We start from the raw sequence: 54593 nt of genomic DNA, 5'->3' as shown, positions 1-54593 counted from the left end.
CAGGAACCGGTGCGCAACGCCCTGAAAGACGTCGGCCGCAACGACCCTTGCCCGTGCGGCAACGGCAAGAAATTCAAGAAGTGCCACGGCGCTTGATGCTTCGGGCGCAAATATTGTTCGCCTGTTGAATCGCCTTCGCGAGCAGGCTCCCACATTGGTTCTATGAACGACATAAAACCCCTGTGGGAGCGAGCCTGCTCGCGAAGAGGCCCCAAAGTCACCCTCAGTTCAGAATCTGCGCAGTACTGACGACCGTCGCATACTCCCCGTGCAAATTCCCCAGCGACATCGCATGCACGTCCTCGGCAGAACGCGCATTACCAAAATAATCCGCCTTGTCGAAGGTAAAACACGCGTCCTCCGCCACCCACGCGTCAAACCCCAGATTCCCGGCCGTTCGCGCCGTGGACTCCACCGAGTTATTCGTCGCCACGCCAACAATCACCAACTGCTCAATCCCCGCCTCGCGCAAACTCGCCTCCAGCCCCGTCGCACAAAAGGCATCCGGTACCTGTTTCTGGATCAGCTGCTCGCCGGTCTTTGGCTGGAACCGCTCCTGAAATTCCACACCCGACTGCTCTGGCCAGAACACTGAATCCGGTGAGCGGGACAGGTGCTGCACGTGAATCACCGGTCGCCCGGTTCGGCGCCAAAACGCCAACAGATCAACGATGCGCTCCTCGGCCTGAGGGTTATTCCGGCGACCGAGCCGGGGATGCAGAATGCCATTTTGTTGATCGATGATGATCAGCGCTGCGCGGGTCTTGAGCTCCATGCCGGTTTTTTCTCCTGCGGGGTCATTGAATTTCACCCACTTCAGCATCACCTCCAATAACAGGCAAGCCATCGAACGCAAACAGGACGACCTGATGCCCGCGGTTGCTGTCCCCACCTGACACCATCCTTGATGTGGAGCATTTCATGATCGACCTGTATTACTGGACCACCCCCAACGGCCACAAAATCTCGATATTCCTCGAAGAGGCCGGCCTGCCGTACAACGTGCACCCGATCAACATCAGCCAGAACGAGCAGTTCAAACCCGAGTTCCTGAAAATCTCGCCGAACAACAAAATCCCGGCCATCGTCGATCATGAGCCGGTCGATGGCGGTGAGCCGTTGTCGGTGTTCGAGTCGGGGGCGATCTTGCTGTACCTCGCGGAAAAAACCGGCCAGTTCCTGCCCACGGACTTGCGCGGTCGTCAATTGGCGCTGCAGTGGCTGTTCTGGCAAATGGGCGGTTTGGGGCCGATGGCCGGGCAAAACCATCACTTCAGCCAGTTCGCACCGGAGAAAATCCCCTACGCGATCAAGCGCTACATCGATGAGACCGCGCGCCTGTACGGGGTGCTGGACAAGCAACTGGCGACCCATGAGTTTGTCGCCGGCAGCGAATACAGCATTGCCGACATGGCGATCTACCCGTGGATCGTTTCCCACAAGTGGCAGAGCCAGAAACTGGAAGACTTCCCGAACGTGCTGCGCTGGTTCACCCACATCCAGAACCGCCCGGCGACCGTGAAAGCATATGCCCTGGCGGCCAAAATCAACCCACCAAAATCCTGAGAACCACGCCTGCCCCTGTGGCGAGGGAGCTTCTGTGGCGAGGGGACTTGCCCCCTCGCCACAGCAAGCTCCCTCGCCACAAGGGCCATCATTTCCTCTGAAGTTGTGGTTTATCAGACAAATCTTGAAATATCCCCGCCCGCCGCTTGCGCGCCCTCCTCCTGCTCACTAACGTAGCGCCTTTATTGCGCCTTTACCCCCGCAGGAGCTTTGCCATGGCCTCGCCAGCCCTTACACATTTTCTTCCCCGGTTCGGCGTTGCCGCAGCAGTGGCCGGTGTCTTGAGCCTGTCCGGTTGTCAGACCTGGGACGCTCAGGACACCGTCCTGCCGATTTCCGGTGTGCAGCCGCTCAAGGGCCTGGCGCAGAACGTTTCGGTGCGCCGCAATGCCATGGGCATGCCGTTGATCGAAAGCAACAGCTTCCACGACGCGTTGTTCGCCCTGGGTTACGTCCACGCCAGCGACCGCATCACGCAAATGGTCACCCTGCGGCTGCTGGCCGAAGGCCGTCTGGCGGAAATGTCCGGCGCCGACTTGCTGGACGCCGACCGCTACATGCGCGCGGTCAATCTGAAGAAAAGCGCCGGCGAGTTGTACAAAGCCTCTTCGCCGCGCCTCAAACGTTTCTTCGAAGTCTATGCGCGGGGCGTCAACGCCTACCTGTTCCGCTACCGCGACAAGCTGCCAGCGGACCTCGCGGCCACCGGTTACAAGCCTGAATACTGGAAACCGGAAGATTCTGCGCTGATCTTCTGCCTGCTGAACTTCAGCCAGTCGGCCAACCTGCCGGAAGAAATTTCCTCGCTGATGCTGGCCCAGACCGTCACCACCGACAAACTCGCCTGGCTGACGCCGTCCGCGCCCGATGAAAAACTGCCGCTGGGCGAAGCCGACAAACTGCAAGGCATCAAGCTCAACGGCGCGATCCCCGGCCTGGCCGAAATCAGCAACGCCACGGGGCAGCTGTCCGACCTGAATCTGCTGGGCGCCACCTCATCGAATAACTGGGCGATCGGCCCGCAACGCAGCCGCACTGGCAAAAGTATTTTGGCCAGTGACAGCCATGGCCCATTGGGCGTGCCGTCGCTGTTCAGCTACGTGCAGATCCGCGCGCCGAAGTATCAGGCGGCAGGCGTGACCATTGCCGGTTTGCCGATGGTGCTCGGTGGTTTCAACGGCAAAGTGGCCTGGAGCATGACCACGGTCATGGGCGACAACCAGGACCTGTTCCTGGAAAAAATCAAACGCCAGGGCAACGGCCTCACCTATGAAGTCGGCGGCAAATGGCAGCCCGCCGTGGTGCGCAACGAAACCTACTTCGTCAAAGGCCAGCGGCCGATTCGCGAAGCGGTGTACGAAACCCGTCACGGCCCGCTGCTCAACAGCGCCCAAGGCACCACGCTGGCCAACGGCTTCGGCCTTGCCCTGCAAATGCCGAGCTTCACCGACGACAAAACCCTGGACGCGTTTTTCGACCTGTCCCGGGCCCAGACCGTCGAGAAAGCCTCGGACGCCAGCCGCGAGATCCGCGCCATCGCCCTGAACCTGGTGTTCGCCGACGCCAGCAACATCGGCTGGCAAGTCACCGGCCGCTACCCGAACCGCCGCGAAGGCGAAGGCCTGCTGCCGTCGCCGGGCTGGGAAGGACGCTACGATTGGGACGGTTACGCCGACCCGATGCTGCACCCCTACGACCAGGACCCGGCCCAAGGTTGGCTCGGCACCGCCAACCAGCGTGTCATCCCTCATGGCTACGGCATGCAACTGTCCAATTCCTGGGCAGCGCCGGAACGTGGCGAACGCCTGGCCGAACTGGCGGGCGCCGGCAAACACGACACGCGTAGCGTGATCGCGATGCAATACGACCAGACCACCACCTTCGCCGCCAAGTTGAAGAAAATGTTTGAGGCCCCGGGCATGGCCCAGCCGCTCAAGCAGGCGATTGAAGCGCTGCCGGCTGCCGATCGCGGCAAGGCTCATGAGGCGTATACCCGCCTGATGGCGTTCGACGGCAAGCTCGGCACGACTTCCGCCGATGCAGCGATTTACGAGTTGTTCCTGCAGGAAAGCATGAAGCAAATCTTCCTCGACGAACTGGGTCCGGAAAGCAGCCCGACGTGGAAAGCCTTTGTCGCCAATGGCAAGTTGTCTTACGCGGCGCAGGCCGATCATTTGCTGGGACGCGAAGACAGCCCATTCTGGGATGACGCCCGCACACCGCAGAAAGAAGACAAACCAGCGATCCTCGCTCGCAGCCTCGCGGCAGCGATCAGCACCGGCGACAGCCAGTTGGGTGGCGATCACAAAGCCTGGCAGTGGGGCAAACTGCACCGCTACGAATGGAAAAACGCCAATGGCCAGACCGTTCGCGGCCCGGTGGCGGCGGGTGGTGACCACACCACGCTGAACACGGCGGCGTTCGCCTGGGGCCAGGACTTCAACACCACGCTGGCGCCGGCCATGCGCTTCATCGTCGACTTCGGCCAAGCCGAGCCGCTGATGGGCCAGAACGGCACCGGTCAGTCGGGCAACCCCGCCAGCCCGAATTACCTGAACAGCATCGATCCTTGGCTCAAAGGGCAATACATGAGCCTGCCGATGCAACCGCAGAACTTTGACAAGGTGTATGGCAAGACTCAGTTGACCCTGACACCGGGCAAATAACCTGTGGGAGTGAGCCTGCTCGCGAAGAGGTCCTGTCCGCCAACATTTTAGGTGGCTGACACACCGCCTTCGCGAGCAGGCTCGCTCCCACATGGGAAAGTGATTGTTCTATCAAATCTCGATAGAACTTCTGGCTTCACGCCAACCTCATAGCTAACAAGTCCCTCCATTTGGGTAACGACATGGAACTTGTTATCGCGCGTCCTGAAGGTTTGTATTGCCCGGCCGGGGATTTCTACATCGACCCGTGGCGGCCGGTCGAGCGCGCGATCATTACCCACGCTCACAGCGACCATGCCCGCAGCGGCAATCGGCATTACCTGGCGGCGTCAGCCGGCGAAGGCATCCTGCGCGCTCGCCTCGGTGCCGACATCAACCTGCAAACCCTGCCTTACGGTCAGCCCCTCCAACATCATGGCGTCACCCTCAGTTTTCACCCCGCCGGTCATGTCCTCGGTTCGGCCCAGGTGCGTCTGGAATACGGCGGCGAGGTCTGGGTCGCCTCGGGGGATTACAAGACTGAAGCCGACGGCACGTGCGCGCCCTTCGAACCGGTGCGGTGCCACACCTTTATCACCGAATCGACCTTCGGCTTGCCGATCTATTGTTGGCAACCCCAGGCCGAGGTGTTTGCCGAGATCAATCAGTGGTGGCAGGCCAACGCCGCCGCCGACATTGCCAGCGTGCTGTTCTGCTATTCGTTCGGCAAAGCCCAGCGCATTCTCCACGGCATCGACGCCAGCCTTGGCCCCATTCTGGTGCATGGCGCCGTGGAGCCGCTCAACCAGGTGTATCGCCAGAGCGGCGTTTACCTGCCGCCCACGATCTATGCCGGCGACGTCAAAAAGAGCGACCCGATGATGCGCAAAGCCCTGATCATCGCCCCGCCGTCCGCAGGAGCCAGCACCTGGATGCGCCGTTTCGGCGAGTACAGCGACGGCTTTGCCAGCGGCTGGATGCGTTTGCGTGGCACCCGCCGCCGGCGCGGAGTCGACCGCGGCTTTGTCCTGTCCGACCATGCCGATTGGCCGGGCCTGCTCTGGGCGATCGAACAGACCGGCGCCGAGCGAGTCATGGTGACCCACGGTTCGGTCGGAGTGCTGGTACGCCATCTGCGTGAACAGGGACTGGATGCCCAAAGCTTCGACACCGAGTACGGCGATGACGATGAAGAAAACGCCGGGATCGAACCCGAGAAAGACAAGGTGCTGGCATGAAAGCATTCGCGCAGTTGTATGCCGAACTCGACGCCACCACGTCGAGCAACGCCAAACTGGCCGCGATGCAACACTACTTTGCCCAAGCCTCACCGCAAGACGCCGCCTGGGCGGTGTACTTTTTGTCCGGTGGGCGGCCTCGGCAATTGGTTCCTGTGCGCGTGCTGCGCGAGCTGGCCGAAGCGATTTCCGGGCTGGAACCCTGGCTATTCGAAGAGAGCTATCAAGCGGTCGGTGATCTGGCGGAAACCATCTCGCTGGTGTTGCCCGAATCGCCGCACCGTTCCACCGACGGGTTGGCGGTATGGATTGAAGACAAGCTGTTGCCACTGCGCGGCGAGTCCCCCGAAGTGCTTGCCGAGCGCCTGCCCGAACTCTGGGCACAACTGGATCGCGCCAGCCTGATGCTGTGCATCAAACTGATCACCGGCAGCTTCCGCGTTGGCGTCTCCAAGTTGCTGGTGACCAGAGCGCTGGCGGCCATGGCCGGGCTCGACAGCAAACGCGTGGCTCAGCGCATGGTCGCTTACACCGACCTGTCGAATCGTCCAAAAGCGGCGAGTTACCTGAAACTGATCGCTGCCGAATCCGCGGGTGAACACGCTGAACGGGGCGGGCAGCCTTATCCTTTCTTTCTGGCCCATGCGCTGTCGCAACCGGTCGAGCAATTTGAAGCGTTGCTTGGCCCCGCCAGCCAATGGCTGGTGGAATGGAAATGGGATGGCATCCGCGCCCAAGTGGTCAAGCGCGACGGGCATTTGTGGATCTGGTCGCGAGGTGAAGAGTTGGTGACTGAGCGCTTTCCCGAGTTCGATCACTTGGTGAATGGCTTACCCGACGGCACCGTGATCGACGGCGAAATCGTCGCCTGGAAAAGCGCCCGCCCCGACACCGAAGATGCCTTCGATCCAGCCTCACCCGCCGCCCCCTCCGTGCAGCCATTCGCCTTGTTGCAGCAGCGCATCGGACGCAAAGTCCTCGGCAAGAAAATCCTCGATGAGGTGCCGGTCGTCCTGCTCGCTTACGACCTGCTGGAGTGGGCCGGTGAGGACTTGCGAAATCAACCGCAGGCCAGGCGTCGCACTCAATTGGAGCAGGTGATCGCCGCCTGCCACGACCCGGTGTTACTGCTCTCCCCGGTATTGACCGGCGAGGACTGGCACGACCTCGCCCGCCAACGGGAAGCCTCCCGCCGCCTGGGCGTCGAAGGCATGATGCTCAAGGCCCGGGATTCGCTGTACGGCGTGGGTCGGACCAAGGACATGGGCGTGTGGTGGAAATGGAAAGTCGAGCCGTTCAGCGTCGATGCGGTGCTGATCTATGCCCAACGAGGCCACGGACGGCGGGCCAGTCTCTACAGCGATTACACCTTCGCGGTCTGGGACGGCCCGCCTGACGCCAGCGAACGCGCGCTGGTGCCCTTCGCCAAGGCCTATTCAGGCTTGACCGATGAAGAAATGCGCCAGGTCGACAGCATCGTGCGCAAAACCACGGTGGAGAAATTCGGCCCGGTGAGCAGTGTGAAACCCAGCCTGGTGTTTGAGCTGGGGTTCGAAGGCATTGCCTTGTCAAAACGCCACAAGAGCGGGATCGCCGTGCGTTTTCCCAGGATGCTGCGCTGGCGTCAGGACAAGTCAGTCGAAGAGGCTGACAATCTCGGTACTCTGCAAAACTTACTGGGCTAACCCGATCCCTTGTAGGAGTAAACCGAACCATCTTGGTGCAGCACTTCCACGGCGCCCGTTTTCGTGCACAATTCCCCCGCAGTCATTTCCTGTATGACCTTTTAAAACGCTCGTTCGGGACTCTGGTTCGGAAATTGCTACTTTCAATAGGTCTTACGCTTACCAGTAACAATAATTCTGCGCCACAAGCGCTCATATTGGTTCTTAGGGATTGAATAATGAAAAAAGCATTGCTGACCCTTTCTGCACTGGCGTTGTGCATGGCTGCTGGTTCCGCCATGGCAAAGGAATACAAGGAGCTGCGTTTTGGCGTTGACCCTTCTTACGCACCGTTCGAGTCGAAAGCGGCCGACGGTAGCCTGGTAGGCTTCGACATCGATCTGGGGAACGCGATCTGCGCCGAGCTGAAGGTCAAGTGCAAATGGGTCGAAAGCGATTTCGACGGCATGATTCCGGGCCTCAAGGCCAATAAATTCGATGGCGTGATCTCGTCGATGACCGTTACCGAAGCCCGCGAAAAAGTCATCGACTTCTCCAGCGAGCTGTTCTCCGGCCCAACCGCTTACGTGTCGAAGAAAGGTTCTGGCATCACCGCAGACGTCGCTTCGCTCAAGGGCAAAACCGTCGGCTACGAGCAAGGCACCATTCAAGAAGCCTATGCCAAAGCCGTTCTGGACAAGGCTGGCGTGAAAACCCAGGCCTACGCCAACCAGGATCAGGTCTACGCCGACTTGACGTCCGGTCGTCTCGATGCAGGGATTCAGGACATGCTGCAAGCCGAACTGGGCTTCCTGAAGTCGCCACAAGGCGCCGATTATGACGTCAGCAAGCCGCTCGACGACCATTTGCTGCCGGCCAAAACCGCCGTCGGCATTAAGAAAGGTAACACCGAGCTGAAGGCACTTTTGGATAAAGGTATCAAAGCGTTACACGATGATGGCACCTACGCCACCATTCAGAAGAAACACTTTGGCGATCTGAATCTGTACAGCGGCAAATAATGCCCGGCGCCCATCTCGCGATGGGCGCTTTTTTCATCCGATCAGGTTGCTGATTTTATGTTCGAAAACCTATTACAAAATCTGGGGCTCTCTGCCTTCAGCCTCAAGGGCTTCGGTCCGTTGCTGATGCAAGGCACCTGGATGACGATCAAGTTGTCGGCGTTGTCGCTATTGGTGGCCGTGTTGCTCGGGCTACTCGGCGCCAGTGCCAAGCTGTCAAAAGTCAAACTGATGCGCGTGCCTGCCCAGCTTTACACCACCCTTATTCGCGGCGTTCCGGACCTGGTCCTGATGCTGCTGATTTTCTACAGCCTGCAAACCTGGCTGACATCGCTGACCGATTACATGGAATGGGAATACATCGAGATCGACCCGTTCAGCGCCGGGGTCATCACCCTGGGCTTCATCTATGGCGCGTACTTCACCGAGACCTTCCGTGGCGCGATTCTCGCTGTCCCGCGTGGTCAGGTAGAAGCCGCAACCGCGTATGGCCTCAAGCGTGGCCAGCGTTTCTGGATCGTGGTGTTCCCGCAAATGATGCGTTTCGCTCTGCCGGGGATCGGCAATAACTGGATGGTGATGCTCAAGGCCACTGCGCTGGTGTCGATCATCGGCCTCGCCGACCTGGTCAAAGCCGCTCAGGACGCCGGTAAAAGCACCTATCAACTGTTCTATTTCCTGGTGCTGGCCGCGGTGATTTACCTGCTGATCACCAGCGCCTCCAATTTCGTCCTGCGCAAGCTTGAACGCCGCTACGCCGCCGGCTCCCGGGAGGCCGTACGATGATCGAACTTCTGCAGGAATACTGGAAACCCTTCCTCTATAGCGACGGCAACAACATCACCGGTCTGGCCATGACGATGTGGCTGCTCAGCGCTTCGATCTTCTTCGGTTTCCTGGTGTCGATCCCGCTGTCCATCGCCCGGGTGTCGCCGCACTTCTACATCCGTTGGCCGGTGCAGTTCTATACCTACCTGTTTCGCGGGACGCCGCTGTATATCCAGCTGCTGATTTGCTACACCGGCATTTACAGCTTGGCGGCCATACGCGCCCAACCGGTGCTGGATGCGTTCTTTCGCGATGCAATGAACTGCACCATCCTCGCCTTCGCCCTCAACACTTGCGCCTACACCACGGAGATTTTCGCCGGGGCGATTCGCAGCATGAACCACGGTGAAGTCGAAGCCGCCAAAGCCTACGGCCTGACCGGCTGGAGGTTGTATGCCTACGTGATCATGCCGTCGGCCCTGCGTCGCTCGCTGCCGTATTACAGCAACGAAGTGATTCTGATGCTGCACTCGACCACCGTGGCGTTCACCGCGACCATCCCGGACATCTTGAAAGTCGCTCGGGACGCCAACTCGGCGACCTTCCTGACCTTTCAATCGTTCGGCATTGCCGCGCTGATTTACCTGACCGTGACCTTCGCGCTGGTCGGCCTGTTCCGTCTCGCCGAACGCCGCTGGCTGGCCTTCCTCGGGCCGACCCACTAGGACCCGCTTTAGGGATAAAGAGACATGCGCCACCAGATTCATGACCTGCTGGCCCCGCTGCCGGGGACTGCACGACAGATTCACAGTTTTCATTACGGCCCCACGTCGGCCCAAGGCAAGATCTACATCCAGTCGTCCCTGCACGCCGACGAAATGCCCGGCATGCTCGTGGCCTGGCACCTCAAGCAACGCCTGGCGGAGCTTGAAGCCAGCGGCCGGTTGCGCAGCGAAATCGTGCTGGTCCCCGTGGCCAACCCGGTGGGCCTGGAGCAAGTGGTGATGGATGTGCCGCTGGGCCGTTACGAGCTCGAAAGCGGCCAGAACTTCAACCGCTGGTTCGTCGATGTCAGCGAAGCGGTCGGCAACGAAATCGAAGCCCGACTCGGTGACGATCCGCAGTGCAACCTCGAGCTGATCCGCGACAGCTTGCGCAACGCCCTCGCCCGGCAAACCGCCAGCACTCAACTGCAATCCCAACGCCTGACCCTGCAACGCCTCGCTTGCGACGCGGATATGGTGCTGGACCTGCATTGCGATTTCGAAGCCGTCGCGCACCTCTACACCACGCCCGAAGCCTGGCCGCAGGTCGAGCCGCTGGCGCGCTACATCGGTGCCGAGGCGAGTTTGCTGGCCACGGATTCCGGCGGACAGTCGTTCGATGAATGTTTCACCCTGCTCTGGTGGCAGTTGAAGGAGCGCTTCGGCGAACGCTTCGACATTCCGCTGGGCAGTTTCTCGGTGACCGTCGAATTGCGCGGCCAGGGTGACGTCAATCACCCGCTGGCCAGCCTCGATTGCCAGGCGCTGATCGATTACCTGATTCACTTCGGCGCCATCGCCGGCGAACCGGCGACCCTGCCCGAGCTGCCCTACCCGGCCACGCCGCTGGCCGGCGTCGAACCGGTGGAAACTCCGGTCGGTGGTTTGCTGGTGTTCACCGCACTGCCGGGGGAATACCTGGAGGCCGGGCAACTGATCGCCGAAATCATTGACCCGATCAACGATCGCGTCACTCCTGTTCATTGCACCGCCGCCGGGTTGATGTACGCCCGCTCGCTACGGCGCATGGCCACTGCCGGCATGGTGATCGCGCATGTCGCGGGCGCCGAAGCCTATCGCAGCGGCTACCTACTTTCGCCTTGAGGATGTCTGCCCCATGTACAAACTGACCATCGAAGGCCTGCATAAAAGCTACGGCGATCATGAAGTCCTCAAAGGCGTTTCGCTCAAGGCCAACACCGGCGACGTGATCAGCCTGATCGGCGCCAGCGGCTCGGGTAAAAGTACCTTTCTGCGTTGCATCAACTTTCTCGAACAGCCCAACGACGGCGCGATGAGCCTGGACGGCCAGAACATCCGCATGATCAAGGATCGCCACGGCATGCACGTGGCCGATGCCAATGAACTGCAACGGATCCGCACCCGCCTGGCCATGGTGTTCCAGCACTTCAACCTGTGGAGCCACATGACTGTGCTGGAAAACATCACCATGGCTCCGCGCCGGGTGTTGGGTTGCAGCAAGGAAGAAGCCGAAGACCGTGCCCGGCGTTATCTGGACAAGGTTGGCCTGGCCGCGCGCGTCGCTGACCAGTACCCGGCGTTCCTGTCCGGTGGTCAGCAGCAACGTGTCGCGATTGCTCGCGCACTGGCGATGGAACCGGAAGTCATGCTGTTTGACGAACCGACCTCGGCGCTCGACCCGGAACTGGTGGGCGAAGTGCTGCGCGTGATCCAGGGCCTGGCTGAAGAAGGCCGGACCATGATCATGGTGACGCACGAAATGAGCTTCGCCCGCAAAGTCTCAAGCCAGGTGCTGTTCCTGCACCAGGGGCTGGTGGAAGAAGAAGGCGCGCCGGACGACGTACTGGGCAATCCGAAGAGCGAACGACTGAAGCAGTTCCTCAGCGGCAACCTCAAGTAACACCGCAAAACCTGTGGGAGCGAGCTCGCTCCCACAGGGGATTTACGATCTAACACGAAATTAAACTTGTCCCATTGCGCCGCGGTCACTGAAAGAAGACTTTCAGAGCGCACACCGCCGGCATGGGAACCTCCCCCGACTACGCAAAACTCTGGTTCACCGCCCGCGGATGGAAGCCGTTCGCCTTTCAGAAACAGGTGTGGACGGCGGTTAAACGCGGCGAGTCCGGATTGCTGCACGCCAGCACCGGCGCCGGCAAAACCTACGCAGTCTGGTTTGCTGCGCTCAATCGTTTTGCCTCGTCTCTCACACCCGTTGAAACCCCACGCAAACGGAAACCGGTCGCCCAACCGCTGACCGTCCTGTGGATAACTCCCATGCGCGCACTGGCCGCCGACACCGCTCGCGCCCTGGAAACGCCACTGCTCGACTTACAGATTCCATGGAGCGTCGGCCTGCGCACCGGCGATACCAGCAGCAGCGAACGGGCACGGCAGAGCCGGCGTCTGCCCACCACGCTGATCACCACGCCTGAAAGCCTGACCCTGATGCTCGCCCGCACCGATGCGCAAACGGCGCTGGCAACCCTGCGCATGGTGGTGGTCGACGAGTGGCACGAGTTGCTGGGCAACAAGCGCGGCGTGCAATTGCAACTGGCCCTGGCCCGACTGCGCCGCTGGAATCCGGCCCTGATCGTGTGGGGGGTTTCCGCGACGTTGGGTAATCAGGCTCACGCTGAAGAGGTACTTATCCCACAAGGGGGCGGCATCAGCGTTCAAGGACAAACGTCCAAGGCGCTGCTCGTCGACACGCTGCTACCGCCCGCCATCGAACGCTTCCCCTGGGCCGGGCATATCGGTTTGAAGATGTTGCCGCAGGTCGTCGTGGAGCTGGAATCCAGCCCCAGCAGCCTGGTGTTCACCAACACCCGTGCCCAATCCGAGATCTGGTATCAGGCGATACTGGAAGCTCGCCCCGATTGGGCCGGGCTGATCGCCTTGCATCACAGTTCACTGTCGCGCGATACCCGTGACTGGGTCGAGCGAGCACTCAAGGAAGGTCAACTCAAAGCGGTGGTTTGCACCTCGAGCCTGGACTTGGGTGTGGATTTCTTGCCGGTGGAGCGGGTGCTGCAAATCGGCTCGGCCAAAGGTGTGGCGCGGCTGATGCAGCGAGCCGGCCGTTCCGGGCATGCGCCCGGACGAACTTCACGGGTGACGCTGGTCCCGACGCACAGCCTGGAACTGATCGAAGCGGCTGCGGCGCAAGACGCCGTGGAGCAACGACGCATCGAGCCCCGCGAATCACCGCATAAACCCTTGGATGTGCTGGTTCAGCATCTGGTCAGCATGGCGTTGGGCGGTGGGTTTCTGCCCGATGAGTTGTATGAGGAAGTACGCGGTGCCTGGGCGTATCGCGACCTCACCGTCGCGGATTGGGCCTGGGCGCTGGCATTCGTACGCCATGGCGGATTGTCTCTGACAGCCTATCCGGACTACCGCCGGGTTGAACCGGATGAACACGGCGTGTGGCGGGTGCCCGATGCGCGACTGGCGCGGCGCCATCGCATGAGCATCGGCACCATTGTCAGCGATGCGAGCATCCAGCTGAAGTTCTGGAGCAAGGGCGGCGGCGGCAAGCAATTGGGCAGCGTCGAGGAAGGGTTTATCGCGCGATTGAAACCGGGCGACGGTTTTCTGTTTGCCGGGCGCCTGCTGGAATTGGTCCGGGTGGAAAACATGACCGCTTATGTCAAACGCAGTACCGCGAAAAAGGCTGCGGTGCCGCGCTGGAATGGCGGACGGATGCCGCTTTCCAATGAGCTGGCGCAAGCGGTGGTCGAGCGTTTCAGTGCGGCGTCGCAGGGTGAATTTTCCGGCCCGGAAATGCGCGCATTGCGGCCTCTCTTGGAGGTGCAGCAACGCTGGTCCGGTTTGCCGACCTCGACGACGTTGCTGGCCGAAGCGCTCAAGTCTCGCGAAGGCTGGCATCTGTTCCTGTATCCCTTTGCCGGACGCCAGGTGCATCTGGGGCTGGCGAGTGTGTTGGCGTGGCGCGTGAGTCAGCAGCAGGCGGTCACGTTTTCCATCGCGGTGAATGATTATGGGCTGGAGTTGCTCAGCGCCACGCCTGTGGACTGGCCGCAAGTTCTGAGTCCCGGGCTGTTGAGCCCCGAACACCTGTTGGAAGACGTGCTCGCCAGTCTGAACGCTGGAGAACTGGCGCTTCGCCGTTTTCGGGAAATCGCGCGGATCGCCGGGCTGGTGTTTGCCGGTTATCCGGGCGCGCCGAAAAGCACACGTCAGGTTCAGGCGTCGAGTGGGTTGTTCTTTGAAGTGTTTAAACAGTACGACGCCGGGAATCTGTTGCTGGCGCAGGCCGGGGAAGAAGTCCTACGGGAAGAACTGGATATTCAGCGTCTGGAACAGACGCTGAAACGCATCAACCGTCTGCAACTGGACCTGCATCAGCTCAAACGTCCTACACCGCTGGGGTTTCCGCTGTTGGTGGAACGCATGCGCGAAAGCATGAGCTCGGAAAAACTCGCAGACCGTATCCGGCGCATGGTCACCGACCTCGAGAAAACCGCCGAAACCGGGAAAAGCTGATGAGCACGCCCTATCCCGTACGACTGGCCGGTGAAGACCTGTGGCTGCTGCCGGAAAAAGCCCTCTACTGGCCGTCGCAACAAGCCCTGCTGATTGCCGATGTGCATTTTGGAAAAGCAGCGGCGTATCGAAGCCTTGGTCAGCCGGTGCCGCACGGCACGACAGCCAGCAATATTGCAGTGCTGGACGGGTTGCTGGCGGCCCTGCCCTGTCGGCAGCTGATTTTTCTCGGTGATTTTCTTCACGGCCCCGGCTCTCATGCAGTGGCCACGTTGGGCGCACTGGCCGAATGGCGGGCGCGGCATGCTGATTTGCCGATGACGCTGATTCGCGGCAACCACGACAAGCGAGCTGGCGATCCACCTGCCTCGCTGAACATCCGGGTAGTGCCTGAGCCGTTGCTACTGGGGCCATTCGCCTTGCAGCATGAACCCGACCCTCATCCCGATCGCCACGTGCTTGCCGGACACGTCCATCCCGTTTATCGATTAAGAGGCAGGGGTCGGCAAAGTTTGCGACTGGCGTGTTTCAGGCTGGGAGAAACCATCAGCCTGCTTCCGGCCTTCGGTGCGTTTACCGGCGGGTATCAGGTCGAGCGGGACGACAGTTGCAGGATCTTTGTGATCGGCGACAACGAAATATGGCCAGTCAGCTGAAGTCTTCAAGGACATCAGCTGACTGGCCATTCATTTTCACCAGCAGATCAGGCGACAGGCGCGGGAGGTGGCTCATCCGGCAAGGTCGGTTCACCGGGCTCCGTAGGCTGTTCGTTCGGGGTATCGGGGTCGGGTTGACCGGGGATGCCCCCCGCCATGCTGACGGGTGGATGTGCCAACAAGGACCAGGCCAAAACGCCAATCTGATTGGGCTCAAGCCTTGCCAGTTCGGCACTTATTCGCGGATCGATCTTCATATAGCACTCCTGAGCGAAGGCCCCGTCCGCTGTGCGCGAACCGGGCAGTACACCCAATAGAGTGTCTACCCGCTCAAGAATTCCCGCTGATTGGCCAGATGAACGGATCAGGTGCGCGGCAGCGTCACGCCACGCTGGCCCTGATACTTGCCGCCACGGTCCTTGTAGGAGACTTCGCACTCTTCGTCAGACTCAAGGAACAGCATCTGCGCCACACCTTCGTTCGCGTAGATTTTCGCCGGCAGATTGGTGGTGTTGGAGAACTCCAGGGTCACGTGACCTTCCCACTCTGGCTCGAGCGGCGTGACGTTGACGATAATGCCGCAGCGCGCATAGGTGCTTTTCCCCAGGCAAATGGTCAATACATTGCGCGGAATGCGGAAGTATTCGACGGTGCTGGCCAGGGCAAAGGAGTTCGGCGGAATGATGCAGACGTCGCTGTGGATATCGACGAAGCTGCCCGCATCGAAGTTTTTCGGGTCGACGATCGCCGAATTGATGTTGGTAAACACCTTGAAGTGATTGGTGCAACGCACATCGTAGCCGTAGCTGGACACGCCGTAGGAGATGACACGGCTATCGTCGCTGCCGCGCACCTGGCGCTCGACGAAAGGTTCGATCATCCCGTGCTCTTGCGCCATGCGGCGAATCCACTTGTCCGATTTGATGCTCATGGCGGGTGTCCTGAATAGCGAGGTGGAAAAATTCTGTCCGGCATCTTACCGGGCGCGCGCTCCGGGTTCAAAGTGCGAGGCACAATTCTCGACGATGTCCCGTGAATTCAGGGCCTTTGACTCAATCCAATGGACCGTCAGTCCTGAAAACAGAGAAACCTTCGCAAGAAGCATTGGCACGTTCCGGAAAAAGGGTTAAGGTGGCGCCACTGTGCTGCTTGTGTCACTGAGAATCTCTACACGATATGTTGAATTTCGATCCAACCATCTACAAGAATTTTTCCTGCTCTTTGCACTCAGTCTCGGCCAGGGTTCTTCCTGCGTCGCAGTTATCTTTGTTCAAGGAGTTACACCATGTCTAATCGCCAAACCGGTACCGTTAAGTGGTTCAACGATGAAAAAGGCTTCGGCTTCATCACTCCACAATCCGGTGACGACCTGTTCGTTCACTTCAAAGCTATCCAATCCGACGGCTTCAAAAGCCTGAAAGAAGGCCAACAGGTTTCTTTCATCGCTACCCGCGGTCAGAAAGGCATGCAAGCTGAAGAAGTTCAAGTTATCTAACTTGTACTTGCTTTAGTAAAAAGCCCCGCCCTTAAAAGCGGGGCTTTTTTGTGCCTGTGTGTTTTTGCAGGCACAAAAAAATCGCAGCCCCTGGCTGCGATTTTTCGTTGGTGCCTTACCAGGCCACGCCAAACCCTGCGGTGTAGCGCACCTTGTCCAGATCAGCATCATCGGTGCCGCTGATGATATCTCGCTCCGCCTTCAGGTTAAGCGACGCCCATTCGGTCACCTTGTAGCGCAAGCCAATTTCGGAATCCAGCGCGTAATCGGCCACGCCCGACAAAGGCTTGCCAAGCTCCCCATTGGTGAAGAACTCCACCTTCTTGCCGATCAGGTAGCGGTTGTAGTCCCACTTCATCGCCAGGGAATAGAAGTTTTCCTTGCTGCCGTCGGTGAACTCATAGTCCGTACGGTTGACCAGCGAGCCCAGGGAGAATGCGCCCAGTTCGTTGTCCCAGAACTGGTAGCCCGGCCCGGTACCGACGGTGCGCTGACGGGACAGGTCTTCGACTTTGTCGCGCTTATAAACAGCCCGACCCTGCCAGAACCATTTTTCGGTCAGGAAGCGGTCGAGCGAGTATTCAGCCCGCCAGTTGTCAGTCGTCACCACGTCATCCTGGAATTCGCGGTTGTACTCGCCTTCCGCAATATGCCGCCATTTGCCGTGGCGCGCCGTGGTCTTGAAATCGATGTCGTAGTCATCGGTATCATTTTCCGCCCGCTGGTAATCCAGTGCGGCGTCGATATTGCCCTTCCACACCAGATCTTCCACCACCGGCTTGGGCTTGAGGATCTGCTGGATACTGGCCAGTTCGACTGTCTTCGGTGCCTCGCCATTTTGCAGCGTCACCTTGCCGTCGTCGGCCGCATGCAGCGACTTGGTCTTCTCGCCGGTGTAGGCATCCTGCTTGACCAGTAACTCCTGATCACTCTCCAGGGTTTTGACCTGTTTCCAGTCGATCGGGACCGCACCGGCGTACTCGGTCTGAATCAGCAATTTGCCGCCATCGAACAGCGTGATCTTGCCGCTCAGCTTGTCACCGTTCTTCAACCAGACGGTATCGGCAAGCAAAGGTGAGGAGGCACTGGCAACAGCGAGGCACAGCAAGGTTCTGGACAACATAAGCAAATACAGGCTCAAGATTGCGAAAAAAAGTCGGCATTATCCTCACGAATAAGGCCCTAGCAAGGACTGACCCGACTATTTCTATTGAGTTCATTTCTCAATCAGTGATCCGCGACTTACTCTACAGACGGAAATGTGAGCTTCTTCAGGAACCCCGGACGTGACCGACCCAACCGCTGAAACCGAAAGCCCGGCGCAAATCCGACGCACGGCGCTCTACCTGACCTTGGCACAAGTGCCCGAGGGCAAAGTGGTGAGCTATGGTCAATTGGCAGAGCTGGCCGGACTCGGTCGCGCCGCCCGCTGGGTCGGACGCACCCTTAGCCAATTGCCGGGTGATACGAAACTGCCTTGGCACCGAGTGCTGGGTGCCGGTGGTCGGATCAGCCTGCCCGTGGGCAGCCCTTCGGGGGATGAGCAGCGCGCGCGATTACGCGCTGAAGGCATCAGTGTCCTGAATAATCGTGTTGATATTCAGCGCCATGGCTGGCGTCCGGTAGAGCACAGCGGTTAGAGTGCGCCCTTTGTTTCCGTATTTCTTGAGGCAGACTCCAGCCCATGCCCCGTAAAACCTGGCGCGCCGCGCTCGCCGCCTATGCCAGCCCCTCGACGCTCGTGTTGTTGTTGCTTGGTTTCGCCGCCGGCCTGCCCTACATGCTGGTGTTTTCAACGCTTTCCGTCTGGCTTCGCGAGGCCGGTGTAGCCCGCGAAACCATCGGTTATGCAAGTCTGATCGGCTTGGCCTACGCCTTTAAATGGGTGTGGTCCCCGTTGCTGGACCAATGGCGCCTGCCATTTCTCGGCAAGCTGGGGCGACGACGCTCGTGGCTGGTGCTATCGCAGGCGCTGGTGATCCTCGGCCTGATCGGCATGGGTTTTTGCGACCCACAAAAACATTTGTCCTGGTTGATTGCCATCGCGGTGGTCGTCGCGTTCGCTTCGGCGACACAAGACATCGCGGTAGATGCCTATCGCTTGGAAATCGCCGAAGACAGTCGCCAGGCTGCGCTAGCCGCCAGCTATATGTCCGGTTATCGGATCGCCGCGCTGCTGGCGACCGCCGGCGCACTGTTCTTCGCCGAGGGCTTCGGCTCTACCGGTTTCAACTATCAGCATTCGGCCTGGGCCGGCACTTACGTGCTGTTCGGCGCCCTGATGGTCCCGGCGTTGCTCACCTCGATATTCATGCGCGAACCGCCGGTGCCACTGCGCACTCAGCTTCAGGCCGGCCGCTACAGCTTTGTGCATCAACTGGCGTCGGTGTTTGTACTGATCGTACTGCTGGTGTCCGTGCCTGCCATGTTCACCCAGCTCTATAACACCGACTTCGCCAGCGTACTGTTCGGCGGCGTAAGCCTGCTCGATCTGGTCCTCGAAGACCGTGCGCTGCTACGGGCGATTCTCTACACCACGCTGACCGCCCTGTGCCTGTCGACCATGGGCCGCCGCGGCCTCGCGCCGGTGCTGACACCGGTCAACGACTTCATTACGCGTTACCGCTGGCAAGCTTTCCTGCTGCTGGGCTTGATCGCCACCTACCGGATGTCCGATACGGTCATGGGCGTCATGGCCAACGTGTTCTACATCGACCAGGGCTTCACCAAGGATCAGATTGCCGGCGTCAGCAAGATCTTCGGTTTGATCATGACCCTGGTCGGCGCCGGCATGGGCGGCCTACTGATCGTGCGTTTCGGCATTCTGCCGATCCTGCTGATCGGCGGCATTGCGTCGGCCGGCACCAACCTGCTGTTCCTGATGCTCGCCGACATGGGCGCCAACCTGGACATGCTGATCGTCACCATTTCCCTGGACAACTTCAGTTCCGGCCTGGCGACCTCGGCGTTCGTGGCGTACCTGTCGAGCCTCACCAACCTCAAGTTTTCCGCCACTCAATACGCCCTGCTCAGCTCGATCATGCTGCTGCTGCCACGCCTGATCGGCGGCTATTCGGGGGTCATGGTCGAAAAGTTCGGCTATCACAATTTCTTCCTGATCACCGCCCTGCTCGGCGTTCCGACATTGCTGCTGATCGCCCTGCACTGGTTCCAGGAGAGCCGTCGCGCGGGTCCGACGCCAACGCCGGAACCGGTGCCGACCCAGATCGTGGAAGAATCGTAGGAAGCATCGCAAAGGGCGGTGTGAATCCCGCCCTCGTGCCACACCACCGACCGCACGCCTGTACGCCAGCGGATCTCGCCCGTACAATGCTCCGTCATTTCTCGTCATCAGCAACCGACAACGGCCAACCATGCGCACCAGTCAATTTTTGCTCGCCACACAGAAAGAAACGCCTTCCGACGCGGTCGTGATCAGCCATCAGCTGATGCTGCGCGCCGGCATGATCCGCAAACTCGCCTCGGGCCTCTATACCTGGCTGCCGATGGGCTTGCGAGTCATGCGCAAGGTCGAAGCCGTCGTTCGTGAAGAAATGAACGCCGCGGGTTCTCTCGAAGTGTTGATGCCGAGCACACAACCGGCTGAGCTGTGGCAGGAATCCGGTCGCTGGGAAGAATACGGCCCTGAATTGCTGCGCTTCAAGGATCGTCACGGTCGCGATTTCTGCGCCGGCCCGACCCACGAAGAAGTCATCACCGATCTGATGCGCAACGAGTTGAGCAGCTACAAACAGCTGCCCATCAACCTGTACCAGATCCAGACCAAATTCCGCGATGAAATCCGCCCACGCTTCGGCTTGATGCGCGGCCGTGAATTCATCATGAAGGACGCCTACTCGTTCCACGCGGACCAGCCTTCGCTGCAAGTCACTTACGACCGCATGCACCAGGCGTACTGCAACGTGTTCACCCGTCTGGGCCTGAAATTCCGCCCTGTAGAAGCCGACAACGGCTCCATCGGCGGTGCCGGCTCCCACGAGTTCCACGTACTGGCCGAATCCGGCGAAGACGACATCGTCTTCAGCAATGGTTCCGACTACGCAGCGAACATCGAGAAAGCCGAAGCCGTGCCGCGCGAAACGTCGCGCCCAGCACCGGCCGAAGAGCTGCGTCTGGTCGATACGCCAGACACCAAGACCATTGCCGCGCTGGTGGAAAAATTCAATCTGCCGATTGAAAAAACCATCAAGACCCTGATTGTGCGCGCCGAAGAAGAAGGCAAGCTGATCGCCCTGGTTATCCGCGGCGACCACGAGCTCAACGAGATCAAGGCTGCCCAGCAACCAGGCGTTGCCAGCCCGCTGGTCATGGCGACCGACGCTGATCTACGCGACGCCATTGGCGCCGGCGCCGGTTCGCTCGGCCCGCTGAACCTGCCACTGCCAATCATCATCGACCGTTCCGTCGAGCTGATGAGCGACTTCGGCATCGGTGCCAACATCGACGACAAGCACTACTTCGGCGTGAACTGGGAGCGTGATCTGCCGGTTCCGACCGTTGCCGACCTGCGCAACGTGGTTGCCGGCGACCCAAGCCCGGATGGCAAGGGCACCCTGGAAATCAAACGCGGCATCGAAGTCGGGCACATCTTCCAGCTGGGCAACAAGTACAGCAAAGCGATGAAGTGCGAAGTGCTGGGCGAGAACGGCAAGCCGGTTACCCTGGAAATGGGTTGCTACGGCATCGGCGTTTCCCGCGTGGTCGCAGCGGCCATCGAGCAGAACAACGACGCCAACGGCATCATCTGGAGCGACACGCTTGCGCCGTTCCAGGTTGCCCTGGTGCCATTGCGCTACGAAACCGAACAGGTTCGCGAAGCCACTGACAAGCTCTACGCAGAACTGACGGCTGCCGGCTTCGAAGTCCTGCTGGACGACCGCGACAAAAAAACCAGCCCGGGCATCAAGTTCGCGGACATGGAGCTGATCGGCATTCCTCACCGGATCGTGGTCAGTGACCGCGGCCTCGCCGAAGGCAATCTGGAATACAAGAGCCGCACCGAACCTGAAGCGCAAGCGCTGCCGGTCGCTGACGTGCTGTCTTTCCTCCAGGCCCGTATCCGCCGCTGACACCAGATAGAGAAGTCATGTTCAAGCGAAACACCTTAGGCCTCGGTGGTGCCGCCCTGTGCGGCACCCTGTTGGTCAGCGGCTGCGCCAATCACATGTCGCAACGCAGCGAGCACGAGGAACGTGTCGAGCGCAAATTGCTCGATCACAGCCTGCAGATTGATGTCGGCGAGCCCAAGGTGCTTGATCTGCCGCAACGTCGGGTGAAAATCCACGAGCAGAAGACCTTCGAAGTCACCGAATTCGAAGTCACGCGCCACTACGATCGCTACACGCCTTACCAACCCTGGCGGGAGGTCTATGAGGTCCCGCTGGGCGCAGTCGCCGTCGTGGCCGGTGTCGGCGCGAACGTGGTCAACGTGTTTGCCCTCGGCAACCTGCCGGACAGCGTGACCAAGGATTGGCTGAGCTACGGTTTCGCCGGGCTCAACCCGTTCATGAACGTGCAGTCCCACGGTCGCGCGCAACAAAACCTGGCGGGCATCGACGAAGTTCAGCGAGACAAACGCACCGAATACTCGAGCCTGCCCTGGAGCGAGCGTCCGGTGGTGGTCAAGGCCGGCAAGGAAACGTTCGAGCTGAGCACCGACAAAAACGGTGTCTTGCGTATCAACCTGCTGGACAGCCCGTTCGCCGAACATGACATCAATCATCTGAGTCGCCTGCTGATCAGCGTCGAAGATGGCCAGGACGATGTGCATACCGACTCGTCCCTGGCGGTCAGCAGCTCGTTGCGTGGCAAGTTGCTTGAAGCGCACGGGCTGATTTATGACGACCTTGAAGACGACGAAGTGAGCCAGTGGGTACACCGGGTCAAGCGCCTGTCGGATCTGGGTCTTGAAGAAGAAGCCAGCGAACTGGAACAAAGCCTGATCGAACTGACACGCAATGATCCTGAATTGCAGACTGAATTCCTCAAGTCGTTGACCAAGGATGCCGGGCGTTTGGTAGCTGATCCGGGACCGAACTAAAGCCAAAAGCTTCGTCGGAACGCCGCCCGGAGCCGGCTCGCACCCACATGGGGCCTGTGGCGCTCACAAATCCAATGTGTGAGCGAGCCTGCTCGCGAAGGCGGCCTGACATTCACCAAGACATCAAAACCCTGCCACTACCGCTCAAACAACTCCATCTGCTCAAACCCACCCCGCAAATCCTCAAGCCGCACCCCAACCCCCAACAACCGCACCGGTTTCCCGCCGCGATTGAACGCCTGGGTCAGCAACAGCTGATAACTCCCCAAATCCCGCCCTGCCCCGGCCTGCTCCAGCGTGGTCTGGGTAAAGTCATGGAACTTCACTTTGACGAACGGCTTGCCCGGCCGATAGCTGCTATCGATTCGTGCCATGCGACCTGCCAGGGTTTCCAGCAGTTCGGGCAATTTATCCAGGCAGCTCACGAGGTCCGGCAAGTCTACGTCGTAGGTGTTTTCAACACTGATCGACTGCCGCCGACTGTCGTTGTGGACCAAACGGTCATCTATCCCACGGGCCAGACTCCAGAGTCGTTCGCCAAAACTGCCGAATTCGCGGACCAATGCCAATTTGTCCCACTCGCGTAAATGCGAGCAATCGACGATGCCAAGCCTGCCCAGCTTATCGGCCGTGACTTTACCCACGCCGTGGAGCTTGCTGACGGGCAAGCCGCTGACAAAGTCTTCCACTTGATCCGGCGTGATGACAAACAACCCGTTGGGTTTTTTCCAGTCACTGGCGATCTTGGCCAGAAACTTGTTCGGCGCCACACCGGCCGACACGGTGATATGCAATTGATTGGACACCCGCCGACGGATGTCCTGGGCGATACGCGTCGCGCTGCCACCGAAATGCGCGCTGTCCGACACATCGAGATAGGCCTCATCGAGGGACAGCGGTTCGATCATGTCGGTGTAATCGCGAAAGATCGTGTGAATTTCCTTCGACGCTTCTCTATAGGCATCCATGCGCGGCTTGACGATGGTCAGGTCCGGGCACAGCTTCAACGCATGCCCGGAAGACATGGCTGAACGCACGCCATAGGCCCGCGCCTCATAGTTACAAGTCGCAATCACGCCCCGCCGATCCGCCGAACCACCCACTGCCAACGGTTTACCGGCCAGGCGCGGGTCGTCACGCATCTCGATGGCGGCGTAAAAGCAGTCACAATCGACGTGGATGATTTTTCGCTGAGTCATATAAAGGCGCAGTTCATGACGAAGAAAGGGCGTGTTGGCGTGTCGGATGAGCAGTATCTCACTGACACCTGTATATAGCACCAGTGGTATGAATGTTCTTTTTCACACGTAGGAAAGGACGCAGTGCATTTATTTTATCAATCGACTGGAAGCCGCCAATAGAGCTGCAAGCCTTGCCGGGCGTGCCTTCCAGCCGTTCTCCAGACCCAATTTTCAAGCTAAGCGGTTGAACAGGAACAGGTTTTTCCATAATTGACGGTTGACACCCCGGCGATCCTCTGTAGAATGCCGACACACAGACGCGGGATGGAGCAGTCTGGTAGCTCGTCGGGCTCATAACCCGAAGGTCGTCGGTTCAAATCCGGCTCCCGCAACCAAACATCAAAAAAGGCTACTCGAAAGAGTGGCCTTTTTTGTGCGCGCCTGTTTTGTAGGTGCGTTCGAAGAAACGGGGCTTTCAGATGATCGCGGTCCGAAATGAGAAATCGTTCTGATTCCGAAACTTAGCTCTCCCCTGCAACCGTTCGCCGCTCATTTACGCTTATTTGACCTATATCGGGATTAACGGTTGACACCCCGCCGTTCGCCTGTAGAATGCCGCCACACAGACGCGGGATGGAGCAGTCTGGTAGCTCGTCGGGCTCATAACCCGAAGGTCGTCGGTTCAAATCCGGCTCCCGCAACCAAACATCAAAAAAGGCTACTCGAAAGAGTGGCCTTTTTTGTATCTGCAGAAAAAGTCCTTTCGCAACAATGATCTGTCACAGTGTCGTGAAGCGTCAGGGATCATCAAACTGCTGAGTTCAGACTATGCTGCAACTCGGGCAGCCCCTCTACGACTCATGACAGGCCATCGCCGCAAACCGGTGAGAGGCGTTAATATTCGTGATTATTTTTTTCTACAGGGATTGGTAACTTGGCTCGATACCTCCATCCTGTCGCGCACAATCCAAGAGGTGATTGATGCGCGCCAACTCGTCTGATCCACAAGACACCGTCACAGCGACACAACCGATCAAGGCCGGGCGTTTGCACCTGCTCGATCTGGTCAGCAAATACCGTCAGCCCATTGGCCTGGCGGTCACGCTGCTGTTGTTCGCGATCGCGCTGATTGCCTGTCGTCATCTGCTGAGCGAACTCGACCTTTACGCTTTGCATGACTCAATCCTGGAAGTCCCGAAACCGGCACTGCTGGGCGCGCTGGGTGCGACTATCGTCGGTTTCATCATTCTGTTGGGCTACGAATGGTCGGCCAGCCGCTATGCGGGGGTGACGCTGGCGCCGCGAATCCTCGCACTCGGCGGCTTCACAGCCTTTGCCATCGGCAACGCCATCGGTCTTTCGATGCTCTCGGGCGGCTCGGTTCGCTACCGTTTATATGCACGTCATGGTCTGGGGGCTTCAGAAGTTGCCCACATGACGCTGTTTGCCAGCCTCTCGCTCGGCTGCGCCCTGCCACCGCTGGCGGCGCTGGCGACCCTCAGTGACCTGCCGGCTGCCTCTACCGCCCTGGGTCTGTCCGAGACATTGCTCGGCGCGATTGCCGCAGCGGTCTTGCTGCTATTTAGTGTGCTGGCCATCGGCATCTACCGCCGACGCCTGCCGGAACAACCGTCGCCGGACAACCTGCTGGTCAAAGTCGGCCGCCGCACCCTGCGCCTGCCCGGTCGCCGCCTGACCTTCCTGCAACTGATCATCACCGCCCTGGACGTGGCTGCCGCCGCGACCGTGCTCTATCTGTTGCTACCAGAAGCTCCGCCCTTTGGCGCCTTCCTGCTGGTGTACTTGCTGGCATTGGCCGCAGGCGTGCTCAGCCACGTACCGGGCGGGGTCGGCGTATTCGAAGCGATCCTGCTGGCTGCCTTTGCCGATTCACTCGGCGCCGCGCCACTGGCCGCCGCCCTGCTGCTGTATCGACTGATTTATGTGGTGCTGCCTTTGCTGGTGGCCTGCATCTTCCTGCTGATCAACGAAGGCCAGCGTCTGTTTCAGTCGCGCCAGTCCCTGCGCGCAGCGTCCGGTCTTGCCGCACCGATTCTCGCGGTGCTGGTGTTCCTGTCCGGCGTAGTGCTGTTGTTTTCCGGCGTGACCCCGGAAATCGATACCCGTCTGGAACACATCGGCTTCCTGATCCCGCATCGTCTGGTCGACGCCTCGCACTTCGGCGCCAGCCTGGTGGGCGTCCTCTGCCTGTTGCTCGCGCAAGGCTTGCGTCGGCGCCTGTCTGCCGCCTGGATGCTGACCACCATTTTGCTGCTGGTCGGCGCCCTGCTCTCCCTGCTCAAGGGTTTTGACTGGGAAGAAGCCTGCCTGATGACCCTCATCGCCAGCTTGCTGGGGGTTTTCCGTCGCTCGTTCTATCGCCCGAGCCGCCTCACCGAACTGCCTTTCTCGCCGCTGTATCTGGTGTCGAGCCTGTGCGTGCTGGGTGCCTCGATCTGGTTGCTGCTGTTTGCGTATCAGGACGTTCCGTACAGCCATCAACTCTGGTGGCAGTTCACGCTCGATGCCGATGCGCCGCGTGGCTTGCGCTCGCTGCTGGGCGCCGCCGTGCTGCTGGTCGTGGTGTCCCTGACGTGGCTGCTGCGCACCGCCCGCCCGGTCATTCACTTGCCGACCCCGGATGAACTGGACCGCGCGGTAAAGATCCTCATGAGTTCCGCCCAACCGGATGGCGGCCTCGCCCTGACCGGTGACAAGGCGCTGCTGTTCCACCCGAACGACGAGGCGTTTCTGATGTACGCCCGCCGTGGGCGCAGCCTGGTGGCGTTGTACGATCCGATCGGCCCGACCCAGCAACGGGCGGAAATGATCTGGCAGTTCCGCGACCTCTGCGACGTCCACCACGCCCGTCCCGTGTTCTATCAGGTGCGCGCCGAGAACCTGCCGTACTACATGGACATCGGCCTGACCGCGATCAAGCTCGGCGAAGAAGCCCGGGTCGATCTGCATCGCTTTGATCTCGAAGCCAAGGGCAAAGAGATGAAAGACCTGCGCTACACCTGGAACCGTGGCACCCGCGATGGCTTGTCGCTGGAGATCTTTGAGCCGGGCCACGCGCCGATGGATGAGCTCAAGGTGATTTCCGATGCCTGGCTGACCGGCAAGAACGTGCGCGAGAAAGGCTTCTCGCTGGGGCGTTTCAGCGATGATTACCTCAAGCACTTCCGCATTGCCGTGATCCGCTTCGAAGGTCGCCCGGTCGCGTTCGCCAACTTGCTCGAGACTTATGGCCATGACCTGGCCAGCCTCGACCTGATGCGTGCGCACCCGGACGCGCCAAAACTGACCATGGAGTTCATGATGGTCGGCCTGATTCAACATTATAAAAATCATGGATACGCGCGTTTCAGCCTGGGCATGGTGCCGTTGTCGGGGTTGCAACCCCGTCGTGGCGCACCGCTGACCCAGCGCCTGGGCTCGATGGTTTTCCGCCGTGGTGAGCAGCTCTACAACTTCCAAGGCTTGCGCCGCTTCAAAGACAAGTTCCAGCCTGACTGGGAACCCCGTTATATGGCCGTGCCCGCCGGACTCGATCCGCTGGTAGCCCTGGCCGATACTGCTGCCCTGATTGCGGGCGGCTTGACTGGATTGGTGAAACGCTGATGATTCAACGCTCCTTGCGGTACGTACTGGCCACACTGGTAGTGCTGGCCCTGATTCTCGGTGGCGGTTACTGGTACCTGAAACGCCCGGCACCGGCTCCGACGCTCGAACTGTTGACGCCCGCCGATGGCGCCGCGATGACCCGTGTGATTCCCGGCACAACGCCGAAAGCCCAGGTACTGGTAGCGGTCAATGAAGAGCAGAAGCTCAGCGACCAGCAACTGATGACCCTGAGCCGCTCCGCCTCGGCGCAGATTGTTCAGGTGATCCTGCCTAAAGACTGCCTGCTACAGAGCCGCGCATTGCAATCGGGCCTGAGAGAACTCAAAGGCCCGGCGACCCTGGTCAGCGGTATCGGCCCAGGCGCCGTGCTGGCGTGGCGCTGGTTATCCGAACAGAAGAGCGACAAGGCCCAGGCCATCTCGGTCGACCTGGCCCTGGAAAAAGGCGGCTGCACACACCTGCTGCCGAAAAGCGCCGCTCACGGCCACTGGCTAGTGGCGTGGAACGACAACCCGGACGACGCCAGCGCAGGGTTCGTGCGCGACCAACCCAACGCCGAAACCAGCATCAGCGACTACGACATCAACCTGCCGCAAGTGCTGAACAACGAACTGCGCAAGATCCTCGTCGGTGGCGACAAAGCCGCCGGTGGCCTGCAGATCCCTGTTGTTGAAGTACCGGCCGGCCAGGCCAAGGACACCGTCACCCTGTTCCTGTCCGGCGACGGCGGCTGGCGTGACCTCGACCGTGACGTAGCGGGCGAGATGGCCAAGATCGGCTATCCAGTAGTCGGCATCGACACCCTGCGCTACTACTGGCAGCACAAGAGCCCGGAGCAAAGCGCCCTGGACCTCGCCGAACTGATGCAGCACTACCGGCAGAAATGGGGCACCAAGCGCTTCATCCTGACCGGTTACTCGTTCGGCGCTGACGTACTGCCGGCGATCTACAACCGCCTGGCCGAATCGGAACAACAACGCGTCGACGCTATCATCCTGTTGGCCTTCGCCCGCACCGGCAGCTTCGAAATCGAAGTCGAAGGCTGGCTCGGCAACGCCGGCAAAGAAGCCGCCACCGGCCCGGAAATGGCCAAGCTGCCACCGGAAAAAGTGGTGTGCATCTACGGCGAAGAAGAAGTCGACGAAAGCGGCTGCACCGACAAGACCGCCGTGGGCGAAACGATGAAACTGCCTGGCGGCCACCACTTCGACGAGAACTACCCGGCACTGGCCCAGCGCCTGGTGGACATCATCGTCAAGCGACAGGCCAAGGAAGAGGCGACGACGCAGGAGTGATCTGAGCGTCGCCACGAAAAAGCCCCCGCAGCTGTTTGGTTGCGGGGGCTTTTTTACATGTGCGGACATGAAGCGCTTCCAGGTTAAAGCTGGACATCTATCCACGTTACGTCATCTTCAACAGCGATAAAGTCGCTATCCGGTGCTGCCAACAAGCTGCTTTGCTGCGACTCCGTTAACTCTGCCCAGAAGCCATCGGTTACGAACACCAGTCGCTCACCCACAGCCAATGGGTGAAAAACAAACTCAGGGTCCGGAGCACGACTAACCTTCAGGCATCGGGTTACCCGGTTTCGAGCAGGGTCTTGCGCCAACTCAAGGTGCGAACGGTCGCGCCTCCAATTGGCCTTGCAGTGAGGCGGCGTAATCCACTCGATTGTGCCTGCCGATGTCACCACTCCGCACGAACAGTCACCTTCATACGCAAGCGTGAGCTTCCCATGAGCAGCGAAACCGATCAGGTAACACGTGGTCCCTGTGTGATCCGCAAACAAAATGGGGTGAAGCTCCGCCAGCACTGAACCAAGTAACTGCCCAACTGCTCCGTGCTCGGTGATTTCGCCCCTCTGATCCATGTGTTTCGGGTAGGCCGCTAAATCACCTTTTACGAAGCATTCAGCCAGTTGGCCACTCCCGGTCTTCGACGTACCGTCCGTAATGACGAACAGCCCTCTGCCACCGTCGCAGAGTGCGCCAGCGGCGTCATGATTGGCTTGCCTGGTCCGTCCTGTCACCGATCTGGTGATGTATCTCATGCGTTGCTCAGGTTTTTCATGCGCATGTAAATGATTCGACCTCTATCCGGATTGGCCTGCACTGAGCCCGAACTTTCAATCACGTAGTCGATACCACTGAGCCCCATGAGTTCTCGAATTCCAGACGTGATGAACTCCTTGAGCTCAGGTTCAGCCTGGCGAACCTCTTCCAAAAGCTCTGTACGACCATCAATCAAGATGAGGATGTCTTCGACATCTTTGTGGTAAGGGTCACCCCCACCCCGACCGCTAAATGCCTCTAGTTTCGTCGCTAGAAAGTAAGTCGGTTTAAATATCTGGATGACGGTACCGCTGGGTAACGCAAACTTATCGGCCCTCGCCAGCCCCTCTACGAACCAACGGTTGGCATACCCGAGAACAGCAGAGTCAGAAGGCATCACATCCACGACGACGTCGTTGAAGCGGAAACGACAGTTGACTTCATCTTCACCGGTGATTTTGAAGTCCTTCGCCGCCAACCGCTCTATGAGGTGTTGCCAGGCGCTAATGCCTGCCAGCTCGATCACCAAGTCAACATCATCGGTGAAACGAATGTCGTCGAGCACGGCAGTATCAGTGACCAGCATGGCAGTGGTGCAACCGCCGACAAAAGCAATCTCAGTGAGAAACGCCGCTCCCAAGCCGTCTGCAACAAATTCTATGAGCTCGTAGTTGTGATCAGCGTTTGAAGACATGTTATTTCAGGCCCATCCCTGCTTTTAAAATGTTAACCGCGACACCGCACTCTCGCGGACCACCAAGACGGATCGCATCAGCCAGCGCAAGATAGTGATAAAGGATCCTGTCCCGCTTCACCGCTTCCGGAACTGTCTTGTAGAGCGGTTCTATCGCCTGGCCACGCTCAGTTCCGAGAGCATCAGGCCAAACCGGAATCAACCCGCCAGCGCTCTTGATGCTTTTGGATAGCGCGGGGGCAGCGAAGCCTGTTGGAATCCCGCGAACCATCGCGCCCGGCTTCACGGGGAAAAAATATTTCAGAGCGTGCTCGGTAATTTTCAGCAGCTCTCGCCGATTAACTTTCGGGAGCCCGGTGTCGTAGTCATTGGAGAGCAATCCGGACTCACGGCACCTGGCTATAGCGTTTGAAACCTCGCTTTTGCTTAGCCCAAGAGACGCAGACAACGCACGCAACGAGTAGCCTTCACTCCAACTCGCCAGCGATGCAGAAGGCACAGGCTCCGACCACCCTTCCCAGCCATCCTCATCACCCAAGGATGAGTCGAACGTTTGGCGGTGGAATAAAGTTTCTTCACCGTCAGCGGGATAGGTGACTAGCGGCTGCCCCGCGCGCGCGCCTGCCGTCATTCGATTTATCTGCTGGGACTTCAACAACTCCTCAACCGTGTTCGAATTCGACTCTGACTCCATCTTCCCAATGAGGTTTTCCTCCTGGGCGTGCAGGCTGGCCATCTTGAACAAAAGCAAAATGTCTTGACTCTTCATGAAGACAGGAACTCCACGTGTCCACATTCCATAAAACGTGGACACTTGTCGCATTGGAAATATTGAGCCGTCAAGACCTTTCGATATTTGCAACAACGCGAAATCTCCCGCGACTTGTCAAATTCCTCACCGCGTTTAGTTTCGTTTACTTTGAGGGGTCGCAATATCGGATGACGCCCGCAGACCTTGTAGGCAAACTCCGAATCGTACGTTTGGGCACTTTGATGCCTTGTTGCGCTTTTCTTCGACGGGGTAGTCTCCGGACGTCGCTGCAGATGCAGTGATCGGGTGTGGTAACCCGGCAAAGCAAAGTGCAACAGCGCTCCCAACACGATTTCATGCGTTTTCGCCTGTCATCCAGTGTTATGGCGGCTGTGCGTGGGAGACCTTCGGGTCTGCCGGTTCCTTTGCTCTTCCGGTTTACCACCCTGCGTACAGCTGCCACCCATTCGTGTGGTAACGAATGTGGCAGCTCCTCGTTTAAGGAGCGAAACAATGAGCAAAACAGATCCGTCCGCGATTTCAGATTTAAAAACCATTGGCTTCACCCCCCTCATCTACTGCTCGGATCAAGCGCTATTCAACGTCCGCGCCGGCGTCCCCATCGTCGAAGCATTGGCCCAAGCCTCCGACCTCCTCTTCCTCGGCAAAGCATTCGCCGAGGATGCCGCGTACGCTAAAGACACCGACCGCCATGCCTGGGCCGCGCATTACCTGACGGCAATGGGTAAGGCTGTGATTGATGATGTGTTGAAGGTGCTAACCCCAAGGCCGGCCCGGACAAAGACCGAATCCGAAGAAGAGCTGCCTGAAAGCTAGTAAATCCACAGAAACGAAAAAGCCGCGTAACCACGCGGCTTTTTCATTCCAGCAGACACCGCAATTCCCCTGTGGGAGCGAGCCTGCTCGCGAATGCAGACTGACATTTACCATTGATGTATCTGACAGACCGCTTTCGCGAGCAGGCTCGCTCCCACAGGGATCTTCATTGCATCAACGGAATTTGCTGAGGTGCAAAAAAATATGGCCGTCAGTCTTTTTGCGTGTACCGAGCCCGCATTTCATCGTGACTAACCGCCTCGGCTTGATCAAACCCAGTCAGTCGCTCCCGGGCAGTAGCTTCAATCCGAAGCTCCTCAAGCTCATCGAGCACTTTCTGCTTTATCTCTGCCTCCATACTCACCTCTCCCTCACTATCGTGCGCATGCACGCCTATGTGATCGCAAAATATTGCGTCGACGGAACATAGATCAAAGCCAGCAGACGAGAAACATAAGAAAAACCCAGACACAAAAGAGCCCCCGCTACCTTCACGGCAACGGGGGCTTTTTGATGGGGCTTACATCTCGACCTGAGTACCCAGTTCAATCACCCGGTTCAACGGCAGATTGAAGAAGCGCAAATTGCCATTCGCGTTCTTCAACATGAAAGCAAACAACCCCTCGCGCCAGCGCGCCATGCCTTCCAGCTTGGAGGCAATCACCGTCTCGCGGCTGAGGAAGTAGGTGGTGCGCATCGGGCTGAAGTCCAGGTCATCGAGGTGACACAGTTTCAGCGCTTGCGGCACGTCCGGTTCGTCGACGAAGCCAAAATGCAGGATCACCCGGAAGAACCCTTCGCCGTAGGAATCGACTTCGAAGCGCCGGGTCGGCGGTACGCGCGGGATGTCTTCGTACACCACGGTCAGCAGCACCACTTGCTCGTGCAGCACCTGGTTATGCAGCAGGTTGTGCAACAGCGCGTGCGGTACGGCGTCCGGGCGTGCGGTCAGGAACACGGCGGTGCCTTGCACGCGATGCGGTGGTTGCACGGCGATACTGCTGATGAAAATCGGCAGGGGCAAGCCACCTTCGTCCATACGCTCGACAAGCAATTGCTTGCCGCGTTTCCAGGTGGTCATCAGCACGAACAGCGCGATACCGGCGATCACCGGGAAGGCCCCGCCCTGGACGATTTTCGGCACGTTGGCGGCGAAGTACAGGCCGTCCACCAGCAGGAAGCCGATCAACACCGGCACCGCGAGAAGCGGTGGCCATTTCCACAGCAGCAACATCACCGCCGACACCAGGATGGTGGTCATCAGCATCGTGCCGGTCACCGCCACGCCGTAAGCCGAGGCCAGGGCGCCGGAGGACTCGAAGCCCAGCACCAACAGGATCACGCCGACCATCAGCGCCCAGTTCACCGCCCCGATGTAGATCTGGCCTTGTTCAGCGCTGGAGGTGTGGCGGATGTGCATGCGTGGAATGTAGCCGAGCTGGATCGCCTGACGGGTCAGGGAGAACGCACCGGAAATCACCGCTTGCGAGGCAATCACCGTGGCCAGGGTCGACAAGCCCACCAACGGAATCAACGCCCAGCTCGGTGCCAACAGGTAGAACGGGTTACGAGCGGCTTCCGGATCACCCAGCAGCAGCGCACCTTGGCCAAAGTAGTTCAGCACCAGCGCCGGCAGCACGAGAATGAACCAGGCGCGGGCAATCGGCTTGCGACCGAAGTGGCCCATGTCGGCGTACAGCGCTTCGGCGCCAGTCAGCGCCAGCACGACCGCGCCTAGAATTGCCACGCCCATGCCCGGATGCACGATGAAGAAGCGCCCCCCCCAAATCGGGTTCATCGCTTGCAACACTTCCGGGTGTTGCAGGATGCCGTAGACGCCCAGCGCCCCCAGCACCACAAACCAGATGACCATGATCGGCCCGAACAGAATGCCGATTCGCGCCGTACCGTGGCTCTGGATCAGGAACAGCGCCACTAGCACGACCAACGACAGCGGGACGACCCAATGGTCGATGCCATCGAACGCCAAACCGAGACCTTCAATGGCCGAGAGGACGGAAATCGCCGGGGTGATCATGCTGTCGCCGTAGAACAGCGCCGCACCGATCAGTCCGCAGACCACCAGCAATCCCCGCAATTTTGGATACCCCGACGCCGCCCGTCTGGCCAGCGCCGTCAGGGCCATGATCCCGCCTTCGCCCTGGTTGTCGGCGCGCAGCACAAACATCATGTACTTGATCGAGACGACCCAGATCAGCGACCAGAAGATCAGCGCCAGAATCCCCAACACGCCGTCATGGTTGACCGGCACGCCGTAGCCACCGGAAAACACTTCTTTGAGGGTGTACAGCGGGCTTGTGCCGATATCGCCGTAAACCACCCCGACCGCCGCGACCAGCATGCCGATCGGCTTCGCCGCCGAATGCTCGGCGCCCGCTGCCTGACTACTTGCCTGACCCATCCACCACTCCTACTACCCAGAACGGACTTCTTTGGAAGAAGCACTATGCTTTGCCACGCAGCATGCGCTGTTTTACTTCAGGTTACAGACGATTTGTTGACTGTAAAAATTCGGTAAAGCCTAACGGCGCGAAGCATAGCGCAGCACTCGTCGTATTTCCCTGCATAAAGCTGGTCAAGTGAACGACTCATCGCTAGAATTGCGCACTTTTTGATCAGAGGCGCAGCAAAGCGCCCGTTTGTCGCCTTGCCGACTCGGCTGGAGGCGTCACAAATACCGAGGTTAGACATGTCCACCACTCCTGCGCCGGCCAATCCAAAAGTTGGCTTCGTATCCCTGGGTTGCCCCAAAGCACTGGTCGACTCCGAGCGCATCCTTACCCAGCTGCGTATGGAAGGCTATGACGTCGTGTCCACTTACGAGGACGCCGATGTCGTGGTGGTCAACACCTGCGGTTTCATCGATTCGGCCAAGGCTGAATCGCTGGAAGTGATCGGCGAAGCCATCAAGGAAAACGGCAAGGTCATCGTGACCGGCTGCATGGGCGTCGAAGAAGGCAACATTCGCAAGGTGCACCCAAGCGTGCTGGCCGTGACCGGTCCGCAGCAGTACGAGCAAGTGGTCAACGCCGTGCATGACGCCGTGCCGCCGCGTCAGGATCACAACCCGCTGATCGACCTGGTGCCGCCACAAGGCATCAAGCTGACCCCGCGTCACTACGCCTACCTGAAGATTTCCGAAGGCTGCAACCACAGCTGCAGCTTCTGCATCATCCCGTCGATGCGCGGCAAACTGGTCAGCCGTCCGGTCGGTGACGTGCTCGACGAGGCCCAGCGCCTGGTCAAGGCCGGCGTCAAAGAGCTGCTGGTAATTTCCCAAGACACCAGCGCTTACGGCGTTGATGTGAAATACCGCACCGGTTTCTGGAACGGCGCGCCGGTGAAAACCCGCATGACCGAACTCTGCGAAGCCCTCAACACCCTCGGCGTCTGGGTTCGCCTGCACTACGTTTACCCATACCCGCACGTCGACGAGCTGATCCCGTTGATGGCCGCTGGCAAGATCCTGCCGTACCTGGACATCCCGTTCCAGCACGCCAGCCCGAAAGTCCTGAAAGCCATGAAACGCCCGGCCTTCGAAGACAAGACCCTGGCGCGCATCAAGAACTGGCGCGAGATCTGCCCGGACCTGATCATCCGTTCGACCTTCATCGTCGGCTTCCCCGGCGAAACCGAAGAAGACTTCCAGTACCTGCTGGACTGGCTGACCGAAGCCCAACTCGACCGCGTTGGCTGCTTCCAGTACTCGCCTGTCGAAGGCGCACCGGCCAACCTGCTGGACGCGGCCATCGTGCCGGATGACGTCAAGCAAGACCGTTGGGACCGCTTCATGGCGCACCAGCAAGCGATCAGCTCGGCGCGCCTGCAACTGCGCATCGGCCGTGAAATCGAAGTGCTGGTGGACGAAGTCGACGAGCAAGGCGCGGTTGGCCGTTGCTTCTTCGATGCCCCGGAAATCGACGGTAACGTGTTCATCGACAACGGCAGCAACTTGAAGCCGGGCGACAAAGTCTGGTGCAAAGTGACCGACGCCGACGAATACGACCTGTGGGCTGAACAGATCTAAACGCAAAAATACGAAAAGCCCTGCTCTCTTGACGAGATGCGGGGCTTTTTTACGTCTATCGTTTTGTGGGAGAAAGGACTCGCAAATTCCACTGCACATAGGGCATCCGGCCATGCGCCATCATTCGGTCATCCACACCCCGAAACACAGTGACTACGAAGAACTCACCCGAGTCTGGGAAGACTCGGTGCGCGCCACCCACGATTTTCTGCCGAACAGTTACATCCTGCTGCTCAAGGACCTGGTGCTGACGCGCTACCTGGATGCCGTGATGCTGATCTGCACCAAAGACCCACGCCAGCGCATCACCGGATTCGCCGGGGTCGCCGCCGGCAAGATCGAAATGCTCTTCATCGATCCGGCCCACCGCGGCCAGGGCCTGGGCAAACAGTTGCTACGCTATGCCATGGAGCACATGAATGCCGACGAACTGGACGTCAACGAACAGAACCCGCAAGCGCTGGGTTTCTACTTCAAACAAGGCTTCGAAGTGATTGGCCGCTCCGAGTTTGACGGCATGGGCCAGCCTTATCCGCTGTTGCACATGCGTTTGCGCCAAAGTCAGCAGCATTCGCGGCATGCCTGACACAACGCGGAACACGTGTGGGAGCGAGCCTGCTCGCGAATGCGGGCTGTCGATCAACAGATAAATTGACTGATCTACCGCTTTCGCGAGCAGGCTCGTTCCCACAAAAAGACATACCTTGCAAATGGACCCGCGATTAACCGGCGCCACGCAGGTACAATGCCCACCCCTTTTTTGTTACGGCCCTGTCATGACTGACCCGATTCGTCTCTCCAAACGCCTCATCGAACTCGTCGGCTGTTCCCGTCGGGAGGCTGAGCTGTTCATCGAGGGCGGCTGGGTGACCGTGGACGGTGAAGTCATCGACGAGCCGCAATTCAAGGTCGGCACGCAAAAAGTCGAACTCGACCCCGAGGCCAAAGCCACTGCGCCAGAGCCGGTGACTATCCTGTTGAACGTGCCCGTGGGCATGGACGCGGACACCGCCATGGCCACCCTGAGCGCCGAGACCCTGAGCGAAGAACATCGCTTCAGCAAACGTGCGCTCAAGGGCCATTTCCTGCGCCTGACCGCCAGCACCGACCTGCAGGCCAACGCCAGCGGTTTGCTGGTGTTCACCCAGGACTGGAAGATCCTGCGCAAACTCACTGCCGATGCCAGCAAGATCGAGCAGGAGTATGTGGTCGAGGTTGAAGGCGACATGGTGGCTCACGGCCTCAACCGCCTGAACCACGGACTGACGTACAAGGGCAAGGAACTGCCGGCGGTCAAGGCCAGCTGGCAGAACGAAAACCGCCTGCGCTTTGCGATGAAGAACCCGCAACCGGGCGTGATCGCCCTGTTTTGCCAGGCCGTCGGCCTGAAGGTCGTCGCCATCCGCCGTATCCGCATCGGCGGCGTGTCCATCGGCAAAGTGCCGCTGGGACAATGGCGCTACCTGTCCGGCAAAGAGAAGTTTTAAGGCTTCTCCCGCCGCCACACATTCCGGCGCCGCTGTTTGCTGCGGCGCCCACTGCTGAATATCAGGATTGCACACCATGATTCATAACGACGTATTGCGCAGCGTTCGCTACATGCTGGACATCAGCGACAAGAAAGTCATCGAGATCATCAAGCTCGGCGGCATGGACGTGTCCATGGAAGACCTGCTGACGTACCTCGACAAGAAAGAAGAAGACGAAGAAGGTTTCGTCCGCTGCCCGGATGAAGTCATGGCGCACTTCCTTGATGGCCTGGTGATCTTCAAGCGCGGCAAGGACGAAAGCCGTCCTCCGCAGCCGATCGAGATCCCGGTGACCAACAACATCATCCTGAAGAAGCTGCGCGTGGCCTTCGAACTGAAAGAAGACGACATGCACGCAATCCTCAAGGCTGCCGAGTTCCCGGTATCCAAGCCTGAGCTGAGCGCACTGTTCCGCAAGTTCGGCCACACCAACTACCGCACCTGCGGCGACCAGTTGCTGCGCAACTTCCTCAAAGGCCTGACCCTGCGCGTTCGCCCGCAGTAAGCGCCTGCCAGCCTTGAGTCGCACTGTGCGGCTCAAGGCCAGGCTGTATGGCCCCTCATTCCTCGCAAAAATAGTGGCTCCGCTGATGGCGGCTGACGACTAGGGTGTATTGACCCTTAGCTCTCAGGATTCGCCATGCACCCGTACTTTTCCCTGCAAGGCCGCACCGCACTGGTGACCGGCGGCACCCGTGGTATCGGCAAAATGATCGCCAAGGCTTATGTCGAAGCCGGCGCGACTGTGTACGTCTGTGCCCGGGATGCTGAAGCCTGCCAGCAAACGGCTGACGAGTTGAGTGCATTCGGGCGCTGCCATGGTGTGGCGGCCAACCTGGCCACCGAAGAAGGCGTGCTTCAACTGGCGACGCGTCTGGGCGAGCAGATCACTCATCTGGATATTCTGGTGAACAACGCCGGCACCACCTGGGGCGCACCGCTGGAAAGCTATCCGGTCAAGGGCTGGGAAAAGGTCATGCAGCTCAACGTGACGTCGGTGTTCAACTGCATTCAGCAGTTTTTGCCGTTGCTGCGCAAAGCCGGCTCCGAAGCCAATCCGGCGCGGATCATCAACATTGGCTCGGTGGCCGGTATTTCGTCCTTTGGCGAGCAGGCGTATGCCTACGGGCCGAGTAAAGCGGCCCTGCACCAATTGTCGCGGATTCTGGCACGAGAGCTGGTGAGCCAGCACATCAACGTCAATGTGATTGCGCCGGGGCGTTTCCCGAGCAAGATGACCCAGCACATCGGCAATGATGAACAGGCGCTGGCGAAGGATACGGCGCTGATTCCGATGAAGCGTTGGGGCCGGGAGGAAGAGATGGCGGCGCTGGCGATCAGCCTGGCGAGTACGGCGGGGGCGTATATGACCGGGAATATTATTCCTTTGGATGGTGGGTTTAGTCTTTAGATCGGCGGTGCGGCCTTCGCGAGCCTCGCTCCCACAGGGGAATGCACTTCCAACTGTGTGCGAGCCTGCTCGCGAAGAAGCCCTTATAGCCGCCACAGATCCAGGGACGATCGGGTTATCATGCCCACCCTCTCCCCGCTCCGACCCAGACCATGACCTACAGCGTTTCCCCCATCGGCTTCGTGCGTTCCTGCTTCAAGGAGAAGTTCGCCATCCCGCGCCAACCGCAACTGGCCCCGGCCGCTCGCGGAGTTCTGGAATTGGTTGCGCCGTTCGATCAGGGCGATGCGGTGCAAGGCCTGGAACAGGTCAGTCACGTCTGGCTGCTGTTCCTGTTCCATCAGGCCCTGGAAGAAAAACCGCGCTTGAAGGTCCGCCCGCCTCGCCTCGGCGGCAACAAATCCATGGGGGTATTTGCCACCCGCGCCACGCATCGGCCCAATGGCATCGGTCAATCCGTGGTCAAGCTGGACAAGGTCGAGGCCAATCGCCTGTGGATATCCGGGATCGACTTGCTCGACGGCACGCCGATTCTCGACATCAAACCCTACGTGCCTTACGCCGACATCATCGACAGCGCCTCCAACAGCATCGCCAGCGCCGCGCCGCAGCTGATTCCCGTGCAGTGGACGGATGCCGCGCTGCAACAGGCTCATGGCCATGCTCAGCGCCTTGAAGAGCCATTAGTGGCGTTGATCGAGCAATGTCTGGCACAAGACCCACGCCCGGCGTACCAGATTCCTACACCCGAGCGGGAATATGGCGCGCAGTTCTGGGACCTGGACGTACGCTGGCATTATCCCGAGGCAGGGGTTATCCGCGTTCTCGAAGTCATCCCCGCAAAGGCCTGAACACCAGAAACAACTGTGGGAGCGAGCCTGCTCGCGAAGGCGGCGTGTCAGTCGACATATAAGTTGACTGTCACACGGCCTTCGCGAGCAGGCTCGCTCCCACAGGGAAGCAGAGCGTTTGCTTACTTCTCGACGAACGCTCGCTCGATCAGGTAATCACCCGGCTCGCGCATCCGCGGCGACACTTTCAGGCCGAAGCTGTTCAGCACTTCGCTGGTCTCGTCGAGCATGCTCGGGCTGCCGCACAGCATGGCGCGGTCGTCCTGCGGGTTGATCGGTGGCAGACCGATGTCGCTGAACAGCTTGCCACTGCGCATCAGGTCGGTCAGGCGACCTTCGTTCTCGAACGGCTCGCGGGTCACGGTCGGGTAGTAGATCAACTTGTCACGCAGGGACTCACCGAAGAACTCGTTCTGCGGCAGGTGTTCGGTGATGAACTCGCGATAAGCGACTTCGTTGACGTAACGTACGCCGTGGCACAGGATCACTTTTTCGAAACGCTCGTAGGTTTCCGGGTCCTGGATGACGCTCATGAACGGCGCCAGACCGGTACCGGTGCTGAGCAGGTACAAGTGTTTGCCAGGCTTCAAGTCATCCAGCACCAGGGTGCCGGTAGGCTTTTTGCTGATGATGATCTCGTCGCCTTCCTTCAGATGCTGCAACTGGGAAGTCAGCGGGCCATCAGGCACCTTGATGCTGAAGAACTCGAGATGCTCTTCCCAGTTCGGGCTGGCAATCGAGTAAGCGCGCATAAGCGGGCGGCCGTTGGGCTGTTGCAGGCCGATCATCACGAACTGACCGTTCTCGAAGCGCAGGCCCGGATCGCGGGTGCACTTGAAGCTGAACAGAGTGTCGTTCCAGTGATGAACACTGAGGACACGCTCGTGGTTCATGTTGCTCATGTACGTGGGACTCCTGGAGATTTTGCCTACGCCGATGATGTGCGCAATTGCATCGCATTCTAAAGGCAGAGACAATATCTGTTAAATGGATTATTAAGATAAGGGTTATCGGTTATATCGATATGCGATTTACTCTCCGTCAACTTCAAGTATTCGTCGCCGTCGCCCAGCAGGAAAGCGTATCCCGTGCTGCGGGCCTGCTCAACCTTTCGCAATCGGCGGCGAGCACCTCGATCACCGAACTGGAGCGCCAGTCCAGCTGCCAGCTGTTCGACCGCGCCGGCAAACGGCTGAGCCTTAACGCTCTCGGTAAACAGCTGCTGCCCCAAGCCGTGGCCCTGCTCGATCAGTCCAAGGAAATCGAAGACCTGCTCAACGGCAAGTCCGGTTTCGGCTCATTGGCGGTCGGCGCGACCCTGACCATCGGCAATTACCTGGCCACCCTGCTGATCGGCAGCTTCATGCAGCGCCACCCGGAAAGCCAGGTGAAGCTGCACGTGCAGAACACTGCCAATATCGTGCAACAAGTCGCCCACTACGAAATTGATCTGGGTCTAATCGAAGGCGACTGCAGTCATCCGGACATCGAAGTGCAGAGTTGGGTCGAAGATGAGCTGGTGGTGTTTTGCGCACCGCAGCATCCATTGGCCAAACGCGGCACTGCGACCATGGAGGAGCTTAGTCACGAGGCGTGGATATTGCGCGAACAGGGCTCTGGCACGCGGCTGACTTTCGACCAGGCCATGCGTCACCACCGCAGCTCGCTGAATATCCGGCTCGAACTGGAACACACCGAAGCGATCAAGCGCGCGGTGGAATCGGGATTGGGGATTGGGTGCATTTCACGGCTGGCACTGCGCGATGCGTTCCGCCGCGGCAGCCTGGTGCCGGTGGAGACACCGGACCTGGACCTGGCGCGGCAGTTCTACTTCATCTGGCACAAACAGAAATATCAGACGTCGGCGATGCGCGAGTTCCTCGATCTGTGCCGCGCTTTCACCGCAGGGGTTCAGCGCAGCGACGAGATCGTTCTGCCGAATATCGCTTAAAGCAGAATCACTGCCCAGACCAGCGCGATCATGCTCAGCGCCACGAATTGAGCCGCGCTGCCCATGTCCTTGGCGTTCTTGGACAGCGGGTGCAATTCCAGGGAAATGCGGTCGATGGCCGCTTCTACCGCCGAATTCAGCAACTCGACGATCAGCGCCAACAGGCAGACGGCGATCAGCAGCGCCTGCTCGACACGGCTGACGTTCAAGAAGAACGACAGCGGGATCAGGATGACGTTGAGCAACACCAGTTGGCGAAAAGCCGCTTCACCGGTGAAGGCTGCGCGCAGGCCATCCAGCGAATAACCGGAGGCATTGAGGATACGCTTGAGGCCGGTTTGGCCTTTGAAAGGTGACATAGAGTGGGCAACTGACCAGATAGGAATGGGAACGCTAGATCATGCAAAGTCAAAATAGCGTGAACATGGCGCCTTTTAGTGGCTCGAAATTGACTCAAGTTGTTGCAAGAGCAACGCAGCCTGCGTCCGGGTCCGCACATTCAGCTTGCGGAAAATCGCCGTGACATGGGCTTTGATCGTAGCTTCGGAGACACTCAGCTCGTAAGCAATCTGTTTGTTCAGCAGGCCTTCGCAGACCATGGTCAACACCCGGAATTGCTGGGGTGTCAGGCTCGCGAGGCCTTCGCTGGCGGCCTTGGCTTCGTCGGAAACGCTGACCGCTTCAAACGCTTGCGGCGGCCAGAATACGTCGCCGTCCAGTACCGCACGGACAGCTTTCTGGATCACGCTCAGGTCGCTGGATTTGGGAATGAACCCACTGGCGCCGAATTCACGGGACTTGACCATGATCGACGCTTCTTCCTGTGCGGACACCATCACCACCGGAATTTGCGGGTACTGACCGCGCAACAGCACGAGCCCGGAAAAACCGTAGGCACCGGGCATGTTCAGGTCCAGCAACACCAGATCCCAATCGGATTTTTCATCCAGGCGGGTTTCCAGCTCGGCAATGCTCGCCACTTCCACCAGACGAACATCCGGGCCCAGGCCCAGGGTCAAGGCCTGATGCAGCGCGCTACGAAACAGCGGGTGATCATCGGCAATCAGGATTTCGTATGTGGCCATTTTTCAAATGATCCTGTTTTTCAAACGACTCAAGGCACAGCCACGGAGCTGCACCAATGGGGCACGTTCAACGCCAATAACAGCTGAAAACGGCGTATCAAACCTGGCCGCGCCCCAATCGGCGCCAAGCATGCCCAGCGAAGACTGGGTGGTCAAGGTGCATGGGCAGTACAGTTCTTTGCAGTATGGGCGACAATCAGCAGATGACTGGGGCCGAGCTTTGCACGAAGGGCATCAGTTCGGCATGAGCGGGCGTGGCGACGTTCATGTCCAGTTGCCGTTTTGCGTCCAGGTAATGCTGGCTGAACACGTCGAAATAAGCGTCTAGCGCCGATGCTGCGGCGGTATCCCCCGCCAGATCGAGGCACAGTGCAGCCACTTCGGCGGTGCATAAATGCTCGCTGCGGGTCGACCTGCGCAATCGGTATCGAGACAGCTTTTCGGGCAGCAGGCTCAAGATCGGCAAGCGATCAAAGTAAGGGCTTTTGCGGAAAATCTTCCGGGCTTCAGTCCAGGTGGCGTCCAGCAGAATAAACAGCGGACGCTTCGAACTGTCCGTGTCGACGCTGTTGGTGACACGTTCAGGTTCGACGTATTCCCCCGGAAACACCAGATACGGCTGCCACTGCGGGTCGGCCAGCAACGCCAACAATTGTTCATCAACCTCGGTGCGCGACCAGATAAACGCATGGTTATCGCGTACCACATCGGCAATCAGCCAACCGGTGTTGCTCGGCTTGAACACTTCCTTGTTGGTCATGATCAGGCACACGCCGGAGCGCGCCTCGACTTGCGGACGCCAGGCGCACAGGCAATGACTCTCGATGACGCGGCAGGAACGGCAACGCGGCGCCCTCCAGCCTCGGGCCTGAATCGGCTTGATCCCCTCTTCTTCTCGAGAATCGCGCAAGCGGGCCACGGCGTTGGCAGCAAAGGGCGGAATGGCAGGGTTCATCGCAGGCAGCGCCGGCAGAAGGAGGAAATCGACACAAAAAGCACTCGGCAGGGCAAAAAGTGCCGCCAGTTTATCAGAGCAGCCGGCGCAAGCCTGTACCGTCCGGAGCGCGTCCCCTATAATTCGCCGCCACTGAACGCACAGTCATGTGACGGGTCGAAGCACCAGTCACTGAACCAGGAGAGTTTCATGCTGCGCCTTATCGTTCCCACCGCTGCCATTCTGCTGGCGTCGTCCTTCAGCGCTCAGGCTGCGTCCTTGAGTGAGCAGAATCTCAACAGAGAACTGCAAAACGTCGCAGCCCAAAGCAGCGTCGGCACGCCACGGGCAATCAACGAAGATATTCTCGATCAGGGTTACACCGTCGACGGCAAGCAACTGATCAACCACCTGAGCGTGCAAAAGAGTCACGCCGACAAGATGCGTGCGGACCCTAAAGCCGTGTATTTCCAGTTGGGTGCCTCGGTGTGCAACAACCCGTCGTACCGCAAGCTGATGGCCAAGGGCGCGATCATGCGTTACGACTTCACGGAAGTGAAAACCAACAAGGCGATCGGCTCCGCCAGCTATCAGGAATCGGACTGCCCGAAAGCGGCTCCAGCCAAGAAAAAGTAATCACCCGGATTTGGCGCGCCGCTGTTCATCCTCGGCGCGCAGTTCCGCCAGCAACGCCTGCAAGTAATGTGACCGTCGCTCAGTTCCCTCCAGGCGTCGGCAGCACTCCTCTTCGAGACTCACGTGATGGGTCTCGGCTGATGACTTGAGCAATCGATACAGTTGCGTATCGATCTCCAGAATCACTCTGGCCATAACATCCCGCCTCCTTGCTCCTCGCCCTGCTTGAGCGAAAAATCCTTCAACTCTTTGAACCGCGCGTCCTGCCTTTGACGCAAAGTTGTCGTGTCGCACCTGTAGCTTAGTAAATCAGAGCGCCAGACACTCGGCGTGCGTTCAGACGAGCGGTGAAATCACCTTGCAAATCGTCAATAAGCGGTTGCCAGGAAAGACTTTGCGGCGCAATGATCAAGTCAGCGTAAATCTCTGCGAGGGTCTAGATTCATAGTGTTCCCACTCACTTTTCCGGGCTGGAAAGGGGCCGCCCGCGACGCGTCTTGTTGTACCAATTGTGCGAATGTTTCCTGCTTCAAGGGAAAACACAGCCTGTATGGAAGGAGAAATTGATGCCTTACCAACCGAATGACCTGCTAAGCCGTCATTTTGAAGAAAGCGGCCACGACCTCACCAGCAAGGTCGAAGAACAGCTCAACCTGGTTTCACCTAACAGCCCCAACATCCCCATCTACCGTGACATGATTCTGACCGTGCTGCGCATGGCCCAGGAAGATCACAACCGCTGGAATGCCAAGATCACCCTTCAAGCCCTGCGCGAACTGGAGCACGCCTTCCGTGTACTCGAGCAGTTCCGCGGCCGGCGTAAAGTCACCGTGTTTGGCTCGGCCCGAACACCCATCGAACACCCGCTGTATGGTCTCGCCCGAGAACTGGGCGCCGCGCTGGCGCGCTCGGACCTGATGGTCATCACCGGCGCTGGCGGCGGCATCATGGCGGCGGCGCACGAAGGTGCCGGCCGGGAACATAGCCTGGGTTTCAACATCACCCTGCCCTTCGAACAACATGCCAACCCCACCATGCAGGGCAGCGCCAACCTGCTGCCCTTCCACTTCTTTTTCACCCGCAAGCTGTTCTTCGTCAAAGAAGCTGATGCGCTGGTCCTGTGCCCAGGCGGTTTCGGCACCCTGGACGAGGCGCTGGAAGTACTGACACTGATTCAGACCGGCAAAAGCCCATTGGTGCCGGTGGTATTACTGGACGCGCCGGGCGGCAAGTTCTGGCAAGGCGCGCTGGACTTCATCCACCATCAACTGGAGGAAAACCGCTACATCCTGCCGACCGACATGAAGCTCGTGAGCCTGGTCTACAGTGCTGAAGAAGCGGTGGAACAGATCAACCAGTTCTACAGCAACTTCCACTCCAGCCGCTGGCTCAAGCATCAGTTTGTGATTCGCATGAACCACACCCTCAGTGAGCAAGCGCTCGATCACATGCAGGAGGCATTTGCCGACCTGTGCCTGAGCGATCGTTTCCATCAGCACGCCTACAGCGGCGAAGAGCACGATGAAGCACAGTTCAGCCACCTGGCGCGACTGGCCTTCAACTTCAACGCGCGTGATCATGGTCGTCTGCGTGAACTGGTGGACTACATCAACCTGCCGGAAAACTGGGCGCAGTCCAAGCCCCAACTGCAACAGCGCACGCGCAAACCCTCGAAGGTAACGTGAGGCAAAAAAAATGGCCCGCTATCGAAATAGCGGGCCATTTTTTATCAATCATCCATTCCCCGGCCACTGAACAAGCGGCTGATCATCTCCATGGAGTATCCCCGATAACTCAGGAAGCGCCCTTGCTTGGCACGCTCCCGAGCGTCTATCGGCAGATGCCCGGAAAATTTACGCCGCCAGGTATCCTCCAACTGCTCCTGCCAGTTGATGCCGCTCTCACGTAACGCGAGTTCGATATCGGCACGTTGCAGGCCGCGCTGACCCAGCTCCTCGCGAATACGCAAAGGGCCGTAACCGGAACGAGCGCGGTAGGAAACAAAGCTTTCGAGGTAACGGGATTCGGACAGCAAGCCCTCTTCCGTCAAACGGTCGAGTGCTGTGTCGATCATCTCTGGGAGGGCGCCGCGCTGACGCAGTTTACGCGTCAGCTCGACTCGACCGTGCTCGCGTCGTGCGAGCAGGTCCATTGCGGTTCGCCGCACCGCGACGAGTGTATCGAGTACGGCGGTCATCGGATCAATCAGATATCAGCGTCAGCCAGGTCATCAGCCGTCTCTTTGACTGGCGATGCTTTGACGTCCGGAGCCGGGGTCAGCAACTTGTCACGCAGCTGCTTCTCAAGCTTGGCGGCGATTTCCGGATTGTCTGCCAGGAACTTGGCCGAGTTGGCCTTGCCCTGACCGATCTTGGTGCCTTCATAGGCATACCAGGCACCGGACTTCTCGACGAAACCGTGCAGCACGCCCAGGTCGATCATCTCGCCATTGAGATAGATGCCTTTGCCGTAAAGAATCTGGAACTCGGCCTGACGGAACGGCGAAGCCACTTTGTTCTTCACGACTTTGACGCGGGTTTCACTGCCGACGACTTCATCACCTTCTTTCACCGCGCCAGTACGACGGATGTCCAGACGAACCGAAGCGTAGAACTTCAGCGCGTTACCACCGGTGGTGGTTTCCGGGCTGCCGAACATCACGCCGATTTTCATACGGATCTGGTTGATGAAGATCACCAGGCAGTTGGCGTTCTTGATGTTACCGGTGATTTTACGCAGTGCCTGGGACATCAGACGGGCTTGCAGGCCGACGTGCATGTCGCCCATTTCGCCTTCGATTTCTGCCTTTGGCACCAGAGCGGCCACGGAGTCGACGATGATCACGTCAACGGCGTTGGAACGCACCAGCATGTCGGTGATTTCCAGGGCTTGCTCACCGGTGTCCGGCTGCGAAACCAGCAGGTCGTCGACGTTGACGCCCAGTTTGCCGGCATACTCAGGATCAAGGGCGTGTTCGGCATCGACGAATGCGCAGGTCGCACCGGCTTTTTGAGCCTGGGCGATCACGGACAGTGTCAGTGTGGTTTTACCGGAAGATTCAGGACCGTAGATTTCAACGATACGGCCTTTTGGCAGGCCGCCAATGCCGAGCGCGATGTCCAGACCCAGAGAGCCAGTGGAAATAGCCGGGATCGCCTGACGGTCCTGATCGCCCATACGCATTACGGCACCCTTGCCGAATTGACGTTCGATCTGACCCAGGGCCGCAGCCAAGGCTTTCTTCTTGTTGTCGTCCATTAAAGTCCTCACGTAATCAATAAGGCCTGACGGCCAACACCTGTATAAGTAGCCAGTATTATTCCACAGCGATTCAGGATCGCCTACCCCTGATTTGAGATTTCTGTGGCGGCATGTCGCAGCAGCCCCTCTAGCGCGGCCTTCACCGTTTGTCGGCGGACTTCATCGCGGTTGCCAGGGAAGTGCTGCACCTCGCTGAACACCTGCTCACCGACGCCCCAGGCCAGCCAGACCGTGCCCACCGGCTTGCTCGCAGAGCCGCCATCCGGCCCCGCCACGCCGCTGACCGCCACGGCAAAATGCGCCCGGCTCTGTTCCTGGGCGCCGCGGACCATTGCCTCGACCACCTCGCGACTGACCGCCCCCACCGTCGAAAACAACTCGACCGGCACGTTCAGTTGCTGGGTTTTCTGTCGGTTGGAGTAGGTGACATAGCCAGCCTCGAACCACGCCGAACTCCCAGGAATACGCGTGATCGCCTCGCTGATCCCCCCGCCCGTGCAGGACTCGGCGGCCGTGACATGGGCGTTGAGCACCTGCAAGCGTCGGCCCAGTTCAGCGGCCAGTTGGGTGATTTCTTTCACGGTCATCTCCTGAGCGAGCGGAAGCGAATGAGAACTACCGTACACGAGCGTATCGCGCTTGCAAGGCGCAGGATCAATCAAAATGTGAGGGCGCAAGGGCTCTGATATAGGCCTGACAAGCCTGCAAGGCAATCAGTCCACGGTCCCCGGTGTCGGTGATGGCGACAATTCGTTGAGCATGCGCCGGGTCAAGTCGGGCACGTACGGCGCCATGATCCACGCCGCCGGCGCTGGAGGTGGCTGGCACTGTGCAGCGGAAGGCAGCGTCATGGGCGTCGAGGAGGACTGACAGGCGCACATCAGTAGTGGCAAGACGATCGCGCAGGCGACCTTGATCACGTTGGGCATCGCTAAGCGCTCGGTAATGGATTTGCTCGCTTGTAAAGAGTCGTTGCTCCAAGGCCTGGCGCTGGTCTTGCACGGCCTGTTGTTGCGTCGCGGTGGCCTGGGTCAGCCGGTTCAGCGCTTCGGCGTGCAAACGGGCCTGTTCCGCCAGTTGCCGGCCATAACGCCAGTCCTGAAAATGCCAAGCCAACGCCGCCGAAGTGCCCATCAACACGACGATGCCAATCAACCGCCAAGAGATCAGACCTACGACTGGCATAACACCGACCTCGCCCGCGCCCAGAGTTGCAGACGATCCTGCAAGCCGTTCAGCCCGCCATTGATGCGTCGGGTGATGCTGTTGAACTGGTCGCGATCGGCAAGTTCGTTAAGGCCGTTCTGCGCCCAGAACCAGGCGGCTGATTCGGCGGCATATTGGGGTTTTTCCAGTAGCTCTGGAATAAACAGCAAGCGATCGTCACCAAATAGTCCAAGACTGCATTGGCGGTAGTTGTCGCGGCCGGTGATCTGGATCAGGCCCCGGCCGCGATACTTTTGGCCGTCGCCGTCTAGCGCGGGTGTATTGCCCAAGCGAGCAGCCAAGGCACCGGTGTCGTATTTGCTCAGATATTGGTCGGTACCAAGTTCACGTACGTATTGCAGTTGTCCGGACTCATGGCCGACTTGAGCGAGGAAGGCAGCGATGCGTTTTGGGGTGTTGATGTTGAATCGAATCATGGCGCTGTTAAGAGCCGTAATGAAAACGCCCGCTTGAGGGCGGGCGTTTGGGAAAATCTTCAGCAGTTGCCCTTCAGTCAGCGGCATGAGATGTCCTCGACTTACTGTTGTTTAGCTCAAACAAGTGAGAGCAGTTTTAGGTCGGTGCCTTGAGCGAGCGGCACGCAACACCTGCGAAGCCCAAGGCTCTTCACTCAAGGCCTTATTCACACTGACGGGACTGGCTTCCTGACTCTCTTCTTTCTCGCAGGTGGCGCTTGTTCTTCGGCCATAAAAACGGGCCGGTTGGCCATTTCAGGAAAGCCTTGCGATGCCGGCCAGTTTCGCAAAGCAAGTCGATAGGCTTGCAATGCTTCATACCCTGACGTTGACAGTGTGGTTTCGTGGCCTGCCTCTAACTGATCACGATGACGCGCGACGATTCCGTCTGTCTCAAGAAGCCGGGCATCCCGCCATGTCCGTTCAACGGTTGCCGCGAGCTCAGATGCTCGAGACGGAGACTCTTCAAGCATTGGTCGGCCATCAGCGTCTGCCACGATCCGGCAGTTTCGCTGTTCTCCTGCCAGCAACTGGTCGCGATGCTCGCTGGAGATTTCAACGGCATCGTGTGGCAATACCGTGTTGATTCGTGAATCAAAGAAACTTCTTGCTGAACGGCTCCAATATATTTTCATGTTTTCTTAATTCCCAAACGCAATAAAATTTCCGCCTAGCGACGGACTGGAACCTCGGGAGACAAATGAACCCTGGGTATAAGGCGAAGCCGCCACATAACCAATAGAACCAGATCCTGCGGTATAGCCATTACAAACAACGACCGACATAAAAGCGCTATTGAAGCTCACAGGCAGTGTTGTAATCACATCAGTCGTCAAGCTGTTGACAACCCCCCACTGGATGACGAAGCCTCCCAACCAGGATGGAAATGCCAAATACCCGACACGCCCATTTGAATTGGTCGACAGAATAAAGCCAGACTTCAGTTTCTTCGGCGTTATCGCAGTAGCGTCATCAGTTCCGATATTGACTTGCGCCTGAGTCGCTATTTTCAGGACCCCCGAGAGCAATTCGGAAGCAGCGACCGGCACCTTATCAGATATCAGTTTTAAAATAGCTTGCTTCAGCTGGCCATCATCACCCTCGGCCGGTGTTAACGCACCGGCTTTAATGACTGTCAAAATCTCTTCGGTTACCGAATTGCCCCAACTCGCCGGAATCAATGATCCCGGCGTCCCGGTCAGGGGGTTTTCGTCGACAAACTTCCCATTGACCAGCCCTGCGCTGGGAATGCTGTTCGGATAATCCATTGTTTACTCCATTGATTAATGTGGAACACGCGAGTTCAAGAGCGCAAAAACGAAAACGCCCGTTTGAGGGCGGGCACTGGAGCGGTTTCGCCGATACTGACGGGGCCTTTGATTATTTTGAACTGTGAGTATCTTTCATCATCTCTGGAAACCACACCCTGGTTGCCCCAGAAGCTTGCATCCTGCGCAGAGGAAAACTCCGCTACAATTATTTTTCGTTCTTCACTCTCAAATTGAACATTAACTGTATCCATTACAACCCCCTGATCAGCTGAATGAGTAACTACCAATGTGCACTTCAAAAACAGGCGATGAGCAATTACTCTGACAAGTTATATAAATCGTTTGAGGCTCGATCACCGGCATCGAATAATTACTGCCTAACGAATCAGCCGACCCCAGCTTTATAGAAGTAATCTGCTGCCCCACCCCTCCACTGTTGTTCAGAACCATATTAAAAAACGATACCGGTGCGTTCAGAGTGTTATTAAACATTACAAACTCACCGTTAATTTCATATGCATTCAAAGGAACAACACCCGCAATGGAGAGGGGGGAAGCATTCAGCAGCGAAGTCCCAGCATAAGCCTGGAAAAGTTGTATGAAAATTTTCCGCCCGCGCTGCGCGCCTATCTTGAGCTTCCCCGACGCATCAGTCGCCCAAACACTGATCAACGCCGAAGCATTAAAGCCAACCGGCATCTTGCCGCCACCATAAACCCCAGGCGCAACTATCGATGTGCTATTAACAGCCAGAATATTTTGTTCACCGTTCTCTGAATTATAAATAGCGTAAAGCGCCACATAGCCACTGACCGGCGCAGGCCCAATATCCATGCCTCCGGCGCCGGCAAGACCGAGATTGATCGTCTTGTTAAAGTTCTGCAGCCGATACCCCATACCATCGAGAGCCGACTTTACCGTCAACTCATCAGCCTTGAATGTTCCCGTCAGCGAGGCCACAGGCACAGAAAAACTCGCATTCGCCAGCAACCCGGAAACGGTTCCAGAGCGCTTCGAAGCGTCATCCAGTAGCTTCTTGATGGCTTCCAGCAACTGCTTGTTATTACCTTCGGCAGCGGTCAGTTTTGCTTCATTGATAACCCCCAGTATTTCTTCGGTAACCCCATTCCCCCAGCTTGCCGGGATCAACGAGCCCGGCGTTCCGGCAAGCGGGTCTTCATCCACGAACTTCCCATTCACCAACCCGGCGCTGGGCACACTGTTCGGATAATCCATTTCGCTTATTCCTTAGTCATAATTGATGTGCACCTTGGTATGCGCCGGTGCACTACGGTGAATCAGGCACTCCAGCGCCGAGCCGGGGTTCATGCCGAAGCGTTCCCCCCAATAACTCGCGCCAAAGCGCCGGCCCAGCAGCAGTCGGCCACCGGTGTTGAGCGTCCACATGAACTGCGCCTGCCAAGTGCCGAAGTGCGCCGCACCGAATCGCGAGCGCCCCATGCGCGGGGCTTCGAGTTCGGTGATGGTTGCGTTCGGATAGCCTTGGGTGCGGGCGATTTCCACGTAGTAGCTGACAGCCTGGCTGCCGACCGCGAGCAGCCGGCGGCGTACTGCAAGGCGGCGGTCGTCGAATAGCGGCGTGGCACCCAGGCAGGGGTCGGGCAGGTTCATCACCCGCTCCCAGTCCGGCACCAGTTCACTGACGCCGGCCGGGTCCATTTCGTTGAGCAGGTCAGCGGCGCGAGCGTCGAGGCGTGCCAATTCCTGGGCCACACCTTCAAGGACCTCTTCGAGTTCCGGCACTCGCTCCGGGTCCCATGCCGGGCCACTTGGCAGCAAGCTGCGCAACTGCGCGTGGTATTGCACGGCGGTTCTGATCACTGCCATACGCAACCTCCGAAGGTCAGCAACTGGTTGATGTCGGCCTTCACATCAGCCACCGGGCTGCCCAGCACATGGTCACTTTCACCGGTGGCGCTGCTGATCGCTTCACGGATATGACTGATCAACAAGGTGTCGCCCAAACCGGCTTCGCGGTTGTGCAAATCACGCAATTGCGCCTCGACGGCTGCGCGCGCAGCACTGGTATCGGGCTTCAGGCTCAGTTGATAGGTAACCGCGATTTGGACCGGTGGCAGTACATGCAACTCGGCAGTGACCGGGCGCAGTGGTTCGATGTAAGCCTGGACTTCGGCCAGTTGCGCGGAACTCGGCACCGGTTGCGCATCGTCATCGCGCATGATGTACAGGCTGACAATGCCAGGCCCGGGGTAACTGCCGCGACACCAGGCCCGGGTGACGCCAGGGCATTCGAGCGCCCAGGTTTCATAATCTTGCGCCGAGCCACCGTGAGGAATGATGCGGTAAGAGCGAATCACTCGAGACCGCAGCGACTCCAGGCTTTCCCGAGCGGTACCGCCACTTAACCCTGGCGCCAGCACCGTGAAACTGTTGCCGACAATGCCCAGGATTGGCTGCACCGGAATCAGTGTCATACCGGCATCGGCATTGCCCAGGCTGCCAGCGTCGAGCGCTGCGATGGTCGTGCTATTGGGGCCACTGCTGGTGGTGCGCGAAGCGGTGACTTTGTAAGTGCGGCCATCACTCGATTGCAGCAAGGTATCGACGTCCAGTACGGCGCCGGCACTGGCGGTAAAACCGACGCTGCCCGTGGCCGCTTGTGCCGCTTTTCGCGGTCGGTTCAAGCGCAGCGCGGCAATCCGCTCCAGGGTTGATTCATCGGCTTTGTCCGGCAAAATCTGCTCGGCGATCCAGTCAAGGTAGCCATACAGACCATATGCCGCGCCGCCGAGGGTTCGGGCCAGCACTTGTGCATCGGACTGGCGCAGCGAATCGCTGGCCAGGTCGCTTTGGGTACGCTTGATCAGCACCGGCAGCGAAGGGGTTTCAAACGGCATAGATCACCTGCCAACTGTTATCAGGGTTGATGTCCAGGCGCTCGCCGTCCGCCAGGGTCAAGACCGTGCGCAGGTTCAGGCGCTGGGCGTCGAGGCGTTCGCTGATGAGGTCGATGGCGCTGCAATGACCGTCGTCGATCAGCCACCGCAAGGCTTCGCGGGCATAGAACTCGGCGTCCATCTGGGTCTGTCGGGTCAACTTGACGCGGCGCAGCAGCCACAACCGCGAGCCGATACGGTCATCCGCCACCGTGGGAAAAGTGTCGCCCCACCAGCCATAACGCTCATCGTCATCGAGGGCATCGTCATCGGCGGCGCGGCGCCAGGTGAACAGACTGATCAGCACTGAACGGGTCAGGGCGGCGTGGAGGTTCTGACTGATCAACATCATTGACCTCCTGCCGGCACGCCGGTCTGACCGTTACCTGCCTGTACACCGACGTGCACGTGTTTGATCTGGCTGATACCGCCAGCGATTTGATCGCCCGTGGAAACGACCTTGCCGGTCTGATTGATGACCGGTGTATCGATGTTCACGGCGGTACTGGCGCGAATGTTCAGGGTCGCGGTTTCAATGTCGATCACGCGACCTCGCTTGAAGTGAATCTTGTCGCCTTCGTCGGTGTAGATCGCGACCTCACCGGGGGACAGGGACTGGAGACGATAGCGACGGTCGGCGACCACCAGCACGATGGCATGGGAACGGTCCCCTCCCAAAAAGGTGGCGATACCTTCGGCGCCAGCCAGTGGATTGCTAGTGAAACCGTAGGGTTCGAAGTGCTCCATGTCATCGTTCACTTCACCGGCGGTGAGGCGCATTTGCAGCGATTGCAACTTGGTGGCCGAATTGGCGAGCACGACAGTGCCGCGCGCCAGGAGGCGTGTCAGTAGGCTCATATTGATTACCTTGTAGGAGCGAGGCTTGGCGGGGTGTCAGGTTTTGGGAGGTACCGGATGCGCATCGAACGTGTAAGGCGGCGCCACCTGCAGCGTGGTGACCGAGCCCTGTTCGGACAACGAGTACGTCACCTTGGAGATCAGCATGTCGTGGTCGAAACCCAACACTTTGTCGATCACCCGGACCAAGGTGTTGTGCTTCCACAAATCACCATTTGACTGCCGCCAGCCTTGTACCCGATAGGTCGTGGTACCGGCCTTGCCGACGCGAATACCGCTTTCCCAATCGGCACGTTGCTGCGCCAGTTCCGGGGTCAATTGCGCGCTTTCGCTGATCACGGTGATCCGCTTACGCCCGATAATCGGGTCGGTGGAAACCCCGGACACTTCGCTCACGGCCACACCGTTCTTCTCGTCGCCGCCCTTGTGCTGGCCAATTACCCGGTACTCGGAGAACACCTGGCTGAAGTCCATCGGCGCGTTGGCCGACAGAATATTCTTGCCCAGCTCAAGTACATCGCCGGCTCGCCCACCGCTGCCCGGTCGGGCCAGTACGACCCGACCTTCAGCGTCATCGGTGGAAAACACCCGAAACAACGTGAGCAAACGGTCGATCGACTGAAAGACCGTTTCCCCCGGCACGATCG

The 54593-nt window shown here is 59.0% G+C and carries 57 protein-coding genes, 2 tRNA genes and 1 pseudogene (2 of these 60 only partly in view); 31 read left to right on the top strand and 29 right to left on the bottom strand.

The window, feature by feature from the left end; genetic code table 11:
- Positions 1-96, top strand: partial view of an SEC-C metal-binding domain-containing protein gene (locus tag ACWKV5_RS05635; RefSeq protein WP_007906737.1) — the 3' end only. Its footprint begins 114 nt before the window's first position; 96 of the gene's 210 nt are visible here — the last part of the coding sequence; the start codon falls outside the window, past its left edge; the stop codon is at positions 94-96.
- 127 nt (positions 97-223) lie between these two features.
- On the opposite strand, the gene ACWKV5_RS05630 is transcribed toward ACWKV5_RS05635, so the two are convergent.
- Entirely contained in the window at positions 224-775 is a 552-nt protein-coding gene (locus tag ACWKV5_RS05630) for a cysteine hydrolase family protein (protein ID WP_483840843.1), read from the bottom strand.
- Between the two features lie 146 nt (positions 776-921).
- On the opposite strand from ACWKV5_RS05630, the gene ACWKV5_RS05625 reads away from it, so the two are divergent.
- From ACWKV5_RS05625 to pdeM, 11 genes are all read left to right on the top strand, one after another.
- On the top strand, positions 922-1566 hold the full coding sequence (locus tag ACWKV5_RS05625) for a glutathione S-transferase N-terminal domain-containing protein (protein WP_483840514.1): 645 nt from the start codon (positions 922-924) through the stop codon (positions 1564-1566).
- Between the two features lie 215 nt (positions 1567-1781).
- Positions 1782-4232: a penicillin acylase family protein gene (locus tag ACWKV5_RS05620; RefSeq protein ID WP_483840513.1), complete on the top strand. Its 2451-nt coding sequence runs from the start codon at positions 1782-1784 to the stop codon at positions 4230-4232.
- Positions 4233-4414: 182 nt separating this feature from the next.
- Positions 4415-5449, top strand: coding sequence for a ligase-associated DNA damage response exonuclease (locus ACWKV5_RS05615; protein WP_483840512.1), 1035 nt, complete (start codon positions 4415-4417; stop codon positions 5447-5449).
- Positions 5446-7134 carry an ATP-dependent DNA ligase gene (locus tag ACWKV5_RS05610; protein WP_483840511.1) on the top strand — a complete coding sequence of 563 codons (1689 nt, stop codon included), beginning with the start codon at positions 5446-5448 and terminating at the stop codon, positions 7132-7134. Before ACWKV5_RS05615 ends, ACWKV5_RS05610 begins: the two co-directional genes overlap by 4 nt.
- A gap of 218 nt (positions 7135-7352) precedes the next feature.
- Positions 7353-8135 (top strand): transporter substrate-binding domain-containing protein, encoded by a 783-nt coding sequence (locus tag ACWKV5_RS05605; RefSeq protein WP_483840510.1) that lies wholly within the window; start codon positions 7353-7355, stop codon positions 8133-8135.
- 57 nt (positions 8136-8192) lie between these two features.
- Positions 8193-8921, top strand: a complete 729-nt coding sequence (locus ACWKV5_RS05600; RefSeq protein ID WP_483840509.1) for an ABC transporter permease — start codon at positions 8193-8195, stop codon at positions 8919-8921.
- Entirely contained in the window at positions 8918-9628 is a 711-nt protein-coding gene (locus tag ACWKV5_RS05595; protein ID WP_483840508.1) for an ABC transporter permease, read from the top strand. The genes ACWKV5_RS05600 and ACWKV5_RS05595 overlap by 4 nt, the downstream gene beginning before the upstream one ends.
- Before the next feature lie 24 nt (positions 9629-9652).
- Positions 9653-10771, top strand: a complete 1119-nt coding sequence (locus ACWKV5_RS05590) for a succinylglutamate desuccinylase/aspartoacylase family protein (protein ID WP_483840507.1) — start codon at positions 9653-9655, stop codon at positions 10769-10771.
- Between the two features lie 13 nt (positions 10772-10784).
- Entirely contained in the window at positions 10785-11549 is a 765-nt protein-coding gene (locus tag ACWKV5_RS05585) for an ABC transporter ATP-binding protein (RefSeq protein ID WP_483840506.1), read from the top strand.
- A gap of 122 nt (positions 11550-11671) precedes the next feature.
- Positions 11672-14158, top strand: a complete 2487-nt coding sequence (locus tag ACWKV5_RS05580; RefSeq protein ID WP_483840505.1) for a ligase-associated DNA damage response DEXH box helicase — start codon at positions 11672-11674, stop codon at positions 14156-14158.
- Positions 14158-14814 carry a ligase-associated DNA damage response endonuclease PdeM gene (pdeM, locus tag ACWKV5_RS05575; protein ID WP_483840504.1) on the top strand — a complete coding sequence of 219 codons (657 nt, stop codon included), beginning with the start codon at positions 14158-14160 and terminating at the stop codon, positions 14812-14814. The genes ACWKV5_RS05580 and pdeM overlap by 1 nt, the downstream gene beginning before the upstream one ends.
- A 47-nt stretch (positions 14815-14861) precedes the next feature.
- Here pdeM and ACWKV5_RS05570 read toward each other — a convergent pair whose 3' ends face one another.
- Positions 14862-15071, bottom strand: coding sequence for a hypothetical protein (locus tag ACWKV5_RS05570; protein ID WP_007947208.1), 210 nt, complete (start codon positions 15069-15071; stop codon positions 14862-14864).
- A 107-nt stretch (positions 15072-15178) separates the two neighbouring features.
- A complete protein-coding gene (gene dcd, locus ACWKV5_RS05565) occupies positions 15179-15745 on the bottom strand; it encodes a dCTP deaminase (RefSeq protein WP_007904652.1) in 567 nt (188 codons plus the stop codon).
- Positions 15746-16099: 354 nt separating this feature from the next.
- On the opposite strand from dcd, the gene ACWKV5_RS05560 reads away from it, so the two are divergent.
- Positions 16100-16309 carry a cold-shock protein gene (locus tag ACWKV5_RS05560; RefSeq protein ID WP_002554837.1) on the top strand — a complete coding sequence of 70 codons (210 nt, stop codon included), beginning with the start codon at positions 16100-16102 and terminating at the stop codon, positions 16307-16309.
- A 115-nt stretch (positions 16310-16424) separates the two neighbouring features.
- Here ACWKV5_RS05560 and ACWKV5_RS05555 read toward each other — a convergent pair whose 3' ends face one another.
- Positions 16425-17432, bottom strand: a complete 1008-nt coding sequence (locus ACWKV5_RS05555) for a DUF481 domain-containing protein (RefSeq protein ID WP_483840503.1) — start codon at positions 17430-17432, stop codon at positions 16425-16427.
- Between the two features lie 163 nt (positions 17433-17595).
- Here ACWKV5_RS05555 and ACWKV5_RS05550 point away from each other — a divergent pair, with 163 nt between their 5' ends.
- The 4 genes from ACWKV5_RS05550 to ACWKV5_RS05535 all read left to right on the top strand — a co-directional run bounded on the left by ACWKV5_RS05550 (position 17596) and on the right by ACWKV5_RS05535 (position 22370).
- On the top strand, positions 17596-17949 hold the full coding sequence (locus ACWKV5_RS05550; protein WP_483840502.1) for an MGMT family protein: 354 nt from the start codon (positions 17596-17598) through the stop codon (positions 17947-17949).
- 44 nt (positions 17950-17993) lie between these two features.
- The gene (locus ACWKV5_RS05545; protein ID WP_483840501.1) at positions 17994-19553 is read left to right on the top strand and encodes an AmpG family muropeptide MFS transporter; all 1560 of its coding nucleotides are present in this window, start codon (positions 17994-17996) and stop codon (positions 19551-19553) included.
- A gap of 130 nt (positions 19554-19683) precedes the next feature.
- Positions 19684-21399 carry a proline--tRNA ligase gene (locus ACWKV5_RS05540; RefSeq protein WP_483840500.1) on the top strand — a complete coding sequence of 572 codons (1716 nt, stop codon included), beginning with the start codon at positions 19684-19686 and terminating at the stop codon, positions 21397-21399.
- A 17-nt stretch (positions 21400-21416) separates the two neighbouring features.
- Positions 21417-22370 carry a hypothetical protein gene (locus ACWKV5_RS05535; RefSeq protein ID WP_483840499.1) on the top strand — a complete coding sequence of 318 codons (954 nt, stop codon included), beginning with the start codon at positions 21417-21419 and terminating at the stop codon, positions 22368-22370.
- A 137-nt stretch (positions 22371-22507) separates the two neighbouring features.
- Here ACWKV5_RS05535 and dinB read toward each other — a convergent pair whose 3' ends face one another.
- Positions 22508-23569, bottom strand: coding sequence for a DNA polymerase IV (dinB, locus tag ACWKV5_RS05530; protein WP_027925673.1), 1062 nt, complete (start codon positions 23567-23569; stop codon positions 22508-22510).
- Positions 23570-23869: 300 nt separating this feature from the next.
- On the opposite strand from dinB, the gene ACWKV5_RS05525 reads away from it, so the two are divergent.
- The 4 genes from ACWKV5_RS05525 (at position 23870) to ACWKV5_RS05510 (ending at position 28473) form a co-directional block, all read left to right on the top strand.
- A tRNA-Met gene (locus tag ACWKV5_RS05525) sits at positions 23870-23946 on the top strand.
- Positions 23947-24178: 232 nt separating this feature from the next.
- Positions 24179-24255, top strand: a tRNA-Met gene (locus ACWKV5_RS05520).
- A 277-nt stretch (positions 24256-24532) separates the two neighbouring features.
- Positions 24533-27175, top strand: coding sequence for a bifunctional lysylphosphatidylglycerol flippase/synthetase MprF (mprF, locus tag ACWKV5_RS05515; protein WP_483840498.1), 2643 nt, complete (start codon positions 24533-24535; stop codon positions 27173-27175).
- A complete protein-coding gene (locus ACWKV5_RS05510; RefSeq protein WP_483840497.1) occupies positions 27175-28473 on the top strand; it encodes a virulence factor family protein in 1299 nt (432 codons plus the stop codon). Before mprF ends, ACWKV5_RS05510 begins: the two co-directional genes overlap by 1 nt.
- An 83-nt stretch (positions 28474-28556) precedes the next feature.
- Here ACWKV5_RS05510 and ACWKV5_RS05505 read toward each other — a convergent pair whose 3' ends face one another.
- The 3 genes from ACWKV5_RS05505 to ACWKV5_RS05495 are packed head-to-tail and all read right to left on the bottom strand — an operon-like array spanning position 28557 to position 30692.
- Entirely contained in the window at positions 28557-29228 is a 672-nt protein-coding gene (locus ACWKV5_RS05505; protein WP_483840496.1) for a PP2C family protein-serine/threonine phosphatase, read from the bottom strand.
- Positions 29225-29923, bottom strand: a complete 699-nt coding sequence (locus ACWKV5_RS05500; RefSeq protein WP_077430780.1) for a hypothetical protein — start codon at positions 29921-29923, stop codon at positions 29225-29227. Before ACWKV5_RS05500 ends, ACWKV5_RS05505 begins: the two co-directional genes overlap by 4 nt.
- Before the next feature lies 1 nt (position 29924).
- Positions 29925-30692 (bottom strand): MarR family transcriptional regulator, encoded by a 768-nt coding sequence (locus ACWKV5_RS05495; RefSeq protein ID WP_483840495.1) that lies wholly within the window; start codon positions 30690-30692, stop codon positions 29925-29927.
- A gap of 495 nt (positions 30693-31187) precedes the next feature.
- On the opposite strand from ACWKV5_RS05495, the gene ACWKV5_RS05490 reads away from it, so the two are divergent.
- On the top strand, positions 31188-31511 hold the full coding sequence (locus ACWKV5_RS05490) for a DUF3077 domain-containing protein (RefSeq protein WP_483840494.1): 324 nt from the start codon (positions 31188-31190) through the stop codon (positions 31509-31511).
- A gap of 520 nt (positions 31512-32031) precedes the next feature.
- Here ACWKV5_RS05490 and ACWKV5_RS05485 read toward each other — a convergent pair.
- Positions 32032-33933 carry a potassium transporter Kup gene (locus ACWKV5_RS05485; RefSeq protein WP_483840493.1) on the bottom strand — a complete coding sequence of 634 codons (1902 nt, stop codon included), beginning with the start codon at positions 33931-33933 and terminating at the stop codon, positions 32032-32034.
- Between the two features lie 288 nt (positions 33934-34221).
- On the opposite strand from ACWKV5_RS05485, the gene rimO reads away from it, so the two are divergent.
- From rimO to tsaA, 6 genes are all read left to right on the top strand, one after another.
- Positions 34222-35559, top strand: a complete 1338-nt coding sequence (rimO, locus tag ACWKV5_RS05480; protein WP_483840492.1) for a 30S ribosomal protein S12 methylthiotransferase RimO — start codon at positions 34222-34224, stop codon at positions 35557-35559.
- A gap of 112 nt (positions 35560-35671) precedes the next feature.
- On the top strand, positions 35672-36145 hold the full coding sequence (locus tag ACWKV5_RS05475; protein WP_483840491.1) for a GNAT family N-acetyltransferase: 474 nt from the start codon (positions 35672-35674) through the stop codon (positions 36143-36145).
- A 190-nt stretch (positions 36146-36335) separates the two neighbouring features.
- Positions 36336-37046: an rRNA pseudouridine synthase gene (locus tag ACWKV5_RS05470; protein ID WP_483840490.1), complete on the top strand. Its 711-nt coding sequence runs from the start codon at positions 36336-36338 to the stop codon at positions 37044-37046.
- A gap of 76 nt (positions 37047-37122) precedes the next feature.
- Positions 37123-37593, top strand: a complete 471-nt coding sequence (locus ACWKV5_RS05465; RefSeq protein WP_140666291.1) for a YehS family protein — start codon at positions 37123-37125, stop codon at positions 37591-37593.
- A gap of 135 nt (positions 37594-37728) precedes the next feature.
- On the top strand, positions 37729-38499 hold the full coding sequence (locus tag ACWKV5_RS05460; RefSeq protein ID WP_483840489.1) for an SDR family oxidoreductase: 771 nt from the start codon (positions 37729-37731) through the stop codon (positions 38497-38499).
- Between the two features lie 152 nt (positions 38500-38651).
- A complete protein-coding gene (tsaA, locus tag ACWKV5_RS05455) occupies positions 38652-39350 on the top strand; it encodes a tRNA (N6-threonylcarbamoyladenosine(37)-N6)-methyltransferase TrmO (protein ID WP_483840488.1) in 699 nt (232 codons plus the stop codon).
- Between the two features lie 122 nt (positions 39351-39472).
- Here the strand turns inward: tsaA and fpr are convergent, their stop codons facing one another.
- Positions 39473-40252: a ferredoxin-NADP reductase gene (fpr, locus tag ACWKV5_RS05450; RefSeq protein WP_007947184.1), complete on the bottom strand. Its 780-nt coding sequence runs from the start codon at positions 40250-40252 to the stop codon at positions 39473-39475.
- A gap of 122 nt (positions 40253-40374) precedes the next feature.
- Between fpr and ACWKV5_RS05445 the strand changes: the two genes are divergently transcribed.
- Positions 40375-41301 (top strand): LysR family transcriptional regulator, encoded by a 927-nt coding sequence (locus ACWKV5_RS05445; protein WP_483840487.1) that lies wholly within the window; start codon positions 40375-40377, stop codon positions 41299-41301.
- Here ACWKV5_RS05445 and ACWKV5_RS05440 read toward each other — a convergent pair.
- The 3 genes from ACWKV5_RS05440 to ACWKV5_RS05430 all read right to left on the bottom strand — a co-directional run bounded on the left by ACWKV5_RS05440 (position 41298) and on the right by ACWKV5_RS05430 (position 43341).
- Positions 41298-41660 carry a diacylglycerol kinase gene (locus ACWKV5_RS05440; RefSeq protein WP_008010143.1) on the bottom strand — a complete coding sequence of 121 codons (363 nt, stop codon included), beginning with the start codon at positions 41658-41660 and terminating at the stop codon, positions 41298-41300. The genes ACWKV5_RS05445 and ACWKV5_RS05440 overlap by 4 nt on opposite strands.
- A 75-nt stretch (positions 41661-41735) precedes the next feature.
- Positions 41736-42386: a response regulator transcription factor ErdR gene (erdR, locus tag ACWKV5_RS05435; protein WP_017336764.1), complete on the bottom strand. Its 651-nt coding sequence runs from the start codon at positions 42384-42386 to the stop codon at positions 41736-41738.
- Positions 42387-42582: 196 nt separating this feature from the next.
- Positions 42583-43341 (bottom strand): tRNA-uridine aminocarboxypropyltransferase, encoded by a 759-nt coding sequence (locus ACWKV5_RS05430; protein WP_483840486.1) that lies wholly within the window; start codon positions 43339-43341, stop codon positions 42583-42585.
- Positions 43342-43530: 189 nt separating this feature from the next.
- On the opposite strand from ACWKV5_RS05430, the gene ACWKV5_RS05425 reads away from it, so the two are divergent.
- The gene (locus tag ACWKV5_RS05425) at positions 43531-43956 is read left to right on the top strand and encodes a PA3611 family quorum-sensing-regulated virulence factor (RefSeq protein WP_123433724.1); all 426 of its coding nucleotides are present in this window, start codon (positions 43531-43533) and stop codon (positions 43954-43956) included.
- Here ACWKV5_RS05425 and ACWKV5_RS05420 read toward each other — a convergent pair whose 3' ends face one another.
- Complete coding sequence (locus ACWKV5_RS05420; RefSeq protein WP_483840485.1) at positions 43957-44151, bottom strand: hypothetical protein; 195 nt, start codon at positions 44149-44151, stop codon at positions 43957-43959. It lies immediately after the preceding gene.
- Positions 44152-44522: 371 nt separating this feature from the next.
- Between ACWKV5_RS05420 and ACWKV5_RS05415 the strand changes: the two genes are divergently transcribed.
- Positions 44523-45641, top strand: coding sequence for an LOG family protein (locus ACWKV5_RS05415; RefSeq protein ID WP_483840484.1), 1119 nt, complete (start codon positions 44523-44525; stop codon positions 45639-45641).
- A gap of 44 nt (positions 45642-45685) precedes the next feature.
- Here the strand turns inward: ACWKV5_RS05415 and recX are convergent, their stop codons facing one another.
- The 15 genes and pseudogenes from recX to ACWKV5_RS05340 all read right to left on the bottom strand — a co-directional run.
- Positions 45686-46153, bottom strand: coding sequence for a recombination regulator RecX (gene recX / locus ACWKV5_RS05410; RefSeq protein ID WP_027925005.1), 468 nt, complete (start codon positions 46151-46153; stop codon positions 45686-45688).
- An 8-nt stretch (positions 46154-46161) separates the two neighbouring features.
- A complete protein-coding gene (gene recA, locus ACWKV5_RS05405) occupies positions 46162-47214 on the bottom strand; it encodes a recombinase RecA (RefSeq protein WP_007907270.1) in 1053 nt (350 codons plus the stop codon).
- 83 nt (positions 47215-47297) lie between these two features.
- A complete protein-coding gene (locus tag ACWKV5_RS05400) occupies positions 47298-47798 on the bottom strand; it encodes a CinA family protein (RefSeq protein ID WP_483840483.1) in 501 nt (166 codons plus the stop codon).
- 73 nt (positions 47799-47871) lie between these two features.
- Positions 47872-48402, bottom strand: coding sequence for a lysis system spanin subunit (locus tag ACWKV5_RS05395; protein WP_483840482.1), 531 nt, complete (start codon positions 48400-48402; stop codon positions 47872-47874).
- Entirely contained in the window at positions 48390-48947 is a 558-nt protein-coding gene (locus ACWKV5_RS05390; RefSeq protein WP_483840481.1) for a glycoside hydrolase family 19 protein, read from the bottom strand. Before ACWKV5_RS05390 ends, ACWKV5_RS05395 begins: the two co-directional genes overlap by 13 nt.
- A gap of 119 nt (positions 48948-49066) precedes the next feature.
- Complete coding sequence (locus tag ACWKV5_RS05385; protein WP_483840480.1) at positions 49067-49534, bottom strand: phage tail assembly chaperone; 468 nt, start codon at positions 49532-49534, stop codon at positions 49067-49069.
- Between the two features lie 6 nt (positions 49535-49540).
- Positions 49541-49948, bottom strand: a complete 408-nt coding sequence (locus ACWKV5_RS05380; protein ID WP_483840842.1) for a gp53-like domain-containing protein — start codon at positions 49946-49948, stop codon at positions 49541-49543.
- 21 nt (positions 49949-49969) lie between these two features.
- A pseudogene (locus ACWKV5_RS05375) lies at positions 49970-50167 on the bottom strand (phage tail protein); the annotation flags it as partial.
- A 35-nt stretch (positions 50168-50202) separates the two neighbouring features.
- Positions 50203-50421: a hypothetical protein gene (locus tag ACWKV5_RS05370; protein WP_483840479.1), complete on the bottom strand. Its 219-nt coding sequence runs from the start codon at positions 50419-50421 to the stop codon at positions 50203-50205.
- 13 nt (positions 50422-50434) lie between these two features.
- Complete coding sequence (locus ACWKV5_RS05365) at positions 50435-51406, bottom strand: hypothetical protein (RefSeq protein WP_483840478.1); 972 nt, start codon at positions 51404-51406, stop codon at positions 50435-50437.
- 12 nt (positions 51407-51418) lie between these two features.
- Positions 51419-52018, bottom strand: coding sequence for a YmfQ family protein (locus ACWKV5_RS05360; protein ID WP_483840477.1), 600 nt, complete (start codon positions 52016-52018; stop codon positions 51419-51421).
- Positions 52009-53049, bottom strand: a complete 1041-nt coding sequence (locus ACWKV5_RS05355; RefSeq protein ID WP_483840476.1) for a baseplate J/gp47 family protein — start codon at positions 53047-53049, stop codon at positions 52009-52011. The genes ACWKV5_RS05360 and ACWKV5_RS05355 overlap by 10 nt, the downstream gene beginning before the upstream one ends.
- Positions 53039-53437 carry a phage GP46 family protein gene (locus ACWKV5_RS05350; RefSeq protein ID WP_483840475.1) on the bottom strand — a complete coding sequence of 133 codons (399 nt, stop codon included), beginning with the start codon at positions 53435-53437 and terminating at the stop codon, positions 53039-53041. Before ACWKV5_RS05350 ends, ACWKV5_RS05355 begins: the two co-directional genes overlap by 11 nt.
- Positions 53437-53946, bottom strand: a complete 510-nt coding sequence (locus ACWKV5_RS05345) for a phage baseplate assembly protein V (RefSeq protein WP_483840474.1) — start codon at positions 53944-53946, stop codon at positions 53437-53439. Before ACWKV5_RS05345 ends, ACWKV5_RS05350 begins: the two co-directional genes overlap by 1 nt.
- Before the next feature lie 36 nt (positions 53947-53982).
- Positions 53983-54593, bottom strand: the 3' portion of a protein-coding gene (locus ACWKV5_RS05340) for a phage baseplate assembly protein (protein WP_483840473.1). Its footprint extends 430 nt past the window's final position; the window shows 611 of its 1041 coding nt (coding positions 431-1041); its start codon lies off the right edge, out of view; its stop codon occupies positions 53983-53985.

The organism is Pseudomonas oplopanacis, from assembly GCF_057128725.1.
Note: the sequence above shows the minus strand (reverse complement) of the source record. Positions and strands in the feature narration are given on the sequence as shown.

What these genes read in the sequence shown, in the direction of transcription:
- ACWKV5_RS05630 (WP_483840843.1), bottom strand. Translation starts at nt 775, where the DNA reads ATGGAGCTCAAGACCCGCGCAGCGCTGATCATCATCGATCAACAAAAT.
- ACWKV5_RS05625 (WP_483840514.1), top strand. Translation starts at nt 922, where the DNA reads ATGATCGACCTGTATTACTGGACCACCCCCAACGGCCACAAAATCTCG.
- ACWKV5_RS05620 (WP_483840513.1), top strand. Translation starts at nt 1,782, where the DNA reads ATGGCCTCGCCAGCCCTTACACATTTTCTTCCCCGGTTCGGCGTTGCC.
- ACWKV5_RS05615 (WP_483840512.1), top strand. Translation starts at nt 4,415, where the DNA reads ATGGAACTTGTTATCGCGCGTCCTGAAGGTTTGTATTGCCCGGCCGGG.
- ACWKV5_RS05610 (WP_483840511.1), top strand. Translation starts at nt 5,446, where the DNA reads ATGAAAGCATTCGCGCAGTTGTATGCCGAACTCGACGCCACCACGTCG.
- ACWKV5_RS05605 (WP_483840510.1), top strand. Translation starts at nt 7,353, where the DNA reads ATGAAAAAAGCATTGCTGACCCTTTCTGCACTGGCGTTGTGCATGGCT.
- ACWKV5_RS05600 (WP_483840509.1), top strand. Translation starts at nt 8,193, where the DNA reads ATGTTCGAAAACCTATTACAAAATCTGGGGCTCTCTGCCTTCAGCCTC.
- ACWKV5_RS05595 (WP_483840508.1), top strand. Translation starts at nt 8,918, where the DNA reads ATGATCGAACTTCTGCAGGAATACTGGAAACCCTTCCTCTATAGCGAC.
- ACWKV5_RS05590 (WP_483840507.1), top strand. Translation starts at nt 9,653, where the DNA reads ATGCGCCACCAGATTCATGACCTGCTGGCCCCGCTGCCGGGGACTGCA.
- ACWKV5_RS05585 (WP_483840506.1), top strand. Translation starts at nt 10,785, where the DNA reads ATGTACAAACTGACCATCGAAGGCCTGCATAAAAGCTACGGCGATCAT.
- ACWKV5_RS05580 (WP_483840505.1), top strand. Translation starts at nt 11,672, where the DNA reads ATGGGAACCTCCCCCGACTACGCAAAACTCTGGTTCACCGCCCGCGGA.
- pdeM (WP_483840504.1), top strand. Translation starts at nt 14,158, where the DNA reads ATGAGCACGCCCTATCCCGTACGACTGGCCGGTGAAGACCTGTGGCTG.
- ACWKV5_RS05570 (WP_007947208.1), bottom strand. Translation starts at nt 15,071, where the DNA reads ATGAAGATCGATCCGCGAATAAGTGCCGAACTGGCAAGGCTTGAGCCC.
- dcd (WP_007904652.1), bottom strand. Translation starts at nt 15,745, where the DNA reads ATGAGCATCAAATCGGACAAGTGGATTCGCCGCATGGCGCAAGAGCAC.
- ACWKV5_RS05560 (WP_002554837.1), top strand. Translation starts at nt 16,100, where the DNA reads ATGTCTAATCGCCAAACCGGTACCGTTAAGTGGTTCAACGATGAAAAA.
- ACWKV5_RS05555 (WP_483840503.1), bottom strand. Translation starts at nt 17,432, where the DNA reads ATGTTGTCCAGAACCTTGCTGTGCCTCGCTGTTGCCAGTGCCTCCTCA.
- ACWKV5_RS05545 (WP_483840501.1), top strand. Translation starts at nt 17,994, where the DNA reads ATGCCCCGTAAAACCTGGCGCGCCGCGCTCGCCGCCTATGCCAGCCCC.
- ACWKV5_RS05540 (WP_483840500.1), top strand. Translation starts at nt 19,684, where the DNA reads ATGCGCACCAGTCAATTTTTGCTCGCCACACAGAAAGAAACGCCTTCC.
- ACWKV5_RS05535 (WP_483840499.1), top strand. Translation starts at nt 21,417, where the DNA reads ATGTTCAAGCGAAACACCTTAGGCCTCGGTGGTGCCGCCCTGTGCGGC.
- dinB (WP_027925673.1), bottom strand. Translation starts at nt 23,569, where the DNA reads ATGACTCAGCGAAAAATCATCCACGTCGATTGTGACTGCTTTTACGCC.
- mprF (WP_483840498.1), top strand. Translation starts at nt 24,533, where the DNA reads ATGCGCGCCAACTCGTCTGATCCACAAGACACCGTCACAGCGACACAA.
- ACWKV5_RS05510 (WP_483840497.1), top strand. Translation starts at nt 27,175, where the DNA reads ATGATTCAACGCTCCTTGCGGTACGTACTGGCCACACTGGTAGTGCTG.
- ACWKV5_RS05505 (WP_483840496.1), bottom strand. Translation starts at nt 29,228, where the DNA reads ATGAGATACATCACCAGATCGGTGACAGGACGGACCAGGCAAGCCAAT.
- ACWKV5_RS05500 (WP_077430780.1), bottom strand. Translation starts at nt 29,923, where the DNA reads ATGTCTTCAAACGCTGATCACAACTACGAGCTCATAGAATTTGTTGCA.
- ACWKV5_RS05495 (WP_483840495.1), bottom strand. Translation starts at nt 30,692, where the DNA reads ATGAAGAGTCAAGACATTTTGCTTTTGTTCAAGATGGCCAGCCTGCAC.
- ACWKV5_RS05490 (WP_483840494.1), top strand. Translation starts at nt 31,188, where the DNA reads ATGAGCAAAACAGATCCGTCCGCGATTTCAGATTTAAAAACCATTGGC.
- ACWKV5_RS05485 (WP_483840493.1), bottom strand. Translation starts at nt 33,933, where the DNA reads ATGGGTCAGGCAAGTAGTCAGGCAGCGGGCGCCGAGCATTCGGCGGCG.
- rimO (WP_483840492.1), top strand. Translation starts at nt 34,222, where the DNA reads ATGTCCACCACTCCTGCGCCGGCCAATCCAAAAGTTGGCTTCGTATCC.
- ACWKV5_RS05475 (WP_483840491.1), top strand. Translation starts at nt 35,672, where the DNA reads ATGCGCCATCATTCGGTCATCCACACCCCGAAACACAGTGACTACGAA.
- ACWKV5_RS05470 (WP_483840490.1), top strand. Translation starts at nt 36,336, where the DNA reads ATGACTGACCCGATTCGTCTCTCCAAACGCCTCATCGAACTCGTCGGC.
- ACWKV5_RS05465 (WP_140666291.1), top strand. Translation starts at nt 37,123, where the DNA reads ATGATTCATAACGACGTATTGCGCAGCGTTCGCTACATGCTGGACATC.
- ACWKV5_RS05460 (WP_483840489.1), top strand. Translation starts at nt 37,729, where the DNA reads ATGCACCCGTACTTTTCCCTGCAAGGCCGCACCGCACTGGTGACCGGC.
- tsaA (WP_483840488.1), top strand. Translation starts at nt 38,652, where the DNA reads ATGACCTACAGCGTTTCCCCCATCGGCTTCGTGCGTTCCTGCTTCAAG.
- fpr (WP_007947184.1), bottom strand. Translation starts at nt 40,252, where the DNA reads ATGAGCAACATGAACCACGAGCGTGTCCTCAGTGTTCATCACTGGAAC.
- ACWKV5_RS05445 (WP_483840487.1), top strand. Translation starts at nt 40,375, where the DNA reads ATGCGATTTACTCTCCGTCAACTTCAAGTATTCGTCGCCGTCGCCCAG.
- ACWKV5_RS05440 (WP_008010143.1), bottom strand. Translation starts at nt 41,660, where the DNA reads ATGTCACCTTTCAAAGGCCAAACCGGCCTCAAGCGTATCCTCAATGCC.
- erdR (WP_017336764.1), bottom strand. Translation starts at nt 42,386, where the DNA reads ATGGCCACATACGAAATCCTGATTGCCGATGATCACCCGCTGTTTCGT.
- ACWKV5_RS05430 (WP_483840486.1), bottom strand. Translation starts at nt 43,341, where the DNA reads ATGAACCCTGCCATTCCGCCCTTTGCTGCCAACGCCGTGGCCCGCTTG.
- ACWKV5_RS05425 (WP_123433724.1), top strand. Translation starts at nt 43,531, where the DNA reads ATGCTGCGCCTTATCGTTCCCACCGCTGCCATTCTGCTGGCGTCGTCC.
- ACWKV5_RS05420 (WP_483840485.1), bottom strand. Translation starts at nt 44,151, where the DNA reads ATGGCCAGAGTGATTCTGGAGATCGATACGCAACTGTATCGATTGCTC.
- ACWKV5_RS05415 (WP_483840484.1), top strand. Translation starts at nt 44,523, where the DNA reads ATGCCTTACCAACCGAATGACCTGCTAAGCCGTCATTTTGAAGAAAGC.
- recX (WP_027925005.1), bottom strand. Translation starts at nt 46,153, where the DNA reads ATGACCGCCGTACTCGATACACTCGTCGCGGTGCGGCGAACCGCAATG.
- recA (WP_007907270.1), bottom strand. Translation starts at nt 47,214, where the DNA reads ATGGACGACAACAAGAAGAAAGCCTTGGCTGCGGCCCTGGGTCAGATC.
- ACWKV5_RS05395 (WP_483840482.1), bottom strand. Translation starts at nt 48,402, where the DNA reads ATGCCAGTCGTAGGTCTGATCTCTTGGCGGTTGATTGGCATCGTCGTG.
- ACWKV5_RS05390 (WP_483840481.1), bottom strand. Translation starts at nt 48,947, where the DNA reads ATGCCGCTGACTGAAGGGCAACTGCTGAAGATTTTCCCAAACGCCCGC.
- ACWKV5_RS05385 (WP_483840480.1), bottom strand. Translation starts at nt 49,534, where the DNA reads ATGAAAATATATTGGAGCCGTTCAGCAAGAAGTTTCTTTGATTCACGA.
- ACWKV5_RS05370 (WP_483840479.1), bottom strand. Translation starts at nt 50,421, where the DNA reads ATGGATACAGTTAATGTTCAATTTGAGAGTGAAGAACGAAAAATAATT.
- ACWKV5_RS05365 (WP_483840478.1), bottom strand. Translation starts at nt 51,406, where the DNA reads ATGGATTATCCGAACAGTGTGCCCAGCGCCGGGTTGGTGAATGGGAAG.
- ACWKV5_RS05360 (WP_483840477.1), bottom strand. Translation starts at nt 52,018, where the DNA reads ATGGCAGTGATCAGAACCGCCGTGCAATACCACGCGCAGTTGCGCAGC.
- ACWKV5_RS05355 (WP_483840476.1), bottom strand. Translation starts at nt 53,049, where the DNA reads ATGCCGTTTGAAACCCCTTCGCTGCCGGTGCTGATCAAGCGTACCCAA.
- ACWKV5_RS05350 (WP_483840475.1), bottom strand. Translation starts at nt 53,437, where the DNA reads ATGTTGATCAGTCAGAACCTCCACGCCGCCCTGACCCGTTCAGTGCTG.
- ACWKV5_RS05345 (WP_483840474.1), bottom strand. Translation starts at nt 53,946, where the DNA reads ATGAGCCTACTGACACGCCTCCTGGCGCGCGGCACTGTCGTGCTCGCC.